The following is a 56,008-nucleotide window of genomic DNA, read 5'->3' on the forward strand; positions in this document are numbered from 1 at the left end:
GTAACGGTGGAGACGAGTCCCGTGACAGGCGCGAGCGGGCTGCTGCCCGAACCGCCGGTCGCGCCGCCGAGTGCGCCCGTGAGCGAGCCGAGTGGCGTCGAGCCGAGACCCGACAGCAGGCCGCCGAGCGGATTCGTCGAGCCGGAACCCGATGACGTGCCGTTCTGTACGGTCGCCGTCGAGCCGCCGACGAGGCTCGTGATCAGGCCGGGGATCGGTGCCGCGCCATTCGGGCCGTTCGGGTTGACGAGGCCACCCGCGTTGGTCACGGTGTTGCCGACCGCAGTCACGAGCTGACCGACGTCGCCGACGAGCGGCTGGCTCGACGTGCCGCTGACCTGCTTGCCGGCCGAGCTGATTGCGCCGCCGACCTGGCCGAGCAGGCCCGAGACGGGTTGGCCGAGGCCGGTCGTCGTGCCGACCTGTTGCGTAACCTGGCCGGCGGTGATCACGAGCGGCGTGATCGCTGAACTGAGCGGCTGCGTGACTTGCTGCACGGCGCCCGACGACAGCGTCGAGCCGATCGTCGTGCCGGCGGCCGTCAAGCCATTGGCCACCGTGTCGAGCACGGTGCCGACCGGGGTCGTGACAGGCGCGAGCGGCGCGAGCGGGCCCGTGCCGAGCGCCTTGACCGTCGAACTCAGGCCGGACACCGTATTGCTCGTTGCGCCGACCACGTTGCCGAGGCCCGCGACGGTCGTGCCGACCGGATCCTTAGTCGTACCGATCTGTCCCAGTCCGTTGCTCACGGCGTCGGCGGCTGCGCCGACGATCGTGTCGGTGCTGGAGAGCGTGCTGCCGATGCCCTTCGTCACGCCGTCGCCGAGGCCCGGCACGCTGATGTTGCCGACCGTGCTGCCGAGGTCGCTGGCCGTCTGGCCAACCGTGCTGACGACACCCTTGGTGCCGGTGGACGTGCCGCTGGTGCCGCTCGTGTTCGGCGTACCGCTCGTGCTGCTGGGGTTGTTGCTGCTGCTGGTCGGCGGCGAACTAACGCCGCCGCCGCCGCAGGCGGCCAGCAGGCAGGCCGCGGCGAAGGCCGTGAGGGGCGCGCGCCATTGGCGCAGGGCGGCTGTCGTAAGAGAACGTTGCTGGGACATGATTGACTCCTCGCTGTCTTGTCGATTGATGGATCTTGATTTACTTGCCGTGTGTGCCGCCGAGCAGGCCGCCGATCAGCGACGTGACAGGCGCGAGCGGATTCGACGACGAGCCCGAGTTCGTGACGGCGCCCGTACCGCCGGTCAGTGCCGGCGCGCCGACCGTGCTGGTCACCGTGGACACGACGTTCGTCACCGGGGCGAGCGGGCTGCTGCCGCCTGCGCCGCCCGTCGCGCTGCCGAGTGCGCCCGTCACCGCGCCGAGGAGGCCAGTGACCGGCGCGAGCGGGCCGCCGCTCGTGCCGCCCGCTGCGCCGCCGAGCGCACCCGTGACCGTCGAGACGAGGCCAGTGACCGGCGCGAGCGGGCTGCTGCCGCCTGCTGCGCCACCGAGTGCGCCGGTAACCGTCGAGACGAGGCCGGTGACCGGGGCGAGCGGGCCACCGCTGCCGCCTGCTGCGCCACCGAGTGCACCCGTCACCGTGGAGACGAGGCCCGTGACCGGCGCGAGCGGGCCGCTGCCGCCGCCCGTTGCACCGCCGAGTGCGCCCGTGACCGTCGAGACGAGGCCGGTGAGCGGTGCGAGCGGGTTGGTCACGCCGCCGGTGCCGCCCGTGAGCAGGCCGCCGACGGCCTTCACGGTGTTGCCCGTTGACGAGACCGTGTTGCCCAGGCCGGTCGTGACGGGGTTGCCGCCCGTCGATGCGAGCAGGGCGCCAGCCTGGTTCAGGCCATTGCCGACCGTGCCGAGCAGCGTGTTGACGGGGGCGCCGAGGCCGGTCGCCGTGCCGATCGTCTGGGTCGTCTGGCCGACCATCGTCGTGATCGGCGTGATGGCCGAGCTGACCGTTTGCGTGACTTGCTGGATCGGGCCGGTCGACAGTGCGTTGGTGAGGGTGGTGCCGCCGTTCGAGACGGCGCCGCCGAGCGTCGACACGAGGCCGCCGACGGCGCCCGTGACCGGTGCGAGCGGTGACAGCGGGCCGCTGCCGAGGCTCGTGACCAGATTGCCGGTCTGCGTGACTGCGCCGCCGAGCTGGTTGACCACGCCGCCCGTGCTGGCGAGCGTCGTGCCGAGCGGATCCTTCGTCGCGCCGAGCTGGCCGAGACCGTTGCCGAGGCCGTTGCCGAGTGCGGTCACCGCACCGCCGACGCTTTGCACGATGCCGCCTGCGGCTTGCGTGGTGGCCGGGTTGACGCCCGGCAGCGACTGGCTGCCGATCACGGAGCCGAGACCCGAGACGGTTCCGCCGACACCCGTGACGATGTTGCTGCTGCTTGCGAGGACAGTTCCCACTGCGTTCGACGACACACCCGAGGTGCCCGAGGTACCGCTCGTGCCCGACGTACCACTGGTGCCGGAGGTACCGCTCGTGCCCGAGGTTCCGCTGGTGCCGGACGTACCGCTCGTGCCCGAGCTTCCGCTGGTGCCGGAGGTGCCGCTCGAGCCCGAGGTACCGCTCGAGCCGGACGTACCGCCGCCCGAAGTCGAGATCGAATCGCCGCCGCCCGAGCTCGAGCCGCCGCCGAGACCTTGGCTGATGGAACCGGAGCCGCCGCACGCGGAGAGGGAAAGCATGGCTGCAACGGTGGCCGCGATCAGAGTCGTCCGGAACACGCCATGAGGGATAACCTTAATGTCCATTTTGTCCTCGCATTAAAAATGTGTTGTGAACTGCGTTGTGTTGAGTGGTGCGGGGACTACTCTGCAACTGTCGTGCCATTTCGATGCCCGACGGTTCGACAACAGGTTTTAAACGGGGCAATTCCTTGTTGGAAAAGGGAGTTATGGAAATTGAAAGATTGTTGAATCTGTTTAAGGACAGATGAATGAGAACGGTTTCGAGCGTTTCGTAACGTAACGTCACAACATTGGCGTTACGCGTGCGGCGTAACGTGGGGGCCGCGCAGGCATGGTGGACGAGGCAATTGTTTTACTGGTGGAATAGGTGTGCACATCTAACCTATCGTAAATCCTATGTGTAAGTCGTACCGAAACGCCGTACAAATACGTCGTGCTCCTGGTCATTTTTTTTCCGCCCGGGTCGTTAAAGAGGTTGGAAGTTAAATGGGATCGGATATAGAATCCGGAGCAGATGTAAGGAAATGTACGGTTCGGTACACAACGTTCGAGGAGGATCGCTATCGCGAATGTTAACTTGCATCAAATGATGAGCTATGCCCCTCGGGGCAATCTATAAAGAAAGTGCACCCGGTTGTCGTTACAGCAGATGTGGCGAACAGCGCGGGGCAACGGCCAGATATGCGGGGACGTATACGTATAAAAGGCCAAAGAACGTAAATACAGGCACGAGGAATAAAATGAAAGCAATGCTGATTCGCTTCCTTCGGGAAGAAGACGGGGTTACCGCGATCGAGTATGGTCTGATTGCGGGTCTGATTGCTGTCGCAATCGTTGCCGGGGTGACGAACATCGGCAGCAGTCTCGGCAACATGTTCACCAATCTTGGCACTTGCGTGTCATCTCCTTCGGCTACCAACTGTTCTGCCAACGCGATCCGGGCAACCCCGCCGGGCTAAGCTGACACTTCTGTTTCGGAAGTCGTCTTGGCGCAGTAGCGGGCGGATTGCCTCTGTAATCCGCTCGCCCTCGTATTTGCTGCGGATCGTGGCGCGATGGGACATCTTATTTTTAGCGGAGTATTTCTGACCTGGGCAGGTTTTGTCGTGGTCAGCGATATTCGTTTCCGCCGTATTTCGAACGCGCTTGTTCTGGTCGGACTGGTCAGCGGGTTCGGCGGCGCATGCGTGGCCGCGAATCCATTTGGCATTTCCATGCTTCAGTCCGTGGCCGGCATGCTGGTCGGCTTGATTGGGCTTATGCCGTTCTTCCTTTTGCGCGTGATGGGCGCAGCCGATGTAAAGATTTTTGCCGTGCTCGGCATCTGGTGCGGTGCGCATGCGCTGCTTTGGCTGTGGGTGGCCGCCAGTCTGGCTGCGGGCCTGCACGCGCTCGTGCTGATGGTGCTGTCGCACACCTCGCTCGGGGGCTTGTGGCGACCGCGCGAGCCTGCGCTGAGACTCGGGAGATATCGGGCAACGCCCTATGCCGCATGCCTCGCGGTGCCGGCTGCTGTATGGCTGATCTACCTTGCCGTAATGGGGGGCGTGCGATGAAACGACAGAACGCGTGGCGAGGACGTCGGCGGCAACGCGGAGCGACAGCGGTCGAGTTTGCGATCGTGTTCCCGCTGTTCTTCGTGATTTTCTACGCGATTCTGAGTTTCGGGATGATTTTTCTCATTCAGCAGAGCTTGACGATGGCGGCAAGCGAGGGCGCGCGCGCTGGATTGAGCTACGCACCTGATCTCACGACACGCGTCGCGAACGCAAAGACGACTACCCAGAACGTCCTCGGCTGGCTGAACAGTAGTCCACCCAACGTCGTGGCGCAGCAGTGCAACTACAACGGAACGCCGACGCCGTTGCTGTACTGTCTGACGGTCACGGTGAGCTATACGCCGGACAACTGGATGACGATCATGCCGTTCCTGGGGACATTCATGACGGCACCATTGACGGGCTCGGCGGTGGTGCAAATCCCGCAGACCATGCTGTGAGCACGTCATCCACGAATCACGCAGCAAGAAGCTAACTGGATTTTTATTCCTGCATCCATTCGACAACATGGCCAACAACGTAACGAAGATCATTGCGGGGCTGCTGATTGCGATCGCAGTTCTGCTTGGAATCTATGCATGGGTGCTTGGGCGCAGCGCTTCACGTCCCGCGCCGGTCCAGCAAGCGGCGACGGCAACAGCCGTACCCGTCGTGATTGCGACGCGCACCTTGCCGGGCGGTCAGCCGATCCCGGCCGACGCACTGAAGGTCCAGTCGACTGCGCTGGTACCGGTGGGCGCGTTCAGTGATCCCGTTCCGCTTGTCGGCCGCGTGCCGGTTCGGGAGATCCCTGCCTCGGCGCCGGTCGTTGCGGATGCGCTGGTATCGGGGCTTGCCGAGGACGTACAGCCCGGCGAGCGCGCGGTTGCAGTTCGCGTCGACGAATCGAATGCAGTCGGCAACCGGCTGCGGCCCGGCAACTATGTCGACGTGTTCCTGAATCTGAAACGTGAAGGAAGCGGCACGATGCTTGACGGCGAGGTCTCGCAGTCGCAGGCGCGTCTTCTGTTGTCGAAGGTCCGTGTGCTGTCGTTCGGTGATGCGACACCGGATCGCGACAGCGGGAACAACAACGGCGGCAATGGCCAACCGGCCGGCGTCCGCATCGCGGTGCTCGCGGTGCCGACTGCGCAGGTCGATGCGCTGACGCTCGGCGAAGCGAGCGGCCGGCTGACGTTCGCCTTGCGCAACCCGCGTGACGACGAGCTTGCGATGCAGACGGTTGCGGTACGTACGGACAACAAACTGTCGCCGTCGGCACTGGCTGCGGCGGGCGTTTCGTTGCAACAACTGTCCGGTACACCGAGAGCGCCGGTGGCCAATGTGAACGTGCCGCCGTTACCGCCGCGTTTGCTGCCGGTGGTGCGGCCAAGTGGGGGAGGCGGCAACATCGAAGTGATCCGTGGCGGCCGGTCGGAAACGGTTGCCTATTGAAAGACATCGACGGCGATCGATATCAGCGACGACAAATAAAGGGCCGCGCGACGGTCTACCAAACGATGAAAAAAACACTGATTGCATTCGCGATTGCCATCTTCACCGTGACTTTCGCATCGTTCGCGATTGCGAGCGGCACGATCGAGCTTGCGGTCGGCGCGCAAAGACAGATTTCGGCGAGCCGCACGCTGCAGCGTGTTGCGGTCGGCGATCCTGCGATAGCCGACGTGCTGATCATGAAGGGGGGTCGCTCGGGATCGGTCCTGCTTACCGCGAAGGCGCCCGGCGCGACGAACGTCATGCTGTGGGAGCGTGGTCACGATGAGCCGACGGTCTGGAACGTCGAGGTCGTTGACGCGGCCGCGCAAGCGGTGCTCGACGGCTCTACGCCGCGCGTGAATGCATACGGCGGGACGGCGGTATTGCAGGGCTCGTCGGCGTCGCTCGAGGCGCATGCACGTGCGGCCGCGGTCGGCAAGAACATGAGCGGGAAGGGGGCCGTGATCGACCGCTCGACGGTTCCCGGCAAGAGCGTCGTGCAGGTCGACGTGCGGGTCGTCGAATTCAGCCGTTCGGTGCTCAAGCAGGTCGGATTCAATTTCTTCAAGCAAAGCAACGGCTTTTCGTTCGGATCGTTTTCGCCGGGGGGCGTGCAGTCTTATAGCGGAGGGTCCGGCCCAGGTACCGCGGGTTACGTTCCGACGCTCGGATCGCCGGTCGCGTCGGCGTTCAACTTGGTTGTGAACGCTGCCGGGCGCGGCATTTTTGCTGACCTGTCATTGCTCGAGGCAAACAATCTCGCTCGCGTGCTGGCGGAACCGACGCTGGTCGCGCTGTCCGGGCAGAGCGCGAGCTTTCTCGCGGGCGGCGAGATTCCGGTGCCGTCACCGCAAGGGCTCGGCTCGACGGCGATCCAGTGGAAGCAATATGGTGTCGGGCTCTCGCTGATGCCGACGGTCCTGAGCCCGAGCCGGATCGCGTTGAAGGTCGCCCCCGAGTCGAGCCAGCTCGACTTCGTGAACAGCGTGACGATCAGCGGCGTAGCGGTGCCCGGCATCACGACGCGCCGCGCGGACACGACCGTCGAGCTTGGCGATGGCGAAAGCTTCGTGATCGGCGGCCTGATCGATCGCCAGACGATGTCGAACGTGAGCAAGGTGCCGTTGCTGGGCGATTTGCCGATTATCGGTACGTTCTTCAAGAATCTGAACTATCAGCAGAACGACAAGGAACTGCTGATCATCGTGACACCTCACCTTGTCGCGCCGATCGCCAAGGGGGCCGTGCTGCCCGCGACGCCCGGCGAGCTGTCCGAGCAGCACGATGGACCGGTCTGGAAATCGTATCTGGGCGGAGCTGCGTCGCCGGACGCCGCTCCGGGGTTTTCGAAATGAGTGGGATGTCTCGCGGATTGCGACGCGTCGCCACGCTTTGTGTAGTCGGGGGTGTTCGACATGAACGCGCGAATCCAGTCATTGTGTGAACCCGCCGTGACCGACTATTTCGTTTGTGCGTCACCGCACGAGGCGCATGTCCGCTGGCTGGCCGATACGCTCGTATCGGCCGGTACGGTCGAGACTGCGTCGCTCGAGCCGGGCATGCTTGCTCAGCGCATCACGGGGCTCAATCCGGCGCTCGTGTTCATCGATTTTTCTGACGGCAGCGCGGCTGCGAGCGTGGCCGCCGCAGCGGTACGTGCATCGCATCCGGGGCTGCCGATCATCGCACTCGGCTCGCTCGCACAGCCGGAGAGCACGCTCGCCGCATTGCGCGCCGGCGTGCGCGATTTCATCGACGTGTCGGCCGCGGCGGAAGAGGCGTTGCGCACGACGCGCGGGCTGCTGGCAAACGTCGGCGAGCCGGCAAGCCGTCACGGCAAGCTCGTCGCGTTGCTGGGCGCGCGCGCCGGAATGGGCGTGAGTACGCTCGCGGCGAATCTCGCCGTGTGGCTGCAGAAGCGCGCGGTAAGCCCGGGGGCAACCGGCGAGCCGAATGGCGGCACGCCGGCCGGTCGCCAGACCGCGCTCGTCGACCTGGGGCTGCCGGCAGGCGATGGTGCGCTGTTCCTGAATACCCGCTGCGAATTCCATTTCATCGATGCGGTTCACAACCTGCGCCGCATCGACCGAACCTTCGTGAATACCGCACTGACCCGGCATGAGAGCGGTGTTGCATTGACGACGCTGCCGGCCGATCTCGGCGGGCTGCGCGATGTCTCGTATGCGTCGTGCGCCGGCGTGCTGAACCGGTTTCGCGCGTTTTTCGATCAGCAGATCGTCGATCTCGGTGGTTTTTCGAACCGCGAGTTCGTTGCCCAGATTACGATGTCGGCCGATGAAGCGTGGCTCGTCTGCGACCAGGGCGTCGCGTCGATCGTGTCCGCGGCCGATCTGCTCACCGGGCTGCGCGACGCGGGTGTCGACACCGATCGTGTACGGCTCGTCGTCAACCAGTACGATCCCGCACTCGACCTGACGCCTGCACAGATCGCCGAGCGTCTCGGTCTTGCGCTGGGGGGTACGTTGCCGTCGCGCCGCGTTGCGATCGGCCATGCGGCAAACCAGGGCCGGCTCATCGTCGACATGACGGAGCGCGACCCGTACGTGCGCGCGCTCGAGTCGCTCGCCGCGCGGCTGCCAGGCGTGTCGGTCAGACCGGCCGCCACGCGACCGGCATCCGGCCTGTCTGCGCTGAAGCGCTTCATTCAACCCTCGTCCAAGCGGTCGTAAGCGATGGCACACGACATTCAATTCGCCGACGGCGCAGCGCCGTTCTCCCAGACGCAGCAATTTCACGACATCAAGAATGCCGCGCACGAGCACTTGCTGACGCGTATCGAAGAACTGGGCGCCGAGTTCGGCCGTTGGTCCCGACAGGCGATCAACCAGTTCGTCGATCTCGAGATCGACAGCTTCGTGCGCCTGCGCCGCATCCCGCTCAACGAGATCGAGGTGCGTGCGATCGCCGAGGCCCTGACGAAGGAGCTTGCGGGCTTCGGGCCGATCGAGGACCTGCTGGCGGACCCGGCGGTCGAAGACATCCTGATCAACGGCTACAACGACGTGTACGTGTCGCGTCACGGGATCCTCGCGAAGCTGCCGGTGCGCTTTACCGACAACGCGCACCTGCTGCGGATCGTGCGCCGGATCCTCGCGCCGATCGGCCGCCGTCTCGACGAGTCGAACCCGATGGTTGACGCGCGGCTGCCCGACGGTGGCCGCGTGAACGTCGTGATCGAGCCGCTGTCGATCGATGGCCCGGTCGTGTCGATCCGGAAATTCCGCAAGGATCCGCTGAAGCCGTCCGATCTGCTCGGCAACGGGACGTTCAATGAAGAGATCAACACGCTGCTCCAGGCGGCGGTCGAGGCGCGCTGCAACATTCTCGTGTCGGGCGGTACGAGTTCCGGCAAGACGTCGCTGCTCAACGCGCTCGCGTTCCACATTCCGGAGATCGAGCGCGTCGTGACGATCGAGGATACGGCGGAGCTGTCGCTGAACCACCCGCACGTCGTGCGTCTCGAGAGCCGTCCGGGCGGTTTTGACGGCACCGGCGTCGTGTCGATTCGCGACCTGCTGCGCAACACGCTGCGGATGCGTCCGGACCGGATCATCGTCGGTGAAGTGCGCGGTGGCGAAGTGCTGGAAATGCTGCAGGCGATGAACACGGGCCACGACGGCTCGATGGGCACCGTGCATGCGAGTTCGCCGCGAGAGTGCCTGTACCGTCTCGAGATGCTTGCGGGTTTCGCGGGCTTTCAGGGCACCGAGTCGAGCCTGCGCCGGCAGATCGCGAATGCGATCGACTTCATCGTGCAGATCGGTCGCCTGTCGAACGGGCGACGGCGGATCCTGTCGATCACGGAAGTCACCGGCCTGTCCGACAACATCATCGCGACGCAGGAGCTTTACCGTTACGAAGCACGCGTGACGCCGGAGGGTGAGGAAGTCGACCACTGGGAGACACTGGGCATTCATCCGCATTCGCCGAAGCTCGCGCGCTTCCGCCAGACGCTGACGAGCGGCGGGTTCGGCGACGGCGGGTTTGGCGGCGGGTTCGGTGGCGGCGGGTTCGGCCGCGGCGGCGGGGGCTTCAATGTATAGCGCGATGGTGTGGGCGCTGGCCTTCGCGATGCTGTGCGTCGCGGCTGCGATGATGCTGTGGCGTCACGCGGAAACCCGGCGCGTGCGAACCGACGCCAAGCGCTTCATCGACAGCCGGCTCGAACCCGGCGCACGTGCCGGTGTCGCCGCGCAGGCAGCACGGCCGCCGGCAGCAGGTGTCGCGCGCGCGGTGCCGACGCAGCTAGGCGCAGCACGGAATGCATCGTCCGACGCATTCTGGGCCCATTGGTATGCGACGGCATCCGAATATCTGTCGAACCTCGCGAGTCGTGCAGGGATAGACGACGCGCGCGGCAAGGCCTTCATCGCGCTTGCAGCGCTTGTCATGGCTGCATTCGTCGCGGGAAGTCACGGCGGCATGCTCGCGTGTTTCGCGGCGCTCATTTGCGGAAGCGCGATACTCGGCGTCTGGCTCGCGTCACGGATTCAGCGGCGGCGGTTGAAGATTGTCCGGCAGATCCCGTCGTTCCTCGACGGGATCGTGCGTCTCGTCACGCTGGGCAACAGCGTGCCGGCTGCCTTTCAGGCTGCACTCCTGACGACTGAAGAGCCGCTGCGCGGCTGCCTGGATGTCGTGTCGCGGATGCTGCGCGGCGGCATCGAGATCGATCGCGCGATGATGCACATCGCGAAGATCTACCGGACGGAAGAGTTTGAACTCGTCGGCTCGGTGCTGCGCCTATCGGTCAAATACGGCGGTCGCGCGGACGTGATGCTCGAGCGGATGTCGGTGTTCATGCGCGATCTCGAGCAGGCCGAGCGCGAATTGACCGCGATGTCGTCGGAGACGCGGCTGTCGGCATTCGTCCTCGTCATGCTGCCGATCGCGATCGGCAGCTTTGTCGTGATGACAAACCCGAGGTATCTGTACGGGATGTGGGGCGATCCGAGCGGTCGGTCGCTGCTCACGATCGCATTCCTGGCGCAAGTGGCCGGCAGCATATGGCTGTACCGAATGGCTCGGCTCAGGTGAGGCTATGACAGCAACTCAAATCGGAGCGATTGCGCTGGCAGTGGGCGCACTTGGGCTGCTGCTGCTGGGCATGATCGCCGTGCTGCGTGCGCATGCAGCGGGGCGTGCCGAACGTGCGCTGGTCGATGCGCTGGATCGGCGCATGGCTGCACTCGAGGCAGCGAAAGCACGGACCGCGCCGAACGGCGATGCGCCCGCGAAACCCGATGTGCGCGGCGGGCAACGCGTCCAGCGTTTGCTGGACCGGTTGTCGGCGGCGGGCATGCGCTGGCTGGATACGGGATTCGGCAAATATGCTGTCGCGGAAGAGGATCGCCGCCTGCTCGAGCAAGCCGGATATGTCGACGCACGCACACGCGGGTTGTTTCTGAGCGCGCGGGTCGCGTGCGGGATTGCACTGCCGCTGCTGTTCGTGATCTTCGCGAGCGGGCGCATGAAAGGCAGTATCTGGATGGTCGGCATGTTCGTTGCCTTCGGGCTCGGCTTCATGCTGCCGAAACTCTATGTGCAGCGCCGTGCGGCGTCGCGGCGGCAGAGCGTCGTCGACGAACTGCCGCTGCTCGTCGACATGTTGCGCTTGCTGCAAGGTGTCGGGCTGTCGCTCGATCAGAGCCTGCAGGTCGTGACGAACGATTTTCGCGGGATGCTACCGGTGCTGTCGTCGGAGGTGGGAATCGCGCAGCGTCAGTTTGCTGCGGGACGTACGCGCGAGCAGTCGCTGCAACGGCTGTCCGGCGGATTCGACAACGAGGATTTGCGCGCGATCGTGCGATTGATGATTCAGGTCGACAAGCATGGCGGTGCGGTGCAGGAGCCGCTCAAGCAGTTCGGCGATCGTTTGCGCGAGACACGACGCGCGATGCTGCGCGAACGTATCGGCAGATTGACCGTGAAGATGACGGGCGTCATGGTGCTGACGCTGTTGCCAGCATTGCTGATCGTGACGGCCGGGCCGGGCATGCTGGCGGTGATGCGCGCATTGGCGTCGCAGCATTGAAGGACGGAAGGATAGACCATGAAGCGAATCGGCGAAACAGTGACGCGGGCAGGCATGTTGGCGGCGGTGCTGCTGCTCGGCGCATGCGCCACCAAGGAAAGCGGGTATGGCGTCGGTGCGCAGACCGAGCGTGCGGCGCTGATGCAGGCAGCAGATCAGAAGCAGTCCGTACCGGATACGCCGGGGATGTACCTGGGCCTGATTCAGCGCATGCAAACGCAAGGGCTCTATTACGCTTCGCTCGCGCACATCGACGCGTACGACAAGACATACGGCGTCATGCCGGAATCGGTCCTGCTGCGCGCGGATGCGCTGCGGATGACCGATCAGCCGGCCGCGAGCGCGGCCGCGTATAACCAGTTGCTGAGGACGCCGCTCGCTGCGCGCGGCTATCGCGGGCTGGGGTTGCTCGCGGGCGCCGCGGGGGATTTCGACCATGCGGTGCAGGCATTGACGCAGGCGTCGGAGCTTGCGCCGACGGATCCGTCGCTGCTTTCCGACCTTGCTTACGCGAAGTTGCGCTGCGGCGACGTCGTCGGTTCACGGGTGCCGCTGATGAAGGCGGCCGAACTCGATCAGCGCAATCCGAAGATCGTCAGCAACCTCGCGCTGTACCTGTTTGCGGCAGGACGTGCACAGGACGCGCAACGGTTGATGAACCAGCAGCATCTGTCGGCCGATATTCGCAAGGACATCAACAGCGATGCCGCGAAGATCGCCGCTGCCGTGCGCGCCCAGCAGCGTGCAGTCGCGACACCGCCGGTGGTATCGCGACGCGGCGCGGCAACACCGATCACGCCGATGGCGAACAACGTCGGCTACGACCAGACAGTGCCGCTGTTGCAACGGTTTGCACAATGAACGGATATCCGGGGAGCAACATGAAAGAGAACAAACATCATCGAAGTGTACGCATCGGCTGGATCGCGACGCTGGGTGCGATCGCCTGCATCGTCACGAGCTCCGGCGCGGCATATGGTCAACAGCCCGTGGCACCGGGCGCGTCAGACGTTGGCCGTGCGGCCAAGGACTGGCTCGCGATGCAGCGTGACAATCGCGCGGCGGCGCCGGCGCAACCGGTGTTCGGCGATGTCGCCTCGCTTGCCTACCAGCGCTATCTTGATTCGTTCAAGAACAAGATCCCGGATTCGATCAGTTCGCAACTCGGTGCAACGGGTGGCATGTCGGGCGGCGGGCAGGGCGCGCAATAAGAGATGACCATGCGCGCAGATCAATCGCACGCGGCGCGGCGGTATGGCGCTGGCGGCCCGCGGAGAAGTCGCCAGCGGGGGAGCGTCGCGGTCATGGCGACGATCTGGGCGCTGGTTGCGATTATCGTGCTGGGTGCGATCGACGTCGGCCATTTCTATGCTGAAAGACGTCGAATGCAAGCGGCGGCCGATTTGGCCGCGCTGTCAGCGGTGTCGCAAATTACTGCCGACTCGACTTGTCAGGCAGCAAAGACCGCTGCCGGTCAAATCGCCGACCCTTCGAAGAATCCGTTGCCGACGGGTTCGAGCGTCTCCGTGTCTTGCGGCATCTGGACCGCGCCTCAGGGCAGCGGCAGCGCGCAGTTCACCTGGATATCGGGAGACCCGATCAGCGGTGGCCAATGCGCCGGTCTGTCGGCCGGAACAGTCAATGGCCAATCGACCAATGCCGTTTGTGTCACGGTGGCCGAGCCGGTTGACGGGATATTTCGCGGTGGCGTCACGATCGGTGGATCCGCCATCGCCAAGAGCGTGCCGACTGATACCTTTACGCTGACCACGTCGCTGGCGACATTGAATGGCGGGTTGGCCAATCAGTTGCTCAAGGTGTTGACGGGGTCTCCGAATGCGCTGAGCCTGCAGGTCCTCGACTACCAGGGGCTGGCACAAGTCAACCTGAAACTGGCCGGCATTCTCGCCAATCTGCCGGTCGGCACGACCACGGGCGTATTGAATGGCACCGTGACGCTCGGGCAACTGGCCAACGCCGCAGTGCAGGCGGCGACACAGCAGAATCTGGTCGGGGCGAACCTGAACGTCCTGAACGCGATTGTCGCTGCGCTCTGTTCCGGCAGCGTCTGCGGCGGTCCGCAGATCGCGCTCGGCCAGCTGGTTTCTGCTGCTACCGCCACGGGAACCTCCGCCGTCAACGCCAGCGTCAATGCACTCGGATTGCTGTCGACCGCATTGCAGATCGCGAACGGCACGAGTTCGGTCAGCATTCCCAGCGTCACGGTTCAGACGCCCACCTTGCTCGCGCCGCTGCTGAACGTGAACGTGTCGGGTTCGGTCAAGCTCGGGGCGAATCCGCCGTCCACCGCGAGCGGTCCGCCGGGGCCGTCGAACTGCGGGACGTCCAATTGCACGACCAATACGTCGACCGCGCAGGGGAACATCTTCCTCAATACGTCGATATCGCTGCTGTCGACCTGTCCGACCGGCGGGCTGGTCTATCCGGGGGGCACGTGCCCGTCGGGTAGTCCCACGCCGCTTGCGGCGGTGCAACTGCCGATCACCGCCTATGTGGCACCGGCAACGGCGGGCCTGGCGACGGTCACCTGTACGGCGGACGGCACGAAAAGGGCGACGGTGAACGTGCAGACCGGAGTGGTTGCCGTGTATCTCGGCGGCTCGGCGAATACGCCGATCAACCTCAATGCATCGAGCGGATATACACAGAACGGTAGCGCAACACCGATTACGCTGGCGTCCGTCAACCTGCAGAGCCTGCTTAACCTGTTGAACCTGGGTGGTCTGATTTCCGGATTGTCGACGTTGGTCAAGACCTTGACGTTAGGGCTCCTCGACCTGAGCCAGATCTCGGTCAACATCAACCTGACGCCCGGACAGTTGACCATTCCCGTTGCCAATCAAAGTGCGACACCGTTGACGTTTACCTATCCTGGCCCGGGTTCATCCGCGTCTCCGACTCCTGCATCGCCATACATGTTGAGCACCGGCACGGATCAGCTTCTGTCACCCGCGGTTCAAAGCGCACTTAACAGCGGCCTGTCGATCCAGTTGACCGCCAACAGCGGTTTGCTCGCATTGCTGGGCGGTGTTGTCACACCGGTGCTGAACGTCGTTCTCGGGCCCATTTTGTCGGCACTGGGAACTACACTCGTCCCGTTGCTGCTGCAGCCGATTGATTCGCTCCTGACCTCGGTCACGGGCCTGCTCGGCCTCAGCCTCGGGAATGCCTATGTCACGAACACACCGGACTCGATCAAATGCGGCAATCCCATGCTGGTTCAATAAATGCCTGAATGTTCTGTCATCAAAGCAGGTGGCGTCGCTGCCGTCTGCAATCGCTCACTGAACTGCAATGCCGTGCAACTCGTCAATTACTGAAGCCGCACCCGAATCATGAGAACCACGCCCGCAATCGAAGAGCTCGACCTGTACGTATGGGAAGGCAAGGCGGACATTGTCGACCGCGTCGCCCGGTGCATGGCGAGCTTCGACGTCGAAGTGATCCGCGCCGACAACGCGGAGGTCTCGCCCGAGCGCGCCGCGTTGCGGCCCTCGCTGGCGATCATCAGCGTCACGATGATCGAAACCGGCGCTGCGTTCCTGCGCGACTGGCAGGCCAACATCGGCATGCCGGTCGTCTGGGTCGGCGCGGCGCGCGATCACGACGCGTCGCAGTATCCGCCCGAGTATTCGCATATCCTGCCGCTCGACTTCACGTGTGCCGAACTGCGCGGCATGATCGGCAAGCTCGTCACGCAGCTGCGTGCACATACGGCTGAAACGTCGCAACCGTCCGAACTCGTCGCGCACTCGGAATCGATGCAGGCGCTGCTGCACGAAGTCGATACGTTCGCCGACTGCGACACCAACGTGCTGCTGCATGGCGAAACCGGCGTCGGCAAGGAGCGCATCGCGCAACTGCTGCACGACAAGCACTCGCGCTACCGGCACGGCGAATTCGTGCCGGTGAACTGCGGCGCGATTCCGGACGGCCTGTTCGAATCGCTGTTCTTCGGTCATGCGAAAGGATCGTTCACGGGCGCGGTTGTTGCGCATAAAGGCTATTTCGAGCAGGCGGGCGGCGGCACGCTGTTCCTCGACGAAGTCGGCGATCTGCCGTTGTACCAGCAGGTCAAGCTGCTGCGCGTGCTCGAGGACGGCGCGGTGCTGCGCGTCGGTGCGACGACGCCGATCAAGGTCGATTTCCGCCTGGTCGCGGCGAGCAACAAGAAGCTGCCGCAGCTCGTGAAGGATGGCCTGTTCCGCGCCGATCTCTACTACCGGCTCGCGGTAATCGAGCTGAGCATTCCGTCGCTGGAAGAACGCGGCGCGGTCGACAAGATCGCGCTGTTCAAGTCGTTCGTCGCCCAGGTCGTCGGAGAGGAGCGGCTCGCCGAGTTGTCCGACCTGCCGTACTGGCTGACGGATTCCGTCGCGGACAGCTATTTCCCCGGCAACGTGCGCGAACTGCGCAACCTCGCCGAGCGTGTTGGCGTAACGGTGCGGCAGACGGGCGGGTGGGATGCGGCGCGGTTGCAGCGGCTGATCGCGCACGCGCGCAGTTCGGCCCAGCCGGTGCCGGTGGAGAGCGCGGCCGAGGTCTTCGTCGATCGCAGCAAGTGGGACATGAACGAGCGCAACCGCGTCATTGCGGCGCTCGACGCAAACGGCTGGCGGCGTCAGGATACGGCGCAGCAACTCGGCATCAGCCGCAAGGTATTGTGGGAAAAAATGCGCAAATATCAGATCTTCGACGAGGAGCCCGAGACCCGCGAAAGTGAGTAATTAATGAGATAAAATCGCGCTGAATTACAACGACTCGGGCGGGAATAGAACTTCATGAGCCATATGACGGGGTTGGGAAAGGCGTGCGTGTTGCTCGCCGTGGTGGGAGGCATGCAGGGCGCTTATGCGCAGAGCCTGGCGGACAGCGGTTCGCCGGCAGTACAGCAGGCGTCGGCGCCGGTGGCCGCGATTCCGGTGATCGATTCGCAGGCACAGACGCCGCTGCAGCCGCAGGCGGGCGAGTCGACGGGGCCGAGCACGGTCGACGATTTGCAGCGCCAGATCCAGGCGCGCACGCTGACGGAAATGCGCACGAGCTACAACGGCAGCTACGGCGCGAGCCTGCTGTTCAACGTAAAGGATGGCGCGTACTTCGTCGCGCTGTTCCAGCAGAAGGCGTTCTGGCGCGTGATCAAGACTTACGACGAAACGCGCGCGGAAGCGATCTATCGCGATTTCTCGCGCCAGGCGGAGCGGCTGTCCGTGAACGAATTGCGGGCAGCGAAGCTGGAGTCGCAGAAGGCGCAAATGGACAAGCAGATCGAAGTCACGCAGGATCGCGCGCGGCGCCTGCAGGCCGATATCTCGATCGCACGCCAGCAGCAGGCGGCAGTCGCGGATCGCCAGAAGAGCGTACGCAACGAGACGGCCGCATTGCAGGCGCAGCAGGCCGAGCTTCAGTCGCAACTGCGTGCGTTGCAACAGCAGGTGCGTTCGTTGCAGCGCGAGGCCGATGCAGGCCTGCCGACGACGGCGCGCTGAACCCGGCAGCGGTGCGGCGACATGCCGCGCCGGCCGCACAAGTAAAAAGGGCAAGCCGGTTGGCTTGCCCTTTTGCTTTACTGGCCGTCCGGCACGATTCGCCGGCGGCGCGTCACGATCACCGGCCCGTTGCCGCCGCGCGAATCCGACGGCGATGCGCTGCCGGATGCGTCGCCGGCATCGCGCGGCGCACCGTAGCTTTCGCGCGGTTCACGGGGTTCGCGCGGGGCGCCGTAGCCTTCGCGCGGCTCACGCGAGCCGTAACCCTCGCGCGGTTCGCGGGAACCGTAGCCGCCGTCGCCGCGCGATTCGCGCGGGCCGCCGTGCGAGCCGTACGGGCTGTGACCGCCGCCTTCACGGCCGCCGGGGCGCCCGCCGGTGCGCGGCCCGCGGGGGCCGCTGCCGCCCGGGCGCGAGCCGCCGGTGTCGAGCTGGATCGTGGAAATCGCGCGCTTGTAGATGCCTTGCAGACCCACGGGGGTGCGCAGCATCACCAGGTACTGGTCGAACGACTCGATACACCCCGTCAGACGAATGCCGTTGACGAGATAGATTTCAACGCGCTTACGTTCCTTGCGCGCCGAATTGATGAAGTCGTTTTGCGGATGGGATTCTGCGGGATTGGCCATTGAGGTGCGGCAGGAGCCTGCGTCAGAGAATATGTTGTGCGTATGTGGCGTGTTCGTCCACAAGGTATTTGGCGGGATTCTACCCTGTTCGATCGGGGAGCGCGAAGTCGTGATTGTGTCGAACCGTAACCCACTATAGACGTTCCAGCGCATTTTCGCGATTCGGCCGAACGGCTAATGCCATTTCGTTACGCCGCGTTACGACTCTCGCAGGGCCGTATCACCTTGGTTTGCGCGCGGCGCTTACATTGGTTGCGCGAGCCGGGCGGGCCGGTATATCAGGGATTCGGAGCATGAACAAGAGGCGATGGGCAGGGTGGATCGGGGGCGTGGCGTTGCTGGCTTCCGGCAGTGCGATGGCGGGGCATGTCGACCTGTCGGTGGGCATCGGCGTACCGGTCGCGCCGGTCTATGTCGAACCGGCGCCGGTCTATGTGGCGCCGCAGCCGGCCGTGGTCGCCTATCCGGGCTACGGATACGGCTACTACGGCGATGACGACGATGATCGCTATCGCAAGTGGCGCAAGCACTATTACAAGCGTTGGCACCGGCACCATGGCGACGACGATGACGATTGAGCCCGCCGGCGCGCATCAGAACGCGTAGTCGGGGTTTTTCGGGTCGAATGTGGCCTCGTCGAGCGTCGCCGGCGCGATTTTCTCGATGACGATCCGTTCGAAGATCTTGCCGTCGTTGTCATAGGACTCGACGGTCCGGAAATAGGGCGCGTGCAGGTCGAGCCCGAGGACTTCCTTCTTCGCATAGAACTGCGGTCGGCCGGTCGGCGTTTCGTAGGTGAGCGTGACGACGCGCACGCCGCCGATCGTCCTGGCTTCCACATCGGTCGGCCGCTGCACGCCGGCTTCCACGTATTTCTTCCCTTCGGTCAGGTACAGGTTCGTGATGAACTCGGTGCCGAGATCCTTCACCTGATGATTCGACTGCGCACGCGCGAGTGCGCCGTCGAGTGCCGTCCACAGCGGAATCTTGCCGAGCAGGCCGCCGAGGTGGCCGTACATTTCGTCCTTGCGCTGCGTCGTGTCGTAGATGGTTTCCTGTCCGGCATGCGCGCCGCCCGGCAGCCATTTTGCATAGACGCGCAGCGGTTCGCGGGTGGTCTTCACGAGCATGCGGTCGGGCGTATCGGGCCATTTTCCGCTGATGCGCTCCTGGCGCACCATCGTGAACTGGTACGACGGATAGCCGTTGGGACCGTTGCGGATATAAAGCGGTACGGCGAGCGGATCGAGTGCCTTGAAGAGCGCCGTGAGCGTTGCGTCATCGAGTTGCGCGAGCGTGCCGCGTTGCGTGGCCGTGCGCAGCCAGCGCGCCTGCTGCGCGACCGGCTCGCGTGTGACTTTCGCGAGATCCGCCGGCAGAGCGACGCTCGCTGCCGCGCTCGCGGCGTCGGCCGTTTCCTGTGCATGCAGGCCCGCCTGTACGAGCGACAACAGGCAGGCGACTGCCACGGCGGCGGCATGCCGCACGTGGCGCTTCTTTCCTTCGTTCATCGACGGCGTCTCCCGGGGCGATGGATCGTTCAGCCTTGTTTCGCGGCCTTGATTTTGGCGAGTTCCTCGTCGCGCAGCGCGCGGCGCAGGATCTTGCCGACGTTCGTCTGCGGCAGCGCGTCGCGGAACTCGACGAATTTCGGCATCTTGTAGCCGGTCAGGTTCTTGCGGCAGTGCGCGAGCACGTCGTCGGCCGTCAGCGACGGGTCGCGGCGCACGACGAACACCTTGATCCGTTCGCCCTGTACCTCGTCAGGAATGCCGATCGCCGCGGCTTCGCTGATGCCCGGGTGCATCACGAGCACTTCCTCGATTTCGTTCGGATACACGTTGAAGCCCGACACGAGGATCATGTCCTTCTTGCGGTCGATCAGGCGGATGAAGCCGCGTTCGTCCATCACGCCGATGTCGCCGGTGGCGAGCCAGCCGTCCGCGTCGATCACCTTGGCCGTCTCGTCGGGGCGCTGCCAGTAGCCGCGCATCACCTGCGGACCGTGCACGCACAGCTCGCCCGGTTCGCCGATGGGGGCCCAGGTGCCGTCCTCGCGGCGAAAGCGCACGACGGTGGACGGTGCGGGCACGCCGATCGAACCGCTGAACGCGGCCATGTCGTTCAGGTCCACGGGGTTCATCGTGACGATCGGCGAGCATTCGGTCAGGCCGTAGCCTTCGACGACCGGCCGGCCCGTCACCTGCTGGAAGCGGTCCGCAACCGCACGCTGCATCGCCATCCCGCCCGCCATCGCGAGCTTCAGCTTCGAGAAATCGCGCTTGCGGAATTCCTCGTTGTCGAGGAACGCGTTGTACAGCGTGTTGATGCCGGTGATCCCGGTGAACGTCTCGTTGCGGATGATCTTCATCACCATCTTCATGTCGCGCGGGTTCGCGATCAGGATGTTGCGCCCGCCGAGCCCCATGAAGATGAAGGCGTTCACCGTCAGCGAATAGATGTGATACAGCGGCAGCGGCGTGAGCACGGTTTCGACGTCGCCCGACACCTGGTCGGCGATCCAGGCCTTCGCCTGCAGCAGGTTCGCGATCAGGTTGCCGTGCGTGAGCATCGCGCCTTTCGCGACGCCGGTCGTGCCGCCCGTGTATTGCAGGAATGCGAGATCGTCGCGCGAGATCTGCACGGGCTGCGGCTTGCCGCGCGCACCGAGCGCGAGTGCGGAGCGCAACCGGATGGCCTGCGGCAAATGGTAGGCAGGCACGAGCTTCTTCACGTGCTTCAGCACGAAATTGATCAGGTGTCCTTTCGCATTGAAGCCGTCGGCGAGCAGGTCGCCGAGCGCAGTGACGACGATGTTCTTCACCTGCGTTTCCGGCAGTGCGTCCTGCAGCGTGCGCGCGAAATTCTCGAACACGACGATCGTCTGCGCGCCACTGTCCTTCAACTGGTGCGCGAGTTCGCGCACGGTGTAAAGCGGATTGACGTTGACGACGATCGCGCCAGCCTTCAGCGTGCCGAACAGCGCGACCGGATACTGGAATGTGTTCGGCAGCATGATCGCGACGCGGTCGCCGGGCTTGACGCCGAGGCTTTGCAGATACGACGCGAATGCGTCGACTTTCTGCGCGAGCGTGCGGTAAGTCATCGATGCGCCTGCGCTCACATAGGCGACGCGCTCGGCGAAGCGGCTCGTGCATTCGTCGAAGAACTGCACGAGCGATGCGTATTGCGTGACGTCGATGTCGTGCGGGACGCCGGGCGGGTATGACGCGTACCAGATGCCGTCGGTGTTCGGCGGAACCTGGGCCGCTGCGGGTGCTGCGGAAGATGACATGACATGTCTCCGGTCTTTGCTCTCGGCGAGGGCAGGCGCTTCAGCGCCGGCCCTCGCCCCGTGCCGCACGGTCGATCGACGCGGGCGCCTCGACGCCTCGCATGACCGCGCGTTTCAATCAAATCGTGAACAGGACGCCGCGCGTGGCCCCGCGCGCTCAGTTCGTGGAATGCAGCGTCGCCGTATCGGCGGTGGCCGCACCCGACTGCGGCAGCCCGAACGCTTCGCTCGCCCCTGCGTCGTCGAGCACGGCCGCGAAGATCGACAGTTGCGCGCTGTCGGGCATCGGCGCTTTCAGCGCGGCGACGATCAGCGACGACAGTCGCGCGATCATCTGCACGTCGTTCATCGTGCGGCCTTGCGAGAACTCGTCGATCAGGCTTTCCGTTTCGGCGCCCGCGAGCGCGCCGGACAGCGCGCCGATCGCGAAGTGCAGGCGCCAGCCGAGCTCGGTGCGCGGCAGGTGCGGCAATGCACGCTGGAACGCGTCGAAGAAGCGGCCCGCGACGCTCGCATAGTGCGCGGTCAGGAAGTTGCGCACGAACGGCGACGGATCGGTGTACGCACGGCCGATCAGTCGCAGGAACCCGGGCCCGCCGCGTTCGGGATTGCGCGATGCCTTCAGCGCGGGAATGAACATCGCGCCGAGCACGTGCTCGCAGGTGATGTGCATGCCGAGTTGCGCATCGAAGCGGTCGAGGATGCCGAGGCGCTCCTGGTTGAGCTGGTCGAGCCGGCGCGACAGCATCGCGTGGATCAGCGCTTCCTTGCTGCCGAAGTGGTAGTTGACCGCGGCGAGATTGACCGCTGCGCGCGAGGTGATCTGGCGCATCGACATCGCCTCGAAGCCATGCTCGATGAACAGGTCCTCGGCGGCATCGAGGATGCGCGCCTTCGTCCCGCCGGTCTGCCGAGTGCCGGATGACCGCGCCCCGGACGGCCGTCCCGCGGATGGCCGCCCCTCCTGACTTACTGCCATGTCCCGCCTCCCATGCCGGTCGCCCGGCCGCGAACTGGTGATTTGTTTGTCTGATTCAAACAGTCGTTTTTATTAAGATAAAAAAACGCGGACGGAGCGGGCAAGCGGGGAATCTGGACAAATTCCTCTAGTTCGATGTGCGAATGCGGAAAGAATCGCGCGTGCCCTCGACAGGGCGCGGCACGCGCGATGGTGCGATGCGGCAATGCGCGGGTTCAGCCGACCGTGCTACGCGTATTGACCGATTGCGTCATGTCGATGCCGCGCCGCTCGCGGCTGAACAGGATCAGCACGGCGATCACGACGGCGACGATGCCGGCCACGAGCGCGAGTGCGAAACTGTAATTGTTGTCGTGCGAAACGGCGAGCGAGGCCTGCATCGTCGCATTGCCCGACGCGAGCAGGTTGCCGAGCTGGTAGACCACGCCGGGGAAGGTCGCGCGGATCTCGTCGGGCGAGATCTCGTTCAGGTGAACCGGGATCACGCCCCACGCACCCTGCACCGAGATCTGCATCAGGAACGCACCCGCGGCGAGCGCTACCGGGCCGCTCGAGAACGCCCACAGCGGCAGCACGGGCAGGGCGATCAACGCTGCGATGAAGATGGCGCGACGCCGGCCGATCCGCTCGGAGATCGCGCCGAACGACAGGCCGCCGACGATGGCCCCGATGTTCAGCACGATCGTGATCCATGACACGGTATGCGGATCGAAGTGATGTTGTTCGCGCAGGAACGTCGGATAGAGATCCTGCGTGCCGTGCGAGAAGAAGTTGAACGCGGTCATCAGCACGATCGCGTAGATCGTGAGCTTCCAGTTCTGCTGCAGCGTGGTTCCAAGGCTCGGGCGCGGGCGCTTCTCCATCTGTTTCCATGCCGGCGATTCGGGCACGTGTGCGCGCACGTACAGCACGAGCAGCGCGGGCAGCACACCGACCATGAACATCCCGCGCCAGCCGATGTACTGGTAGAACAGGCCGAACACGACGGATGCAAGCAGGTAGCCGCTCGGATAGCCGGCCTGCAGCAGCCCCGACACGAAGCCGCGCGCATGGGTCGGCACGGTTTCCATCGTCAGCGCGGAGCCGACACCCCATTCGCCGCCCATCGCGACGCCGAACAACGCGCGCAGCACGAGCAGCGCGGTCAGGCTCGGCGCGAAACCCGACGCGAGTTCGAGCAGCGAGTAGCACGCGATGTTGACCATCAGCGTCGGGCGGCGGCCGAAGCGATCGGCGAGCCGGCCGAAGATCAGCGCGCCGAGCGGGCGCATCGCGAGCGTCAGTGTGAGCGCGAACGCGACGGCAGGGATCGTCGACCCGAATTCGGCGGCGATGTCCTTCAGCACGAAGACCATCAGGAAGAAATCGAACGCGTCGAGTGTCCAGCCCAGGTAGGCGGCGATCGTGACGTTGCGTTGTTCGCGGGTCCAGCTCATGTCCGAGGTCTCCTCGTTGGCTTGCGCGCTCACGATGTGCGTGCGGATGCCGGCCCGGCTTGCGCGCGGTGCGGGGGCATTGATCGAGTGTAGGCCGCGGCGCCGAGCGGTGTGGGGCGCGATAACGTCGAATCGGGAATAATCCCTATGAAATGAACTGTTTCGGAAATGGAAACGCCGTCGTGCGAAACCGGCGACCGGCATCTGTATCATTCCGGAAGGCTGTTTGTATCTGTTTTGTAATGCATCCGGTGCGCATCGCCACCGAATCAGGAGTCCCGATGACCGAACGTTCCGCCGCCACGCTGCCCGTAATCGAAACTGCCCGGCTGTGGCTGCGTCCGCGCGTGCTGGCCGATCTCGATGCGTGCGTCGCGATGGATAGCGATCCCGAGGTCACGCGGCACATCGCGGGCCCGTGGCACGATCCCGTCGAGCATCGGCGTTTCGTCACGCACCGGATCACCCGCGACTATCCGCCGGGCCTCGGCTACTGGTCGATCTTCGAGAAGGCCGCGCCCGATGCGTTCATCGGCTGGATCCTGCTGATTCCCGACTATGCGGACGGCGCACGGGACGTCGAGATCGGCTGGCGGCTGGTGCGTGCGACATGGGGGCGCGGCATTGCGAGCGAGGCCGCGGCAGCCGTCGTGCATCACGCCTTCGACACCGTGCGCCTGCCGCGCGTGATCGCCGATATTGCGGAGGCCAACAGCGGCTCGCTGAATGTCGCGCGCAAGCTCGGGATGCGTCGCGTGAGCATCGTGCACGATGGCATTCCTTACATTCGACATCGTCTCGAGCGCAACGATCTGCGCGAGTAGCGCGGCGCTGTGCGTGCGCAGGCCGTTGAGTGGTTGTCAGAGATCGTCAACCGGATGCGTATCGAGATCATGACGTATTAACGGCTCGCGCGTTCAGGAGTATCGTTGCCGGAATTTCGCAACATGGGGTACGACCATGGCACTCGGCAACGATGTTCATCTGATTCCCGTCAAGCTGGAAGAACTGCGTCCCACGCAGATGACAGTCGGCTATCGTGAAGTCAAGGCGAAGCGCAAGCACTGGAAGACGCTCAGCAAGCGCGCGCGCAAGGCCGCGATCGAGTCGCACTGGTTCCCGGCCGTGCTCGGCCCGAACGGGCTGCACTACATCACCGATCACCACCATCTCGGCCTCGCGCTGATCGAGGAAGGGGAGGCGCGCGTGAACGCGATGCTGCTGAAGGATCTGTCGTGGCTCGACGACACGATCTTCTGGCGGATGATGGAACACAACCAGTGGGTGCATCCGTTCGGCGCGGACGGCACGCGCCGCGACTACGCGAACCTGCCGAAGGTGCTGACGGGGCTCGTGGACGATCCGTATCGCAGCCTCGCCGGCGAGCTGCGCACGGCGGGCGGCTATGCGAAGGACGCGACGCCGTTCAGCGAGTTCCTGTGGGCCGACTACCTGCGCCAGCACGTGTCGCTCGACCAGATCCGCAAGAACTTCGCGAAGGCGCTCGACGTCGCACTGCATCGCGCGCACGAGCAGGATGCACGCTATCTGCCCGGCTGGTCGGGCGTCATCGCCGTCAAGCCCTGACTCCCACATGACGACCGCCCCGATCCGCCCCGATGCCGGCCCGCAGCATGCCGACCATTTTTCCGTGCGCGACGCGGCCTCGCCGCCGCCCACGCGGCGCATCGGCCTCGATGCGCTGGCCGGCCTGTCGATCGCGGGCCTGCTGATACCCGAGGCGGTCGCGTACGCGGGGTTGGCCAACCTGCCGCCGCAGGCCGGTCTCATTGCATTGCTCTCGGGGCTCGTCGTCTATGCGCTCACCGGCAGCAGCCGCTTCGCGATCGTGTCGTCGACGTCGTCGTCGGCCGCCGTGCTCGCGGCGACCGTGCTCGCGGAATCGGGGATGGCACTCGCCGCTCAGCTCGCGCTCGCGGCGGCGCTCGTCGCGATGACGGGCGTGCTGTTCATCCTGGCGGGCGCCGCGCGGCTCGGCGGCATGTCGGACTTCGTCGCGCGGCCGGTGCTGCGCGGCTTCACGTTCGGCCTCGCACTGACGATCGTCATCAAGCAGTTGCCGAAGATTCTCGCGATTTCCGTGCAGCACAGCGATGCGCCGCATGTCGCGCTCGACCTGATCACCGGCGCGCCGCATGCGAATCTCGCAAGCGTCGTGCTCGGTGCGACCGCACTGGCGTTGTTGTTCGCGCTCGGGCGGAGCACGCGCGTGCCCGCGACGCTCGTCGTGATCGTGCTGTCGATCGCGGCGGGCTATGCAATCGACTGGCAGCGATACCGCATCGCGATCGTCGGCCATATCGATTTCAGGCATATCGAGTTCGGCCTGCCGACCCTCGACCGCAATGCGTGGATGCAGACCATCGAGCTTGCGTTCGCGCTGATGCTGATCCTGTACGCGGAATCGTACGGATCGATCCGCAACTTCGCGCTGAAGCATGGCGACAGCGTGTCGCCGAATCGCGACCTCGTCGCGCTCGGCTGCGCGAATCTCGTGTCGGGCCTGCTGCACGGGATGCCGGTCGGTGCCGGCTATTCGGCGACCTCGGCGAACGAAGCGGCCGGCGCGCAATCGCGCTTTGCCGGTCTGTGGGCAGCGGGTGTGGTCGCGCTGATCGTCTGGCTGCTGCTGCCGCAGCTCGCGCGCACGCCCGAGCCCGTGCTCGCGGCGATCGTGATCTTCGCGGTCAGCCACTCGCTGCATCCGTCCGTATTCCGGCCGTACTGGGCCTGGCATCGCGACCGGCTCGTCGTGATTGCCGCGCTGCTCGCGGTGCTCGTGCTCGGTGTGCTGCACGGGCTGCTGGCGGCCATCGGCGTGAGCCTGCTGCTGACGCTGCGCAAGCTGTCCGAGCCGAACGTCAGCGTGCTCGGCAGGCTGCGTGACAGTCACGATTTCGTCGACGTGGCGAGCCATGCCGAAGCGAGGCCGGTGCCGGGCGTGCTGATCGTGCGTCCGGAGGCGCAGCTGTTCTTCGCGAATGCGGACCGGATGCTGAACCGTGTGCGTGCGCTGATGAAGGCCGCGCCGGACACGCATACCGTGATGCTGAGCCTCGAGGAAACGCCGGATGTCGACAGCACGACGATCGAATCGTTGCGCACGTTCGTCGCCGAATGCACGGCGCGCGGGTTGCGGCTCGCGATCGTGCGGCTCAAGGTGCACGCGCTGCATGCGTTGCGCCGCGCAGCCGACGATACGCTGCACGACGACGCGATGTCCGAACTGAGTGTCGACGAGAGCCTGCAACTGCTGCAGGCCGGGATGCCGCCGGACGGCAGCGGTGGAACGCGCGTCGTGTGACGGGGCGGCGCGCCGGTGCGTGCTATTGCGAAACCACGGCGTCGGCGGAGCGATCGATCATGTCGGTCACTTCGGCCGCCGTCGGCGCATAGGCGCCTGCATGCGCACAGGCGACCGCCGCGCACGCGGCTGCGTAGCGCAGATGCTCGGCGGCTGATGCATCGGGGCGCGTGAGCTGGCTCGCGAGCCAGCCGCCGACGCTCGCATCGCCGCAGCCGACGGTGTCGGCAACTTCGGTCGGAAACGCGGGCTGGAACAGCACGGTATCGCGATGCAGGAGCTGCATGCCGGATGCGCCGCGCGTGACGAGCATCGTCGCGTCGGGTGCCCACGTGCGCAGTTGCGCGAGCGCGGCGGCTTCATCGAGTTCGGGAAACAGGCCGCGCAGATCCTCGTCGGACACCTTGATCCAGTCGGCGAGCCCGGCCAGCCGGCGCAGCGTGTCGCGATACGACGGCGCGGCCATCGGTGCACGAAAGTTCGGGTCGAACGAGATCCGCTTGCCGGCCGCCCGCGCGGCCTGCGCCACTTCGATCAGGCGGGCCGCCAGCGGCTCGCGTACGACGCCGAGCGAACCCACATGCACGATCTCGGCCGCGTCGAGTGAGCCGGCGGGCAGGTCCGCTGGATCGAACGCGAGATCGGCACTGTTCTCGCCGATGAAAAAATAGTGGGGCGGCTGCTTCGACACGACCATCGCGAGCAGCGGCGCACGATCGACCTGCCGGATGAAGCGCATGTCGAGCCCCGCGTCGGCGCTCTTGTGCATGAGCTCGTCGCCGAAGGTGTCGCGGCTGACCGTGCCGGCGAAGGCAGTCGGCACGCCGAGTCGCGCACCGACGCGCGCGACGTTCCAGCATGAGCCGCCGGCGACGCTGTGCCAGTGCTGCGCGTCGTCGCGGATGAAATCGGTCAATGCTTCGCCGAATACGATCAGGCGGGGAAACGTCGTCGTCATGTCGAAACCTTGCGCCGCGGCGTTGCGCGCGGCCATGCAGCAGTTGATCTGAAAAAGCGGGCAGTGCGGCCCGTCGCACGCTGCGACGTGGCCCGGCACTGCCCGGTTGTGCGGGCGGATGGGCGGCGCGATCAGCGCGGCGTGCTCCAGCCCTTGTAGGTCTTCACGCTGTCGCGCGTGATGAGCGTCGGTTCGATCAGGATCATCGGGTTGGCCGGCTTCTGGCCGTTCATGATGCCGTAGCCGACGTTGACGGCCTGCTGCGCCATCGCCCAAGGGTCCTGGCTCGACGACGCCTGCACGAGCGTATTCGACTTGAGCGCGACCTCGATATCGGGCGCGCCGTCCACCGACGTGATCACGATGCCCGGACGGTTCAGCTGCTTCGCGGCGAGATCGCTGCCGATCGCCTGCGGGTCGTTGATCGTGAATACCGCATCGAGCTTCGGAAAGCGCGTCAGGTAGCCCTGCATCGCGTTCATCCCGCCTTCGCGCGAGCCCTTGCCGTCCTGGTCGCTCGACAGCAGCTTGATGCCCGCGTTTTTCGCGAGCACGGTCTTGCAGCCGTTGACGCGATCGATCACGGCCGACACCTGCGGGCCGTTCTCGATGATCACGTTGCCCTTGCCGTTGAGCTTCTTCGCGATGTAGTCGCATGCCAGCTCGCCGGCCTTCACGTTGTTGGTCTGCACGGTCGCGTTCGCGCCGGCGGCCGCGACGTCGACCGCGACGACCGTGATGCCGGCCGCCTGCGCCTTCTTCACCGCAGGCTCGATCGCCTTCGGATCGGTCGCGTTGAGCAGGATCATGTCGACGTGCGCGGAGATGAAGTTGTCGATCTGCGTGAACTGCTTGTTCAGGTCGTAGTCGGCCGACACGGCCGTGACCTTCGCATTCGGGTTGATCTGCTTGGCGCGCGCCTCGGCGCCCTTGACGATCGTGACGAAGTACGGGTTGCCGAGCGACCCGACCGTGACGCCGATCGATTTGAGCGGCTTGTCGGCCGCGTGCGCGGCGGACGCACCGAAGGCGAGTGCGCAGGCGACGGCGGTCAGGGCGGCTTTGTGCTTGAACATGTCGTTGTGTCTCCGTGAAGTGGGTTGGTGTGCGGGCGCAGGGATCGGCCTGCGCTGCAAGGTCGAATGGACGGGAAGGGGCTCAGGTACGCGCCGAATCGCGCTGGCGGTAGCGGTCGAGCGCGACAGCGCCGATGATCACGAGCCCCTTGATGATGTACTGCCAGATGTCGGACACGCCGAGCAGTACGAGGCCGTTCGTCAGCACCGCGATGATCAGGGCACCGATCAGCGTGCCGACGATCGAGCCGACGCCGCCGACGAAGCTCGTGCCGCCGAGGATCACCGCGGCGATCGCGTCGAGTTCGTACGACTGGCCGAGCTGCAGCCCGTTGGCCGCATAGAGCCGCGCGGCCGACATCACCGCGCCGAGGCCGGCGAGCAGGCCCGACGCCGCGTAGACGAACAGCTGGATCGCCCGCACGTTGATACCCGACAGGCGGGCCGCTTCCGGATTGCCGCCGACCGAATAGATGCGCATCCCGAGTACGGTGCGGCGCAAGATGAACCACGAGATCGCGATTACCGCGCACGCGATCACGACGAGCCACGGCACGCCGAGGATCGTGCCGTTGCCGATGAATGCGAACGGCAACTGCGGATTGAACACGGTCGTGTCGTTGCCGATCAGGCGCGCAACGCCGCGCACGGCTGTCATCGCGCCGAGCGTGACGATGAACGGCGGCAGGCGCAGGAAGGAGATCAGGCCGCCGTTGATCGCGCCGAACACGAGGCCGACGAGGAGCGCGAACGGCACGCCGAGCCAGCCCCAGCCCGGGATGGTCGACGCGAGCAGCGCCGCGACGGCCGCGGCGGCGAGCACCGAGCCGACCGACAGGTCGATGCCGCCCGTCAGGATCACGAAGGTCATGCCGGCGGCGAGCACGATGTTGATCGACGCCTGCTGCGTGACGATCGACAGGTTCTGCAGCGTGAAGAAGCCGTCGGTCAGGAAGCCGAAGCCGATGCACAGGACCAGCAATACCGGCAGCATGCCGGCGGTGCGCATCAGCGACTGCATGCGCGCGCGATGATCGGCGCCACGCGTCAGGGGCGTACGGTTGGCCACCGGATGGGCCGTCGCGGAAGCGAGGTTCCGCTGCTTGGTCGGGTTGATCATTTCGGTACCTTGAGTGAAGAGAGAAATGAAGGGCCGTGGTCAGTGCGCGTCAGCGAGTTCGGCCTGCGAGCCGGTTGCGAGCGCGATGATCGCTTCCTGTGTGATGGGCGTGTGCGTGTGGCCGCCGAGTTCGCCGGCGATCTCGCCTTCGCGCATCACGAGCACGCGGTCGGCGACACCGATGATTTCCGGCAGCTCGCTCGAGATCACGATCACGCCGACGCCGGCCCGGGCGAGTTCGTTGATGATCCGGTAGATCTCGGATTTCGCGCCGATGTCGACGCCGCGTGTCGGCTCGTCGAGGATCAGCACGCGCGGCTTCGTCTCGAGCAGGCGCGACAGCAGCACTTTCTGCTGGTTGCCGCCCGACAGCGCGCCGACGTTCACGTTCGCGTTCGGCACGCGGATCGACAGCGATGCGATCGCGTCGCGTGCGCGGTCGGCGCCGCGCGCGAGGTCGAGCGCACCGAGCCGGGCATCGCGGTTGCATACGGAGATGTTGATGTTGTCGCGTACGCTCATGTCGAGGAACAGGCCCTGGCGCTTGCGGTCTTCCGTCAGGTAGACGAGGCCGGCGTCGATCGCGTCGCGCGGCGAATGCGCGCCGAACGCGCGATCGCCCAGCTTCACGTCGCCGCGCGTGCGCGGCTCCGCGCCGAATATGAGTCGTGCGAGCTCGGTGCGGCCCGCGCCGACGAGCCCGGCGATACCGAGCACCTCGCCGGCATGCAGGTCGAGGCTGCAGCCGCGCACACGATTGCCGTCGCCGATGTCGCGCACCGACAGCAGCAGGTGGCCGGGGTCGTACGGCGCATGTTCCTTCTTGTAGAAGCCGGAGATGTCGCGGCCCACCATCATCGCGACGAGCCGCTCGGCCGACAGCGATTCACGCTCGAGCGTGCCGACGTACGACCCGTCGCGCAGCACCGACACGCGGTCGGACAGTTCGTAGATTTCCGCCATCCGGTGACTGATGTAGATGATCGCGAGACCTTCCTCGCGCAGCTGGCGGATCAGGCCGAACAGATGCTCGGTCTCGCGCGACGACAGCGGCGTCGTCGGTTCGTCCATCACGAGGATGCGCGCACGGGTGTGGACGGCGCGTGCAATCTCGACGAGCTGCTGTTCGGCGATCGACAGGGTGCCGACGAGCGTGTCCGGACCGAACGGCGCACCGAGGCGTGCGAGCACGTCCTCGCAGCCGCGCGCCATCGCCGCGCGGTCGATCGTGCCCCAGCGCCGGTTGCCGCGCCGCAGTTCGCGGCCGATGTAGATGTTTTCCGCGACGGTCAGGTTCGGCGACAGGCACAGCTCCTGGTAGATCACGGCGACGCCCGCATCGCGCGCGGCGAGCGGGCCGTCGATGTCGATGCGCTTGCCGTCGATCAGGATCTCGCCGCCGGCGTCGGCGCGGTATGCGCCCGACAGGATCTTCATCAGCGTCGATTTGCCCGCACCGTTTTCGCCCATCAGCGAATGGATCTCGCCGGGATAGACGGTCAGGCTGACGTTGTCGAGCGCGCGCACGGCGGGGAATGTCTTGCTGATTCCGCGCATCTCGAGCAGCGGACGGGGCGACTCAGAACGCGACATGGTGGACCTCCTGCGAGTCGGTGCGGGCGCCCTTGAGGATGCCGGCCCGCGGGGAGAAGTTGAAGAACATCGGCAGCGTGGCGGCGCCGATCGCGCCGGCGTCGGCGCCGAACGTGCCGCGCACGAGCGTCGGCGTGCCGCGTGCTTCGGGTGCAGTGGCCACGAGCGCCGCGCGCAGGCGCGTCGTGACCGCGTCGAGCAGGCCCGCGTCGGTATCGGCGTCGAGCACGACCACCGGCGCATCGACCACGCACAGCACCGCGCGCAACGCCGGCGCGAGCGCGTCGACGCAATCGTCGATCCATTCGTCGACGGCGGGCAGGCCGCGGGCGATGCACGCTTCGAGATCGGCCCGGTTGTCCACCGTCTCGCCGTGATGGCGGAGATGGCGCACGAGTGCATGCAGCGACGCGCGCGCGAGCAGGATGTCCCACGGGCCGCGTGGCGGCGGCGCGGAAGCCAGCCGGCTCGGCAGCACGGGAATCACGGCGATGTCGCCCGCATTGCCGGTCACGCCGCGCAGGCAGTCGCCGTCGATCGCGATGCCGCCGCCGATCGCCGGCCCGATGAACAGGTAGACGAAGTCGTCGCACTGCCGGCCGTATCCGTAGAACAGCTCGGCGATCGCGGCCGCGTTGCCGTCGTTTTCGCCGAATACCGGAAGCGACAGCGTGCGACCGAGGTCGCTTGCGAAATCGACGTCTTCCCACGCGCGGAACGTGTCGGGTGCGAGGCCGAGCTCGCGCATCCACGCGCCGAGGTTGTAGGGCTGCGCGACGCCGATGCCGGTCAGGCGGGCGCGTTCGTGGTCGGGGAGCAGGGCCTGCATCGCGTCGATGTCGTGACGGACGATCTCGAGCACGTCGGCGGGCGGCGGCAGCAGCATGTCATGCGAGCGGCGGCCGAGCACGTCGCCCGCGAAGTTGACGAGCGCCGTTTCGATGCGCATGCGGTCGAGATGGACGCCGATGCCGAATGCGCCGCGTGGATCGAGGCGGATCAGCGAGGCCGGCTGGCCGCGCTGGCCTTCGGTGCGGCCAGCGAATTCGATCAGCTTCGCGTCGGCGAGCGACGTGATGATGCTGCCGACCGCCGTTCCCGTCATGTTCGCAAGGCGGGCGAGGTCGGCCTTCGACGCGCTGCCTGCGCGGCGCAGCGTCTTCAGCAGCAGGCGCTCGTTGTAACGGCGCACGTTGGCCGAATTGCTTCCCTGGCCGAAGTGCGGGCTTCGCATGGTGTCTCCTTCCATGTTGCGTCGTCGGTTGGCGCATTAAATAAATCACGTTGATTTATTTAACCGCGTGAGCGCTCGCATGTCAGCCTAGGGAAATCCCGATTTTGGGGCAGAGGCGGTGGATGGCGGTGCAGGGCGGCGGGAATCGGGGGGATCGCGGAGGACCTGGAAGGTCAGGCACGAGGTCGCGCGGATGGTGTACGAACCCGGGGCAATGGGTTGTCGCCGGATTCGCAGCATGCCGCCACGGCTCATCGGCGCCGGTTACGCGCACCGAACCGATTGAATTGCTTGCGGAGGATGGAGGGAGTGTTTCCGGAGCCGGAAATGAAAAAAGGCCGGCTAGAAGCCGACCTTTTTAAAAACAGATGGTGCCCAGGAGAGGACTCGAACCTCCACGATGTTGCCACCGCTAGGACCTGAACCTAGTGCGTCTACCAATTCCGCCACCTGGGCACGTTTTGCAGTAGCTGCTTGCTGCAAAGAAGCGAAATTATAGCTCGTCTCGAGCGACTGTCAACAGAATTTGAGGTCGCGAACGAAAATAATTTGACGGACTTGTTCGGAGCATGGGGCGGAGTACGCAAACATCACGACGGCCGACGCGCATCGTCGAACTTGTGATTCCGATTGCGCGTGGGTGCATCAATTTCGGATGCCGGAAATGAAAAAAGGCCGGCTAGAAGCCGACCTTTTTAGAAAACAGATGGTGCCCAGGAGAGGACTCGAACCTCCACGATGTTGCCACCGCTAGGACCTGAACCTAGTGCGTCTACCAATTCCGCCACCTGGGCACGTTTCGCTTACTGCAGTGCGAAGACCGCTATTCTAGCGTGTTGGCAGAGTCTGTCAACACAATTTCATTCAAGGCGATAAAAATAGTGCCCCTCGCGCGACGGATTCTCACGCGCCGACCGAATCCGCGCGCTTCGCGGCGAAATTCCAGCGCTGCGCCTGGCGCGTATCGACGCGGGCCGGCAGCAGCCCGGCTGCGAGGAACGTGTCGGCGATCTTCTGCTGTTCGCCGAAGTTTTGCGCGACCACCGCGCGGACGAGATAGCTGCGCCGCGCGTTCGCGCGCGCGATCGTCGCTGCGTCGAGCCCCCAGATTGGCGCGAGTGTATTCGCGGCTTCCTGCGGGTGGTCGCGCAGCCACGTGCCGGCCTGCGACAGCTGGTCGAACAGGATCTGGACGACGTCGGGCCGCGCGGCGGCGAAACTGCTCGATGCGAGGTAGTAGCGCTGATACGACGCGAGTCCGTTGCCGTCGGCCAGAATCCGCACGTCGGGATTCCGGTCGACCGACGCGACATAGGGATCCCACGTGATCCACGCGTCCACGCTGCCGCGCTCGAACGCCGCACGGCCGTCCGCAGGCGTCAGGTAGTGGATCGCTGCATCGGCAGGCCCGAGCTTCGCGCGTGCGAGCGCGGCAAGCAGCAGGTAATGGCTGCCGGCTGCTTTCGTGACCGCAATGCGCTTGCCCTTGAGATCGGCGAGCGTGCGCAGCGCGCTGTCCTGCTTGACGACGATCGCTTGCGCCTTCGGCGAAGGCGCTTCCTGTGCGACGTATACGAAACGCGCATGCGCGGCTTGCGCGAAGACCGGGACCGTATCGGCCACGTCGGCGCTGAAATCGACCGCGCCGACGTTGAGCGCTTCGGTCAGTGGCAATCCGCTCGCGAATTCATGCCACGACACGCGCAGCCCAAGCGGCGCCAGTGCCTGCTCGATTGCGCCGCGCGTCTTGAGCAGCGTGATGAGCGTCGACGACTTCTGGTAGCCGATGCGCAGCACATCCTGCGCGTTCTCGGCGTGCGTTCGAACGCCGGCGGCAGTGAGGCCTGCGGCCAGCATCGCGCGTGCGAACGCGCGGCGGTTCATCGACGTCATGGGTTGTACTCCTCGTGTCTGGTTCGTTGCATCGAAGCGAGCCGGCTAACGTACCAACAGGGCGGGCGGACGATAACCGATAAATTCTGCTATCGATCCGGCTGGCGGGCATAAGAGGAGGCGAGGGCGTCCGATCGATGTCTCCCGCTTGCATTGGATTGCATAGGGAGGACAAGGGGCTCGTCGAGCGTTCGCGCAACATGAGTGCAGCATGAGCGATCGACGGGTGGTGAGCCTCGGCTGACCGACGCGGGGCAGGCGGCTGCCGCGCAGATCCCGGAGATCGCGCCGAAGGTGCTCGACGCCCGCTTGCGGAACTCTTCGAAGGCCGAGTTTGACGAACTGTTCCGGCTGCTGCGCAAGTTCATCGGCGAGTGAGCCGAGCGCCGTTTCTTGGCGCCGGAAATGAAAAAAGGCCGGCTAGAAGCCGACCTTTTTAAAAACAGATGGTGCCCAGGAGAGGACTCGAACCTCCACGATGTTGCCACCGCTAGGACCTGAACCTAGTGCGTCTACCAATTCCGCCACCTGGGCACGTTTTGCAGTAGCTGCCTGCTGCAAAGAAGCGAAATTATAGCGCCCCAATTATTCGTGTCAACACTTTTTTGAGACGCATCGCAAACCGGGCTCCGCCGCGCCTGCCGGCGGCATTCCCGTCTTTTGGCGACACAGGCGGGTGATAGAATGACCCGCCGCCGTCAATATAGAACTGTCGGAAGGACACCTCTATGTTGATGCCGTGCACCATCAGTCAACGCAACGAGAACAATCATCGACAAACCCTTGAGCAAATATCCGTACCCCATTCCGAGCCGTGAAGAAATTCTCGGCGTGCTGCGTACGAGCGACGCGTCGCTGGCCGCCAACGATATCGCCGAAGCACTGTCGATCAAGCGTCAGGAGCGCGAGGGGTTCTTCCGGCGTGTCGCCGCGATGGAACGCGACGGCCAGATCCGCCTCGACAAGCGCGGCCACTACCAGTTGACCCATCCGTCGAACTTCGTCGCCGGGCGCGTGCAGGGGCATCGCGACGGCTACGGGTTCGTGATCCGCGACGACGGCCAGGACGACCTGTTCCTGCCGAACGGCGAAATGCAGAAGGTGATGCACAACGATCGCGTGCTCGCGCGCATCGTCGGTTACGATCGCCGCGGCCGCCCGGAAGGGCATGTCGTCGAAGTTACCGAGCGCGCGAACAAGCGCGTGATCGGCCGCCTGCTCAACGAGAACGGCGCGCTGATCGTCGCGCCGGAAGACAAGCGCATCGGCCACGACATCCTGATCACGCAGAACGTGAAGAAGGCGAAGGTCGGGCAGGTCGTCGTCGTCGAGCTGACCGATTTCCCGAGCCGTCATTCGCAGCCGCTCGGCCGTGTCGTCGAGGTGCTCGGCGACATCGACGATCCGGGCATGGAAATCGAAATCGCGGTGCGCAAGTACGGCGTGCCGCATGAATTCAGCCCGCCGGCGCTCGACGAAGCCGCCGCGCTGCCCGACAAGGTGCGGCCGACCGACCTGCGTTTCCGCGTCGACCTGCGCGACGTGCCGCTCGTGACGATCGACGGCGAGGACGCACGCGACTTCGACGACGCCGTCTACTGCGAGCCGGTCAAGGTCGGCCGTGGCGACGGCTACCGGCTGATCGTCGCGATCGCCGACGTATCGCACTACGTACAGCCGGGCAGCGGGCTCGACGCCGACGCGCTCGAGCGCAGCACGTCGGTCTACTTCCCGCGGCGCGTGATTCCGATGCTGCCGGAGAAGCTGTCGAACGGCCTGTGCTCGCTGAATCCGCAGGTCGACCGCTGCGTGCTCGCGTGCGACATGGTGATCACCGCGCGCGGCGAGATCAAGGCGTACCAGTTCTATCCGGCCGTCATTCATTCGGCTGCGCGCCTCACGTACACCGAAGTCGCGGCCGTGCTGTCGAACACGAAGGGGCCGGAGGCCGCGCGCCGCGCGGACCTGCTGCCGCATCTGCAGGATCTGTACGGCGTCTACAAGTCACTGTTCGCCGCGCGGCAGAAGCGTGGCGCAATCGACTTCGACACGACCGAGACCTACATCGTCTGCAATTCGCAGGGCAAGATCGAGCAGATCGTGCCGCGCCAGCGTAACGATGCGCACAAGCTGATCGAGGAATGCATGCTGGCCGCGAACGTCTGCGCGGCCGATTTCCTGAAGCGCAACAAGCATCCGGGCCTGTACCGCGTGCACGCGGGGCCAACGCCGGAGAAGCTCGAGAACCTGCGCGCATTCCTGCGCGGCATGGGCCTGTCGCTCGGTGGCGGCGACAAACCGCATGCGAGCGACTACGCAGCGCTGATGGCGCAGATCCGCGACCGGCCCGATGCGCAGATGCTGCAGCCGATGCTGCTGCGCTCGATGCAGCAGGCCGTCTACAGCCCGGACAACATCGGTCACTTCGGCCTTGCCTACGAGGCGTACGCGCACTTCACGAGCCCGATCCGCCGTTATCCGGACCTGCTCACGCACCGCGCGATCTACGCGATCCTGTCGGGCAAGAAATACACGCCGAAGGCGCCGGACGGTTTCGAACTGAATACCGCGCTGTCACCGCGCGCCCGCGCGATGCAGCAGGCCGACGACGAAACGCGCGGCCGCTCGCGCCCGAACACGGCGATCTGGGAAGAGCTCGGCCTGCACTGCTCGGCGAACGAGCGCCGCGCGGACGAAGCGTCGCGCGACGTCGAAGCCTGGCTCAAGTGCTACTTCATGCGCGACAAGCTCGGCGAGGAGTACGGCGGGATGGTGAACGGCGTCACGTCGTTCGGCATCTTCGTGCAGCTCGACACGCTCTTCATCGAAGGGCTCGTGCACGTCACGGAACTCGGTTCGGATTACTTCCAGTACGACGAGATCAAGAACGAGCTGCGCGGCGAGCGGACGGGCATCCGCTATCGCCTGTCGGATCGCGTGCGCGTGCAGGTGAGCCGCGTCGATCTCGACGCGCGCAAGATCGACTTCCGCCTCGTGCGGGATACGCCGGTGAAGGCGCCGCGTCCGTCGCCCGCGCCGGCGCCCACTGGCGGCGGTGTCGACCGCAACGGCCCGCGTGTACGCGCGGTGCCGCAGGCGGAAGAACCCGCGCCGCGCCACAAGAAGGCTGCGAGCGCGCCGAGCGTCGCGGTGAAGGAAGCGCGCGCTGCGCGTGCCGCCGCGAAGAAGAAAAGCGGCACTGGCGGCGGTGCGGCGGCAAAGCCGACCGCGAAGAAGACACGCCCCCGCAAGAAGTATTGAGCGTTCGGGGCGGCGCAAGCGCCCGCCCTGCAGCATCGAGAGACGCCGCGTCACCGGTCATCGGCCGGCAACGCGGCGCTTTCCTTTTCCATGGATCGCGGCTGCGCGCGTCGCGCGGCCGCACGTTTGATCGAAGGTTGTTCCAGTCATGTCACGTCTGAAGGTTCTTTACGGTTTTCATGCGGTGACCGCACGTTTGCGGCACGATGCATCGACGGTTGCGGAGGTGCTGTACGACCAGACGCGCCGCGACCGCCGCATGCAGGACTTCCTGCACGCCGCGAAGGAAGCGGGCGTGCGGCTGATCGCGGCCGACGAAACGCGCCTGTGGGGCCTCGCCCACACCGAGCGCCACCAGGGCGTCGTCGCGCGCGTCGAGGACGTCCCGCTCGCGCAGAATCTGTCCGAGCTGCTCGACGGCATCCAGGGCCCCGCGCTGCTGCTGGTGCTCGACGGCGTCACCGATCCGCATAACCTCGGCGCATGCCTGCGTGTCGCCGATTCGGCCGGCGCGCACGCGGTGATCGCGCCGCGCGACCGTGCGGTCGGCCTGAATGCAACCGCGGCCAAGGTGGCGAGCGGCGCGGCCGATACGGTGCCGTACATCACGGTGACGAACCTCGCCCGCGCGCTGCGCGAGCTGAAGGACGCCGGCGTGTGGATCATCGGCACGTCGGACGAGGCGTCGGCAACGCTCTATGAAACGAAGCTCGACGGCCCCGTCGCGCTCGTGATGGGCGCGGAAGGCGAAGGCATGCGCCGGCTCACGCGCGACACCTGCGACGAAGTGATGAGCATTCCGATGGCCGGCAGCGTGGAAAGCCTGAACGTGTCGGTCGCAAGCGGCGTGTGCCTGTACGAAGCCGTACGCCAGCGGCGCGTGAAGGGCTGACGCAGCCCGTCCCGCGCGACCTGCGCGGGCCTCGAACGACCCGAACGACGCGTGCCGCGATCCGATGCGGCACGCGGCTCTCCGGAACTCGCGACCGATGACCCTGTTTCGTGCTGGCGCATCCTGTGCCGTGCTGTGCCTGCTGGCGGCCTGCACGTCGCCGTCGCTCGTCGAACGCGGCACCTACTACGCCGACACGAGCCTGAACGCGCGCGGGGCCGATTCGCGGATCCGCTTTCTCGTGATGCATTACACCGAAAGCGACGAGGCGAAATCGCTGCGCACGCTGACGGGCGATTCGGTCAGCGTGCATTACGTCATCCCGCCGCAGCCGCGCATCGAGCGCGGGATGCCGGTCGTCTACCAGCTCGTTCCGGAATCGGAGCGCGCATGGCACGCGGGCGTCAGCGAGTGGCAGGGTACGACCGAGCTGAACGCGGTGTCGATCGGCATCGAGAACGTGAACCGCGGCCCGCTCGATCCGCAGAACCGCACCTGGCAACCGTATCCGCCCGAACAGGTCGCGGCGCTGACCCGGCTGTCGAAGGACATCGTCGCGCGCTACGGGATTCCGCCGACGCGCGTGGTCGGGCACAGCGATATCGCGCCACAACGCAAGATCGATCCGGGGCCGCTGTTTCCGTGGCAAGCGTTGGCCCAGGCCGGCGTCGGTGCGTGGCCGGACGATGCGACCGTGGCCGCGCGGCTCGGCGGTCGTGATCCGCATGCGCCGGTCGACGTGCGCGAACTGCAGCTCAAGCTCGCGCGCTACGGCTACGACGTGGCCACCGACGGCGTGCTCGACGCACGCACGCGACGCGTGTTCGCGGCGTTCCAGATGCATTTCAGGCCGTCCGACTACGCGGGCAACCCGGACGCCGGAACCGACGCGATCGCGCAGGCGCTGCTCGACAAGTACTTCCCCGGCACGCAACCGGCGGACAACGCGCCCGCGGCGGGCGCGCCCTGAACCCGCGGCGCACCGCACGCCGAAAAACGCGGACCGTCATCCGAGTCCGGTAAACTGGCGGTTTTCCGCAATCCCGCAGCATTACCACTCCATGACTCAAGACGAACTCAAACGCCTCGTCGGCCAGGCCGCCGCTGATTACGTGATCCAGAACGTGCCGGAAGGCGCCGTGATCGGCGTCGGTACCGGCTCGACCGCCAACTGTTTCATCGACGCGCTCGCCGTCGTCAAGGCGCGCTATCGCGGCGCCGTGTCGAGCTCCATCGCCACGACCGAACGCCTGAAGTCGCATGGCATCAAGGTGTTCGACCTGAACGAGGTCGACTCGCTGCAGGTGTACGTCGACGGCGCCGACGAGATCGACGCGAGCGGCGCGATGATCAAGGGCGGCGGCGGCGCGCTGACGCGCGAGAAGATCGTCGCGTCGGTGGCCGACACGTTCGTCTGCATCGCGGACGCCAGCAAGCGCGTGCCGGTGCTCGGCGCGTTCCCGCTGCCGATCGAAGTCGTGCCGATGGCGCGCACGGCGATCGGCCGGCGCGTGACCGCGCTCGGCGGCGTGCCGGTGCTGCGTGTGACGAAGGACGGTGCGCCGACCATTACCGACAACGGTAACGAGATCATCGACGTGAAGGGGCTGCAGATCGCCGATCCGCGCGGCTTCGAAGCGCAGGTGAACGCATGGCCGGGCGTCGTGACGGTCGGCCTGTTCGCCGAGCGCGGCGCGAATCTGTGCTTGCTCGGCACGGAAAGCGGCGTCGAAACGATCGTTTATTCGGCTAATTGAAAGAAATGGCAAGCAGTCCGTAATGGCGCGCGACGTGCCGTAATGGACTGAATGTTTAAATCTTGTGGAAATCGGGCCCGGTAGGCGCAATGCGCTTCCCGGGCCTTATTTTTAGTCGTATAAATCACCCCGTCAAAAAGAGGGATAACCCTGTCAGGTGTTTACCAGATAGCGAAATATCCTCGAACTCATCAACTTATAGATCATAAGAACAGTCGTAACCAGGGCCGGCGGAACTGCGGAGCAGGTGTTCGCAAATCGACGCACGGGGAGGTGTCATGGAGCAGGGCAAAGACCGGTCACTGGTCGCCAAAGTGATGGATGGGCTTGTCTCGGGTATCGTCGAGGACAAGTACGGCGGCATCTTGCCGCCGCAGGATGTGCTGTCGAAAGAGTTCGATGTGAGTCGCACCGTGATGCGGGAAGCATTGTCGATGTTGCTTGCGCGCGACATGCTCGACGTGCGTCCGAAAGTCGGCACGCGCGTGCGGCCGATGCGTGACTGGCGCATGATCGACGAAGACGTGGTGAGTTGGCGGTTCCGGGCGAAACCCGATCCGCAGTTCATGCGCGACGTCATCGAATTCCGGATGCTGATCGAACCGCGCGCCACCGCGCAGGCGGCGGTGCGTGCAACGGCAGCCGACATCGCGGGCATCCGCGAAGCGTTCGATGCGTTCAAGGTGCTGCAGCCGGGCGATTCCGGCTACGACACGGCGGACGAGTTGCTGCACACGCGGATCGTCCAGGCGAGCGGCAACCAGTTCTTCCAGCAGATGGCGGCGATCGTGCGCGGTGCGGTGCGTCTCGTGAATCCGCGTGTCGTGCAGAAGGAAGGTGCGCACGACGTCGTGGTGAAGGCGCATGCGCGTGTGGTCGACGCGATCGAGCGTCGCGATCCGCGCGAAGCCGAAGCCGCTTCGCTCGCGCTGATCGATTTCAGCGCCGACGAGATCTCGCGCGATTTCTCCGTCGACGTACCCATGCGCGCCTGACGCTGCGCGTGTCGCTCAACCGTGTGCCGCCGTGCCGTTTATCATGACGGCCGGCCGGCAGCGTGCCGGCCACCGTCATACGACCGACACGGAAGATCAGGATGAACGACAACGACCATCGCCCGGTGCGCTTCGGCATCGTCGGCACAGGCAGCATCGCGCGCCGCTTCGCGCAAAGCCTCGCCCACGTGCCGGGCGCCACGCTCGCCGGTGCCTGGGCCCGCCGCGCCGATGCCGCGGCCGCCTTTTGCGAAGCGTGCGGCGGCACGCCTGCCGCCAGCCTCGAAGCACTCCTCGCGAGCGATATCGACGCGGTCTACATCGCGACGCTCCATGACAGTCACGCGCAGTACACGCTGGCCGCGCTTGCTGCCGGCAAGGCCGTGCTGTGCGAGAAGCCCGCGACGCTGAACGCGGCCCAGCTCGACACCGTGCTGCGTGCGGCACACGACGCCGGGCGGCTTTTCATGGAGGCGATGAAGCCGCCGTTCTTTCCGCTGTACCGTCAGTTGCGCGCGCACCTGCATGACGATCCGATCGGCGAGATCCGGCTCGTGCGGGCAGGATGCGCGTCGTCGTCGGTACCGGACGACCATTCCGTCTATCGTCTCGATCGCGCGGGCGGTGCGCTGCTCGATATCGGGATCTACGAGGCGTTTCTCGCGGTCGACTGGCTCGGCGCGGCGCTCGACGTGCAGACGCTCGGCCGCATCGGCGCAACCGGCGTCGACCTGTTCGCGAGCCTGAACAGCGTGCATGCGAACGGCGGGATCGCGCAGCTCTTTTGCGGGCTCGACGTGATGGGGCGCGGCGACGCGCTGATCGCCGCGGCCGGCGGCCACGTGACGATTCACGAAAAGTGGTGGAACCCGGCGCGTGCGACGATCCGCTATGCGGACGGGCGCACCGTCGAACTCGACGCGCCGATCGACGGCGGCGGGCTGAACTACGAGACCGCGCATTTCTGCGACCTGCTGCGCGCGGGCAAGACCGAAAGCCCGATCATGACGCACGACCATTCGCGGCAGATGATCGCGATGACCGATGCCGCGCGAGCGGCGCTCGGTGTGCGATATTCGGGCGAGTAAGCGGGAAGGCGGGAGCCGGGCACGCGGGTGCGGCCCGGCGGATGGCGTGCGCTCAGTGCCGCGACGGCAGCGACAGGCGTTTTTCGTACCAGCGCTGCACCCACTCGAGGATCTGGCACAGAATCCAGTACACGGCCGCGGCGGCGAGATAGAGCGGCAGCGGCTGGTAGGTGGCCGCGATCACTTCCTGCGCGCTGCGCAGCAGTTCGGTCACGGTGATCACGGACACGAGCGACGTGTCCTTGATCAGGCTGATCAGGCTGTTCGACAGGCTCGGCACCGCGATGCGCAGCGCCTGCGGACCGATCACGTAGCGCAGCGTCTGCCCCCACGACAGCCCGAGGCTGTACGCGGCGAGCCACTGGCCGCGCGCGATCCCGTTGATCGCGCCGCGCATGCTTTCCGACATGTAGGCCGCGACGTTCGCGGACAGCGCGATGACGCCGGCGGGGGTCGGGTCGAGCGAGATGCCGAGGCTCGGCAGCCCGTAATAGATGACGAAGATCTGCACGAGCAGCGGCGTGCCGCGCATCAGGCTCACATACGCGCGTGCCAGCCACGCGAGCGCGTTGACCCAGATGCGTTCGAAGCCGTCGAGTGCTTCGCTTTGCCGGATGCCCATCATCGCGAGCACGACGGCGCCAAGCAGGCCGAACACCATCGACAGCACGGCGAACTTGACGGTCAGTACGGCGCCCTGGGCGAGCACCGGCAGCGATTGGACGAGCAGGGACGTTGTCGACATGGAATACGAATCGAATGCGTGCGCGAAAGCGCAATCATAAACCGGACGAATAAAACAAAGGGCGGCATCGTTACGGATGCCGCCCTTTCCGGCCCGCCGTCAGGCGGGAAATGCAGGCGTGCTTACTTGATCGGCTTCGTCACGTCGATGCCGAACCACTTGTCCGAGATCTTCGTGAAGGTGCCATCGGCTTCGAGTTGCGCCATCGCGTCGTCGATCGCCTTCTGGAACTTCGGGTTGCCCTTCTTGAACGGGATGCCCGACGGGTTCGCCGAGCCGACGTTCGCGCCCGGGCGCAGCGGCAGCTGCGAATTCTTCGTCAGGTACGCGAGCATCAGGCGGTCGTTGAGCGCCGCGTCGAGACGGCCGGCCGCGAGGTCGCGCAGGTACTCGGGCGCGCCCGGGTACGTCTTCACGTCGATGCCGGGCACCGACTTCGCCATGTCCATGTAGTTCGTGCCGAGCGCGACGCCGAGCTTCTTGCCTTTCAGGTCTTCCAGCGACTTGAAGTCACGCGTGTCGTCCTTGCGCTGGATCAGCTGCGCGGACGAGTACGTGTACGCCGGCGAGAAGTCGAGCGTCTCCTTGCGCTTGTCGGTGATGCCGACCTGGTTGGCGATCACGTCGAACTTGCCGGCCTGCAGGCCGGCGATGATGCCGCTCCATTCGGTCGTCACGAATTCGGCTTTCACGCCGAGCTTCGCGGCGACGGCCTTCGCGATGTCGACGTCGAAGCCGACGAGTTCGCCTTGCGGGTTCTTCGAGTTGAACGGCGGGAACGTGCCTTCGAGGCCGACCCGCAGCGTGCCGCGTTGTTTCACCTGGTCGAGGAGGTCGGCCGCATGCGCGGTTGCGGCGGTGAACGACGTGCCGATCAGGCCGGCAACCAGCAGCTTCTTCAGCAGCGAAAATTTCATCGTGTGTGTCCTTGCCCTGTCCGGGTCAATGATTCTGATAGTGCGGTCGATGATAGCAAAAACGCTATCGACCACTAAATATAGTTTGTTTATGTCTATATTACGCGGTGCGTTCGCGGGCGATCGCCTTCACGCATTCCGACACAAGCGCCGGGCCGCGGTAGATGAAGCCGGTATAAAGCTGGACGAGCGCCGCGCCGGCCGCGAGTTTCGCGCGGGCATCCTCGCCGGAGAAAATGCCGCCGACGCCGATGATCGGCACTTCGCTGCCGACTTCGGCGTGCAGCTTGCGGATCACTTCGTTCGACGCGTCGAACACCGGGCGGCCCGACAGGCCGCCGGCTTCGTCCGCATGCGGCAGGCCCTGGACAGCTGCGCGCGACAGCGTCGTGTTGGTGGCGATGACCGCTTCGATCTTGTGGCGCAGCAGCGTGTCGCCGATTTCCTTGACCTGTTCGTCGTCGAGATCGGGTGCGATCTTCAGCGCGAGCGGCACGAGCTTGCCGTGCAGGTCGGCGAGGCGCTGCTGCTTGTCCTTCAGTGCCGCGAGCAGCGCATCGAGCTCGCCCGCGCCCTGTAGCTGGCGCAGGTTCTTCGTGTTCGGCGACGAGATGTTGATCGTCACGTAGCTCGCGAACGGGTACACGCGCTCGAGGCAGTACAGGTAATCCTCGGCGGCACGCTCGATCGGCGTATCGGCGTTCTTGCCGATGTTCAGGCCGAGGATGCCGCGATATCGGGCTGCCTGGACGTTCTTCACGAACTGGTCGACGCCGTGGTTGTTGAAGCCCATCCGGTTGATCAGTGCTTCGGCCTGCGGCAGGCGGAACATCCGCGGCCGCGGGTTGCCGGGCTGCGGGCGCGGCGTGACCGTGCCGACCTCGATGAAGCCGAAGCCGAGCGCCGCGAGGCCGTCGATGGCCGCGCCGTCCTTGTCGAGGCCGGCCGCAAGGCCCACCGGGTTGCGGAACGTGAGCCCCATCACGGTGCGCGGTGCGTCGGGCACGCGGGCCGACAGCGCGCAGGCAAGGCCCGTGCGGCCGGCCGCGCCGAGCGCGCGCAGCGTAAGGTGGTGGGCGTCTTCCGCATCCATCTTGAACAGGGATGCGCGGGCCAGCGGATAGAGGGAACTGAACACGGGAATTGGGCGGGCAGCCGGAATGAATGACAACCCGCTATTTTACCGGGAGTTGCGCGGCAGGGGCGCGCTTTGCTTCGTTACCCCCGCGACGCGCGTCAGTCCGAGCCGGAGTGCCCGCCCGGCAACGGCGCGCGGGCCAGCGCCGCGTCGACGGGCGGCAGGTCGATCCGTTCCGGATCGAGTATCTTCCAGCGGCCGTCGACCAACCCTTCGAGCGGGTGGAAGTTCGCCTTGTAGGCCATCTTCGGGCTCTCGCGGATCCAGTAGCCGAGGTACACGTAGGGCAGGCCGAGGCTCTTCGCCTGCTCGATCTGCCACAGGATGTTGTAGGTGCCGTAGCTCGTGTGCTGGTCGTCGGGCTCGAAGAACGTGTAGACGGACGACAGCCCGTCGCCGAGGATGTCGATCATGCTGACCATGCGCAGCTTGCCGGGCTCGCCGCCCGGTGCGTCGAGGTCGCGGAATTCGACGAGGCGCGAGTTGATCCGGCTCTGCAGCAGGAATTGTTCGTACTGGTCGCGGCTGTCGCGATCCATGCCGCCGCCCGCGTGGCGCGCGGACTGGTAGCGCATGTAGAGCGCGTAGTGCTCTTCGTCGTAGTGCAGCGGCGAAACCGTCGCGACGAGCGTGCGGTGCCGTTTCCACATCCGGCGCTGCGTGCGCGATGGCGCGAACGCGTCGACGGGCACACGCACCGGCACGCAGGCACGGCAGCCGTCGCAGTACGGCCGATACGTGAACACGCCCGAGCGCCGGAAGCCGGCCTTGACGAGCTCGGTGTAGATGTCGGAGTTGATCAGGTGGCTCGGCGTCGCGACTTGCGAGCGCGCGACGCGGCCGTCCAGATAGCTGCACGGATAGGGCGCCGTTGCATAGAATTGCAGCGCCGAAAGCGGTGAAAGCGGCAGCTCAGTCGGGTGAGTCATGGGCAGCTCTCGTTGCAGGGAGGGAGTGCCGCGCTAGCGCTCGATTCCGAAGGGGGCCGCCGTTTCGGCGCGGCCCGTCAGCGCGGCGAGCACGCGCTTGTCGAACTGCCACGGAATCGGCGGTTCGGCTACCGCGCTGCGCACGTGAGCGACGAAGGCCTTGCGTGCGATCTCGCGGCCGCCGAGCGACGCTAGATGCGACGTATTCTGCTGGCAGTCTATCATCTCCAGCCCCTGCTCGCGAAGGTGCGCGATGAGCGTGGCCAGCGCGATTTTCGATGCGTCGGTCGCGTCCGCATACATCGACTCGCCGAAAAACATCCGCCCGAACGACACGCCGTACAGGCCGCCGACGCGTCGCCCGTCGCGCCACGTCTCGATGCTGTGCGCGTTGCCGGAGCGGTAGAGTGACGTGTACGCGTCAATGATCTCGGCCGTGATCCACGTGCCGCGCTGTCCGCGGCGCGGCGCCTGCGCGCAGGCGCGCATCACGCCCGGGAAGTCGTAGTCGACGCGCACTTCCCATTCCGGCTCGCGCAGTACACGCTTCAGCGTCTTGCGCAGTGAGGGCGACACCTTGAATTCGGCCGGCACGAGGATCATGCGCGGGTCGGGGCTCCACCACAGCACGGGCTGGCCGTCCGAATACCACGGGAAGATGCCGCGCAGGTACGCGTCGATGAGGCGCGACGGCAGCAGGTCGGCGCTCGCGGCGAGCAGCCCGGGCGCGCCGGTCGCGGGGCCGAGCGCGCGTTCGATGGGCGGAAACGGATCGTCCGGGCCGAGCCAGGGGACCATGGGGTGGGGGCTCAGCCGTTGCGCAGCGAGCGGAAGATATCGCCGGTGTGCACGCCGTAGTCGCCCGCGGCGCGATCGGCGAAGAAGAATCGCAGGGTCTGGCTGACGGTCGGGAACGCGATCTCATCCCACGGGATGTCGGCTTCGTCGAACAGCTTCACTTCGAGGCTTTCCTCGCCGGCCTCGAACCCCGGATCGGTGAGCCGCGCGAGGTAGAACAGGTGGACCTGGTGCACGTGCGGCACGTTGAGCAGCGTGAATAGGTTCTGCACCTCGACGCGTGCGCCGGCTTCCTCGAGCGTTTCGCGCGCAGCGGCTTCAGCCGTCGTCTCGCCCATTTCCATGAAGCCCGCGGGCAGCGTCCAGAACCCGTAGCGCGGTTCGATCGCACGGCGGCACAGCAGGATCTGATCGCCCCAGACCGGGACCGTGCCGACGACGTTGCGCGGATTCTGGTAGTGGATCGTGCCGCATTGATCGCAGACGAAGCGCTCGCGGTTGTCGCCCGGAGGAATGCGCGCGATGACTTCGTGACCGCAGACGGAGCAGAATTTCATGTCGAGTGGAAGGGACGAGGTGATGCGAGTGTATCACCGGGGCGCGGCATTCTTGAACGCCTGCGCGTGCAGGCCGCGTGTCGCATGAACCGGAGGGTGCGGGCGCGCGAAGAGGGGCGGGGAGCACGGCGGAAAAACAAAAAGCCCGGCGCTGGGCCGGGCTTTTTGCATGAATCTGGACGTTGGTTGCGGGGGTAGGATTTGAACCTACGACCTTCGGGTTATGAGCCCGACGAGCTGCCAGACTGCTCCACCCCGCGTCCGTCGAAGAAATGAATTATAAGGAGTAACCCGAACGCGTGCAAGCGTTTTCTGACAATTTCTTGTCGCCGCTCGTGGGGCCGGTACGGCGGGTGCGTGCGCTAGAATCGAGCGGTTTGTTTTGTCTCTTCGGCAGCGGGGCCGTGCGCGATCACATCGGCACCGTTGCGACTCTCATTACTGTATCGACGGATTCATGGACATCGCTCACGATCTGCAATCGATCGGCGCGCAGGAACAGGCGCTCGTGTTTCCCCATTTCGACCCGGCCCGCGCGTGGGCGCTCGGCAACCGGATGCATGCACTCGCGACGTCGCGCGGCCACGCGGTCGCGATCGACATCGTCACGTTCGGCCAGCCGCTGTTCTATGCGGCGCTCGCGGGAGCCACGCCCGACAACGCCGACTGGGTGCGCCGCAAGCGCAACGTCGTCGCGCATTTCCGCCGCAGTTCGTACGCCATCGGCCTGCGCATGCAGCAGGCTGGCGCCACGCTCGCGGACAAGCACGGGCTGCCGATCGCCGAATATGCGCCGCACGGCGGCGCGTTTCCGCTGACCGTCGCCGGTGCCGGCGTGATCGGCTCGATCACTGCGTCCGGGTTGCCGCAGCGCGCCGACCACGAATTCGTCGTCGAGGCGCTGTGTGCCGAGCTCGGCCACGACTACGCCGTGCTGGCCCTCGCAAGGAACTGAGCGATGCAGCTGCCCGGTTACGCATGGCTCGCGATCGCGATCGTCGCGGAAGTGATCGGCACGTCGGCGCTGCGCGCGGCGGACGGCTTCACGCGCCTCTGGCCGTCGTTGCTCGTCGTCGCGGGCTACGGCATCGCGTTCTATTGCCTGTCGCTCACGTTGCGCACGATGCCCGTCGGCATCATCTATGCAGTCTGGTCGGGCGCCGGCATCGTGCTGATCACGCTCGTCGCAATGCTGCTCTATCGCCAGGTGCCGGACCTGCCGGCCGTGATCGGCCTCGGCCTGATCGTCGCCGGCGTCGTGGTATTGAACCTGTTTTCGAAGATGCAGGCGCACTGAGCGTGCGACTGCCATTTGCCGGATGACCTCATGACCGATTCCACTTCCGCTGCCGTTTCCGCCGAATCCGCCCAGCCAGACGTACGCGCGACTGTCGCGAACCGCATCGGCTTTCTCGAACTGAACCGGCCGAAGGCGCTGAACGCGCTGTCGGTCGGCATGATTCGGCTGATGCAGCAGGCGCTCGATGCGTGGCGCGACGATCCCGAGATCGTCGCGGTCGTCGTGCACAGCCCGCACCCGCGCGCATTCTGTGCGGGCGGCGACGTGCGCTTCTTTCACGATGCGTGGCAGCGCGGCGACCGCGATGCGGTCGACACGTTCTTCATCGAGGAATACACGCTGAACCACACGATCTTCACGTATCCGAAGCCTTACATCGCGCTGATGCACGGCGTCGTGATGGGCGGCGGCATGGGGATTTCGCAGGCGGCGCGGCATACGGGCGGCCTGCGCGTCGTGACCGACTCGACGAAGATGGCAATGCCGGAAACGCGTATCGGCCTGTTCCCCGACGTCGGGATGAGCTGGTTTCTCGCGCGCTCGCCCGGCGCGATCGGCCGCTATCTCGCCGTGACCGGCGCGACACTCGACGCGGCCGGCGCGCTGTACGCGCAGCTCGCCGACGTCTATCTGCCCGATGCCGTGCTGCCCGCACTGCTCGATACGCTGCGCAGCGCGCGCATCGGCAGCGGCGAGCAGGCCGTCGCATGCGTGTCCGAGGCGGCCGCCGCGCACAAGGTCGTGCCGACACCCGACACGTCGGCGCTGGCTGACGCGCGTGCCGGGATCGACCGGCATTTCGCGCAGCCGGACATCGGCGCGATCCTCGCGTCGCTCGACGCCGAGCAGGATTGCGCGGCCGTCGACGGGTGGGTCGAGAAGGCGACCCATGCGATGCGCGAACAGTTGTCGCCGCTGTCGATGGCCGTGTCGCTGGAAGTCGTCGAACGTGCACGCGGCGCGACGATGGCCGATTGCCTGCGGCGCGATCTCGATCTCACGCGCTCGACGTTTGCGCGCGGCGACGTGATCGAAGGCGTGCGCGCGCTGATCGTCGACAAGGACCACCAGCCGGTCTGGCGCTTCAAGTCGGCCGCCGATATCGATCGCGCGGACGTGCTCGCGATGTTCGATAGCCCGTGGACGCCGGACACGCATCCGCTGCGGAATCTGCAGGACTGACGTCGGTCGCGCTGACCGAAGCGAACTGGAAACGACAAGGCCGCCTGCACATGCAGGCGGCCTTTTTCATGGATGTCGACCGGACAGCGGCCGAAGGGTGTAGCGCTTGCGCCCCGCGTTACTCGTCGCCTGCGTCGTCCGACATGAATGCACGCATGAACACGAGTGCGCCAAAGCCCCATACCGCGTTCGCCGCGAAGCCGGCCGCGAGCACGGGCATCATGTTGCCCGACGGCCAGATGCCGCGCAGCGGATCGATCGCGAACACGCGGGCGGCCGTCAGCACGATGCCGCCGAACACCAGCGCGCCGATCCACGATGCCTCGCGTTCCGGCGAGACGCGCAGCAGCCACGCCATCGGGATCGCGCAGCACGCACTGATCAGCGCATTTGCGACAAATTCAGGAATGCCGAGCGGCGCGAACGGCTGCGTGGAGAAGCCGGTTGCGGCGATCAAGTCGGCAGTATGAAGGAGGGCGAGCGTGGCTTCGCGGAAGAACAGGGCGGCCAGGAAGCCGGACAGGAATGGCAGGATGACTTTCTGCATCGATGAGTGCACCGCAGGCGCGCACGGCCGGGGCCGTCCGCGCGGAGTTATTCGGATAGGTGCGTCATTATAGGGCCCGTCCGCCGCGATATTCGCTCCAGCGTCGTGCTAATCACGAAAGCGGAAAACCTAAGCTCAAAAAAATCGTTCCAAAGCCCTGCACCGATCCCTAGACTGATTTCCCAGAAACAGCCGTGCAATCGCGTCCTCGCCCGCTGCACGGCCTGACCGGCGAGCCATCCCGATTCGAACGCACACCATGCATGCGCCGCTCATTCGCGACGCGAGCAGGGCAGTGTTTTTTCAAATTCCGGCAAGGACAGTCAAGCAGGAGCAGCAGATGAATGTGTTCTGGTTTATCCCCACGCACGGCGACAGCCGCTATCTCGGCACGGCCGAAGGTGCGCGCGCCGCGGATTACGATTACTTCAAGCAGGTCGCGGTTGCGGCCGACACGCTCGGCTACGAGGGCGTGCTGCTGCCGACCGGCCGTTCCTGCGAGGATGCGTGGGTCGTTGCGTCGAGCCTCATCCCGGCGACGCAGCGCCTGAAATTCCTGGTTGCGATCCGCCCCGGCATCGCGTCGCCGGGGCTGTCGGCGCGGATGGCTGCGACATTCGACCGCCTGTCGGGCGGCCGACTGCTGATCAACGTCGTGACGGGCGGCGATGCCGCAGAGCTCGAAGGTGACGGCCTGTTCGCGGATCACGATACGCGCTACGCAATCACCGACGACTTCCTGAACATCTGGCGCGGGCTGCTGTCCGCGTCGCACGACAACGGCGGGTTCGACTACATCGGCAAGCACCTGCAGTCGAAGGGCGGCAAGGCGCTGTATCCGCCCGTGCAGCGTCCGCATCCGCCGCTGTGGTTCGGCGGCTCGTCGCCGGCCGCGCATGAGATCGCGGCCGATCACATCGACACCTACCTGACCTGGGGCGAGCCGCCCGAGGCCGTCGCGAAGAAGATCGCCGATATTCGTGCCCGCGCGGAGGCCCGCGGCCGCAAGATCAAATTCGGCATTCGTCTGCACGTGATCGTGCGCGAGACCGAGGACGAAGCATGGCGTGACGCCGAGCGCCTGATTAGCCGCCTCGACGACGAAACCATCGCACGTGCGCAGAAGGCCTTCGCGAACATGGATTCGGAAGGCCAGCGCCGGATGGCCGCGCTGCACGGCGGCAAGCGCGGCGGCCGCGAGGCGCTCGAGGTGTATCCGAACCTGTGGGCCGGCGTCGGCCTCGTGCGCGGCGGCGCAGGCACCGCGCTCGTCGGCAATCCGGAGCAGGTCGCGGAGCGTATGCGCGAATACGCGGATCTCGGCATCGAGACTTTCATCCTGTCCGGCTATCCGCACCTGGAAGAGTCGTACCGTTTCGCGGAACTCGTGTTCCCGCTGATCAAGGGCAACGGCGCGGCGAAGGCAACGGGCCCGCTCTCCGGCCCGTTCGGCGAGATCGTCGGCAACAGCTATCTGCCGAAAGCGGCCCAGAGCTGAGTGACAGGAGGCCTGCGATGACAACGAAAACGTCGACGACGGGGGCGGTTTTGGCCGCCCGCGCATGGCGCGGCGTCGCACCGTGGCTCGTGCCGCTCGCGCTGCTGGCGGCATGGGAAGTCGGCGCGCGCATCGGCTGGCTGTCGACCCGCGTGCTGCCCGAGCCCGTGGCGGTCGTGCGAGCGGCCTGGTCGCTCGTGACGTCGGGTGAAATGTGGGCGAACGTGAAGGTCAGCACATGGCGCGCGCTGTTCGGGTTCGCGATCGGCGGCGGCGTCGGCCTCGCGCTGGGGCTCGCGACCGGCTTGTCGAAGGCGGCCGAGGTCGCGCTCGATTCGACGATCCAGATGATCCGCAACATCCCGGCGCTCGCGATGATTCCGCTCGTGATCCTGTGGTTCGGCATCGACGAGAAGGCGAAGCTGTTCCTCGTTGCGCTCGGGGTGTTCTTTCCGGTTTACATCAACACGTACCACGGGATCCGCTCGGTCGACGCGAACCTGATCGAGATGGCGAAGAGCTACGGCGTGCGCGGCTTCGCGCTGTACCGCGACGTGATCCTGCCCGGTGCGTTGCCGTCGATTCTCGTCGGCGTGCGCTTCGCGCTCGGGCTGATGTGGGTGATGCTGATCGTCGCGGAAACGATCTCCGCGCAGTCGGGCATCGGCTACATGACGATGAACGCACGTGAATTCCTGCAAACCGACGTGGTGGTGGTCGGCATCCTGCTGTACGCGGTGCTCGGCAAGCTGGCCGACGTGCTGGCGAAATGGCTCGAGCGCGTGACGCTGCGCTGGCACCCCGCTTATCAATCAGGAGCAAAGGCATGAATGCGACGACTTCGGCGGCCGCCTACGGCCCGCTCGCCGGCGCAGACCTCGAGGCCGAACTGGCGCAGGCACGCGTCGCGGACAGCGACGCACGGGATGCGGCGGTTCTCGAACGTGACGGCAGCGCATCCGTCGTTCCGCTCGCGCGGCGGCGGGCAGGGAGCCCGGCACCCGACGATGCGGTGACGCTGTCGGGCGTCAGCAAGCGCTTCGGCGCACGCACGGTGCTCGACAACGTCGAGCTCGGCATCGCGCGCGGCAGTTTCGTCGCGATCGTCGGCCGCAGCGGCTGCGGGAAATCGACGCTGCTGCGTCTCGTCGCAGGACTCGAGCAGCCGAGCAGCGGTGCGCTCGAGACGCGCGCCGAGGGCCGCGGCGTGCTCGATACGCGAATCATGTACCAGGATGCGCGGCTGCTGCCGTGGAAGACCGTGCTGCAGAACGTGATGCTGGGCCTCGGGCGCGGCGCGCGCGACCAGGCACGCGCGGTACTCGATGAAGTCGGCCTGCTGGAGCGTGCGAATGACTGGCCCGCGCAACTGTCGGGCGGCCAGCGGCAGCGCGTCGCATTGGCCCGCGCGCTCGTGCACCGGCCGCAACTGCTGTTGCTCGACGAGCCGCTCGGCGCGCTGGACGCGCTGACCCGCATCGAGATGCATGCGCTGATCGAGCGCTTGTGGCGCGAACATCGGTTCACGGCGCTGCTCGTCACGCACGACGTGCAGGAGGCCGTCGCGCTCGGCGACCGCATCCTGCTCATCGAGCAGGGGCGTGTGGCGCTGGATCAGCCGGTGCCGCTCGACCGGCCGCGCGCCCGCGCATCGGCCGCATTTGCGGCGCTGGAGGATCGCGTGCTGAAACGCGTGCTCGCCGGCGGGTCCGGCGCGGCCGGCCAGGACGCGACGCACGAGGCAGACAACGTTCGACCGGTCGGGCAGATCCGCTGGGCCGTTTAAATCCGGGCGGCAACGGCCGCCCGTTCTGAGATCTTTTTCTTCGGAGCGATCAACCTGATGAGCATCACTGCAATCAACGTACGTAACCAGTTCAAGGGCAAGGTCAAGGAGATCATTCGCGGCTCCGTGGTCTCCGAGGTCGACGTCGAGACGCCGTTCGGCATCGTCACGTCCGTGATCACGACCCGTTCGGTCGACGAACTCGAACTGAAGGTCGGCGCGGAAGTCGTCGCGCTCGTGAAATCGACCGAAGTATCGATCGCGCGCCTCTGAGCCCGCGCGTCCTGCGCCGGTGCGGCGCCGCGGGCAACCTGCCCGTTGGCGCCGCCCGGCATTGGCGCAGCGCGTTTGCCTTGGTATTCGACGTCCGGACGAAGTGCTAGGATGGAGCGACACCGATGCCGGAGGCCAACGCATGACCCCCATCCTTTCTCCCGAAGCCATCGAGGCGCTGAAGTGGATCGACCAGTTCGGTGAAAGCCGGCCGGTTCCCGCCGCGTTCGACGACGTCGTCTACGCGTTGCTGAACGAGGGGCTGATCTACCAGGCGGCGGGCGACCGGGTCGACCTGACGGCCGATGGCAAATCCTTTTTATCCGACGAATACGATTGAGCACACGGCACCGGCCGCCCCGGATGGCCGGTGCTGCGTCGCCACGGAGCGTGCGATGGAACCGAGAGGCAGCGACCTCGGCGATTTCAGCGAGCCGTACCGCGGCTTCGAGATCGAGGTGAAGACCGAGCAGGTCTGGGACGGCGAGCATGCGCACTACCGCGTGCTGCAGGGCGATGCCGTGCGGATCGACTGGCGGCTCGTCAAGGTCGACGGGATCCTGTTGACCGAACGGCGCGTGATCGAGCGCGTGCTCGACGAGGCGCGGCGGGCGGTCGATGCGGAGCTGGGCGAGGGGTAGCCTGCGTGCCGGGCAGGTACGGCCCGTCTTGCGGTAAAATGCCGGGTTGTTTCCGCGCCGCCTGGCCTGTTGCCCGAAATCCATGTCCGTACCGTCTTCGCTTCCTCCCCGCCGCGTATCCGTCGCGCCCATGCTCGACTGGACCGACCGCCATTGCCGGTCGTTCCACCGTACGCTGACGCGCGATACGTGGCTGTATACGGAGATGATCACGACGGGCGCGCTGTTGTTCGGCGATGCCCAGCGGCATCTCGCGTTCACGCCGAATGAATCGCCGGTCGCGCTGCAACTGGGCGGCAGCGAGCGCGACGATCTCGCGCGCGCCGCGAAACTCGGCGAGCAGTGGGGTTACGACGAAATCAACCTGAATTGCGGATGCCCGTCCGAGCGCGTGCAGCGCGGCGCGTTCGGCGCGTGCCTGATGAACGAGCCGCAACTCGTCGCCGACTGCGTGAAGGCGATGAGCGATGCGGTGTCGGTGCCGGTCACGGTCAAGCACCGGATCGGTGTCGACGCGGTAGACGACTACGCGTTCGTGCGCGACTTCGTTGGCACGGTGGCCGAGGCTGGCTGCAAAACGTTCGTCGTGCATGCGCGCAATGCGATCCTGAAGGGGTTGTCGCCGAAGGAGAATCGCGAGATTCCGCCGCTCAAGTACGACTATGCGTATCAATTGAAGCGCGATTTTCCGTCGCTCGAGATCGTCATCAACGGCGGCATCACGACGCTCGACGAGGTTGCGCAGCATCTCGAGCATGTCGACGGCGTGATGCTCGGCCGCGAGGCGTATCACAATCCGTACGTGCTCGCGGAGGTCGATGCGCGCTTCTACGGGGTGACTGCAGCGGTGCCGACGCGCGAAGAGGCCGAGGCGAAGCTGATCG

Annotated in this window: 54 protein-coding genes, 4 tRNA genes and 1 pseudogene (2 of these 59 only partly in view); 35 read left to right on the top strand and 24 right to left on the bottom strand. The window is 65.8% G+C overall.

What is annotated here, in order from left to right:
• Together B7G54_RS09620 and B7G54_RS09625 are read right to left on the bottom strand one after the other, a co-directional pair.
• Positions 1-1,100 carry the 5' portion of a collagen-like triple helix repeat-containing protein gene (locus tag B7G54_RS09620; RefSeq protein ID WP_085038898.1) on the bottom strand. The gene continues 322 nt to the left of window position 1, outside the view, so only the first 1,100 of its 1,422 coding nucleotides appear in the window; it begins with the start codon at positions 1,098-1,100; its stop codon lies beyond the left edge, outside the window.
• Positions 1,101-1,140: 40 nt separating this feature from the next.
• Positions 1,141-2,745: a collagen-like triple helix repeat-containing protein gene (locus B7G54_RS09625; RefSeq protein ID WP_085038899.1), complete on the bottom strand. Its 1,605-nt coding sequence runs from the start codon at positions 2,743-2,745 to the stop codon at positions 1,141-1,143.
• Positions 2,746-3,422: 677 nt separating this feature from the next.
• Between B7G54_RS09625 and B7G54_RS09635 the strand changes: the two genes are divergently transcribed.
• From B7G54_RS09635 to B7G54_RS09700, 14 genes are all read left to right on the top strand, one after another.
• Entirely contained in the window at positions 3,423-3,641 is a 219-nt protein-coding gene (locus tag B7G54_RS09635; protein WP_085038901.1) for a Flp family type IVb pilin, read from the top strand.
• A gap of 96 nt (positions 3,642-3,737) precedes the next feature.
• Positions 3,738-4,238 (top strand): A24 family peptidase, encoded by a 501-nt coding sequence (locus tag B7G54_RS09640; RefSeq protein ID WP_085038902.1) that lies wholly within the window; start codon positions 3,738-3,740, stop codon positions 4,236-4,238.
• Positions 4,235-4,681, top strand: a complete 447-nt coding sequence (locus tag B7G54_RS09645) for a TadE/TadG family type IV pilus assembly protein (protein WP_085038903.1) — start codon at positions 4,235-4,237, stop codon at positions 4,679-4,681. The genes B7G54_RS09640 and B7G54_RS09645 overlap by 4 nt, the downstream gene beginning before the upstream one ends.
• Before the next feature lie 67 nt (positions 4,682-4,748).
• Positions 4,749-5,675: a Flp pilus assembly protein CpaB gene (gene cpaB / locus B7G54_RS09650; protein ID WP_085038904.1), complete on the top strand. Its 927-nt coding sequence runs from the start codon at positions 4,749-4,751 to the stop codon at positions 5,673-5,675.
• A gap of 65 nt (positions 5,676-5,740) precedes the next feature.
• On the top strand, positions 5,741-7,072 hold the full coding sequence (locus tag B7G54_RS09655; protein WP_085038905.1) for a type II and III secretion system protein family protein: 1,332 nt from the start codon (positions 5,741-5,743) through the stop codon (positions 7,070-7,072).
• A gap of 60 nt (positions 7,073-7,132) precedes the next feature.
• Positions 7,133-8,407 carry a fimbrial protein gene (locus B7G54_RS09660; protein WP_085039185.1) on the top strand — a complete coding sequence of 425 codons (1,275 nt, stop codon included), beginning with the start codon at positions 7,133-7,135 and terminating at the stop codon, positions 8,405-8,407.
• Positions 8,408-8,410: 3 nt separating this feature from the next.
• Positions 8,411-9,781 (top strand): TadA family conjugal transfer-associated ATPase, encoded by a 1,371-nt coding sequence (locus B7G54_RS09665; protein WP_085038906.1) that lies wholly within the window; start codon positions 8,411-8,413, stop codon positions 9,779-9,781.
• Positions 9,774-10,775: a type II secretion system F family protein gene (locus B7G54_RS09670; RefSeq protein ID WP_085038907.1), complete on the top strand. Its 1,002-nt coding sequence runs from the start codon at positions 9,774-9,776 to the stop codon at positions 10,773-10,775. The genes B7G54_RS09665 and B7G54_RS09670 overlap by 8 nt, the downstream gene beginning before the upstream one ends.
• Before the next feature lie 4 nt (positions 10,776-10,779).
• Positions 10,780-11,772, top strand: a complete 993-nt coding sequence (locus B7G54_RS09675) for a type II secretion system F family protein (RefSeq protein WP_085038908.1) — start codon at positions 10,780-10,782, stop codon at positions 11,770-11,772.
• Between the two features lie 18 nt (positions 11,773-11,790).
• On the top strand, positions 11,791-12,633 hold the full coding sequence (locus B7G54_RS09680) for a tetratricopeptide repeat protein (protein ID WP_085038909.1): 843 nt from the start codon (positions 11,791-11,793) through the stop codon (positions 12,631-12,633).
• Entirely contained in the window at positions 12,630-12,983 is a 354-nt protein-coding gene (locus B7G54_RS09685) for a DUF3613 domain-containing protein (protein WP_085038910.1), read from the top strand. The genes B7G54_RS09680 and B7G54_RS09685 overlap by 4 nt, the downstream gene beginning before the upstream one ends.
• A gap of 9 nt (positions 12,984-12,992) precedes the next feature.
• Complete coding sequence (locus tag B7G54_RS09690; protein WP_279628062.1) at positions 12,993-15,020, top strand: pilus assembly protein TadG-related protein; 2,028 nt, start codon at positions 12,993-12,995, stop codon at positions 15,018-15,020.
• Positions 15,021-15,128: 108 nt separating this feature from the next.
• Positions 15,129-16,520, top strand: coding sequence for a sigma 54-interacting transcriptional regulator (locus B7G54_RS09695; protein ID WP_085038912.1), 1,392 nt, complete (start codon positions 15,129-15,131; stop codon positions 16,518-16,520).
• Between the two features lie 54 nt (positions 16,521-16,574).
• On the top strand, positions 16,575-17,282 hold the full coding sequence (locus tag B7G54_RS09700; RefSeq protein WP_085038913.1) for a DUF2968 domain-containing protein: 708 nt from the start codon (positions 16,575-16,577) through the stop codon (positions 17,280-17,282).
• Positions 17,283-17,359: 77 nt separating this feature from the next.
• Here the strand turns inward: B7G54_RS09700 and hfq are convergent, their stop codons facing one another.
• On the bottom strand, positions 17,360-17,911 hold the full coding sequence (gene hfq, locus B7G54_RS09705; RefSeq protein ID WP_085038914.1) for an RNA chaperone Hfq: 552 nt from the start codon (positions 17,909-17,911) through the stop codon (positions 17,360-17,362).
• A 293-nt stretch (positions 17,912-18,204) separates the two neighbouring features.
• Here hfq and B7G54_RS09710 point away from each other — a divergent pair, with 293 nt between their 5' ends.
• Complete coding sequence (locus B7G54_RS09710; protein WP_085038915.1) at positions 18,205-18,489, top strand: PXPV repeat protein; 285 nt, start codon at positions 18,205-18,207, stop codon at positions 18,487-18,489.
• A 15-nt stretch (positions 18,490-18,504) separates the two neighbouring features.
• On the opposite strand, the gene B7G54_RS09715 is transcribed toward B7G54_RS09710, so the two are convergent.
• The 4 genes from B7G54_RS09715 to B7G54_RS09730 form a co-directional block, all read right to left on the bottom strand.
• Positions 18,505-19,422 carry a DUF1571 domain-containing protein gene (locus B7G54_RS09715; RefSeq protein WP_085038916.1) on the bottom strand — a complete coding sequence of 306 codons (918 nt, stop codon included), beginning with the start codon at positions 19,420-19,422 and terminating at the stop codon, positions 18,505-18,507.
• A 29-nt stretch (positions 19,423-19,451) separates the two neighbouring features.
• Positions 19,452-21,206 carry an AMP-binding protein gene (locus tag B7G54_RS09720; protein WP_085038917.1) on the bottom strand — a complete coding sequence of 585 codons (1,755 nt, stop codon included), beginning with the start codon at positions 21,204-21,206 and terminating at the stop codon, positions 19,452-19,454.
• A 157-nt stretch (positions 21,207-21,363) separates the two neighbouring features.
• Positions 21,364-22,185, bottom strand: a complete 822-nt coding sequence (locus B7G54_RS09725; protein WP_085038918.1) for a TetR/AcrR family transcriptional regulator — start codon at positions 22,183-22,185, stop codon at positions 21,364-21,366.
• Positions 22,186-22,400: 215 nt separating this feature from the next.
• Entirely contained in the window at positions 22,401-23,621 is a 1,221-nt protein-coding gene (locus B7G54_RS09730; RefSeq protein WP_085038919.1) for an MFS transporter, read from the bottom strand.
• Between the two features lie 281 nt (positions 23,622-23,902).
• Between B7G54_RS09730 and B7G54_RS09735 the strand changes: the two genes are divergently transcribed.
• From B7G54_RS09735 to B7G54_RS09745, 3 genes are all read left to right on the top strand, one after another.
• Positions 23,903-24,445: a GNAT family N-acetyltransferase gene (locus B7G54_RS09735; RefSeq protein ID WP_085039186.1), complete on the top strand. Its 543-nt coding sequence runs from the start codon at positions 23,903-23,905 to the stop codon at positions 24,443-24,445.
• Between the two features lie 136 nt (positions 24,446-24,581).
• The gene (locus B7G54_RS09740) at positions 24,582-25,208 is read left to right on the top strand and encodes a ParB-like protein (RefSeq protein WP_085038920.1); all 627 of its coding nucleotides are present in this window, start codon (positions 24,582-24,584) and stop codon (positions 25,206-25,208) included.
• A 7-nt stretch (positions 25,209-25,215) separates the two neighbouring features.
• Positions 25,216-26,946 (top strand): SulP family inorganic anion transporter, encoded by a 1,731-nt coding sequence (locus B7G54_RS09745; RefSeq protein WP_085038921.1) that lies wholly within the window; start codon positions 25,216-25,218, stop codon positions 26,944-26,946.
• Between the two features lie 22 nt (positions 26,947-26,968).
• Here B7G54_RS09745 and B7G54_RS09750 read toward each other — a convergent pair whose 3' ends face one another.
• The 8 genes from B7G54_RS09750 to B7G54_RS09785 form a co-directional block, all read right to left on the bottom strand.
• A complete protein-coding gene (locus tag B7G54_RS09750; protein ID WP_085039187.1) occupies positions 26,969-27,904 on the bottom strand; it encodes a carbohydrate kinase family protein in 936 nt (311 codons plus the stop codon).
• Between the two features lie 131 nt (positions 27,905-28,035).
• The gene (locus tag B7G54_RS09755) at positions 28,036-28,980 is read right to left on the bottom strand and encodes an ABC transporter substrate-binding protein (RefSeq protein WP_085038922.1); all 945 of its coding nucleotides are present in this window, start codon (positions 28,978-28,980) and stop codon (positions 28,036-28,038) included.
• Positions 28,981-29,062: 82 nt separating this feature from the next.
• Positions 29,063-30,100: an ABC transporter permease subunit gene (locus B7G54_RS09760; RefSeq protein WP_085038923.1), complete on the bottom strand. Its 1,038-nt coding sequence runs from the start codon at positions 30,098-30,100 to the stop codon at positions 29,063-29,065.
• A gap of 39 nt (positions 30,101-30,139) precedes the next feature.
• Positions 30,140-31,693, bottom strand: coding sequence for a sugar ABC transporter ATP-binding protein (locus tag B7G54_RS09765; protein WP_085038924.1), 1,554 nt, complete (start codon positions 31,691-31,693; stop codon positions 30,140-30,142).
• Positions 31,680-32,927, bottom strand: coding sequence for an ROK family protein (locus B7G54_RS09770; RefSeq protein ID WP_085039188.1), 1,248 nt, complete (start codon positions 32,925-32,927; stop codon positions 31,680-31,682). The genes B7G54_RS09765 and B7G54_RS09770 overlap by 14 nt, the downstream gene beginning before the upstream one ends.
• A 369-nt stretch (positions 32,928-33,296) precedes the next feature.
• Positions 33,297-33,383, bottom strand: a tRNA-Leu gene (locus B7G54_RS09775).
• A gap of 251 nt (positions 33,384-33,634) precedes the next feature.
• Positions 33,635-33,721, bottom strand: a tRNA-Leu gene (locus B7G54_RS09780).
• Between the two features lie 109 nt (positions 33,722-33,830).
• Entirely contained in the window at positions 33,831-34,820 is a 990-nt protein-coding gene (locus B7G54_RS09785) for an aliphatic sulfonate ABC transporter substrate-binding protein (protein WP_085038925.1), read from the bottom strand.
• Between the two features lie 208 nt (positions 34,821-35,028).
• Between B7G54_RS09785 and B7G54_RS09790 the strand changes: the two are divergent.
• Positions 35,029-35,198 (top strand): annotated as a pseudogene (locus tag B7G54_RS09790) (MarR family transcriptional regulator); the annotation flags it as partial.
• 69 nt (positions 35,199-35,267) lie between these two features.
• Here the strand turns inward: B7G54_RS09790 and B7G54_RS09795 are convergent.
• Positions 35,268-35,354, bottom strand: a tRNA-Leu gene (locus B7G54_RS09795).
• A gap of 249 nt (positions 35,355-35,603) precedes the next feature.
• Here B7G54_RS09795 and rnr point away from each other — a divergent pair.
• The 6 genes from rnr to B7G54_RS09825 all read left to right on the top strand — a co-directional run bounded on the left by rnr (position 35,604) and on the right by B7G54_RS09825 (position 42,813).
• Positions 35,604-38,081: a ribonuclease R gene (gene rnr, locus B7G54_RS09800; RefSeq protein ID WP_085038926.1), complete on the top strand. Its 2,478-nt coding sequence runs from the start codon at positions 35,604-35,606 to the stop codon at positions 38,079-38,081.
• A gap of 148 nt (positions 38,082-38,229) precedes the next feature.
• A complete protein-coding gene (gene rlmB / locus B7G54_RS09805) occupies positions 38,230-38,973 on the top strand; it encodes a 23S rRNA (guanosine(2251)-2'-O)-methyltransferase RlmB (protein WP_085038927.1) in 744 nt (247 codons plus the stop codon).
• Between the two features lie 97 nt (positions 38,974-39,070).
• On the top strand, positions 39,071-39,943 hold the full coding sequence (locus tag B7G54_RS09810) for an N-acetylmuramoyl-L-alanine amidase (RefSeq protein WP_085038928.1): 873 nt from the start codon (positions 39,071-39,073) through the stop codon (positions 39,941-39,943).
• A gap of 91 nt (positions 39,944-40,034) precedes the next feature.
• Positions 40,035-40,730, top strand: a complete 696-nt coding sequence (gene rpiA / locus B7G54_RS09815) for a ribose-5-phosphate isomerase RpiA (protein ID WP_085038929.1) — start codon at positions 40,035-40,037, stop codon at positions 40,728-40,730.
• A 278-nt stretch (positions 40,731-41,008) separates the two neighbouring features.
• A complete protein-coding gene (locus tag B7G54_RS09820) occupies positions 41,009-41,725 on the top strand; it encodes a FadR/GntR family transcriptional regulator (protein WP_027787640.1) in 717 nt (238 codons plus the stop codon).
• 101 nt (positions 41,726-41,826) lie between these two features.
• Positions 41,827-42,813, top strand: coding sequence for a Gfo/Idh/MocA family protein (locus B7G54_RS09825; RefSeq protein ID WP_085038930.1), 987 nt, complete (start codon positions 41,827-41,829; stop codon positions 42,811-42,813).
• Positions 42,814-42,865: 52 nt separating this feature from the next.
• On the opposite strand, the gene B7G54_RS09830 is transcribed toward B7G54_RS09825, so the two are convergent.
• From B7G54_RS09830 to B7G54_RS09860, 7 genes are all read right to left on the bottom strand, one after another.
• Positions 42,866-43,558: an amino acid ABC transporter permease gene (locus B7G54_RS09830; protein WP_006484207.1), complete on the bottom strand. Its 693-nt coding sequence runs from the start codon at positions 43,556-43,558 to the stop codon at positions 42,866-42,868.
• Positions 43,559-43,680: 122 nt separating this feature from the next.
• Positions 43,681-44,475 carry a cystine ABC transporter substrate-binding protein gene (locus B7G54_RS09835; protein ID WP_085038931.1) on the bottom strand — a complete coding sequence of 265 codons (795 nt, stop codon included), beginning with the start codon at positions 44,473-44,475 and terminating at the stop codon, positions 43,681-43,683.
• A 100-nt stretch (positions 44,476-44,575) separates the two neighbouring features.
• Positions 44,576-45,613, bottom strand: a complete 1,038-nt coding sequence (locus B7G54_RS09840; protein WP_085038932.1) for a quinone-dependent dihydroorotate dehydrogenase — start codon at positions 45,611-45,613, stop codon at positions 44,576-44,578.
• 98 nt (positions 45,614-45,711) lie between these two features.
• Positions 45,712-46,542 carry an arginyltransferase gene (locus B7G54_RS09845; protein WP_085038933.1) on the bottom strand — a complete coding sequence of 277 codons (831 nt, stop codon included), beginning with the start codon at positions 46,540-46,542 and terminating at the stop codon, positions 45,712-45,714.
• Positions 46,543-46,575: 33 nt separating this feature from the next.
• A complete protein-coding gene (gene aat / locus B7G54_RS09850; RefSeq protein ID WP_085038934.1) occupies positions 46,576-47,340 on the bottom strand; it encodes a leucyl/phenylalanyl-tRNA--protein transferase in 765 nt (254 codons plus the stop codon).
• An 11-nt stretch (positions 47,341-47,351) separates the two neighbouring features.
• On the bottom strand, positions 47,352-47,897 hold the full coding sequence (locus B7G54_RS09855) for an NUDIX hydrolase (RefSeq protein ID WP_085038935.1): 546 nt from the start codon (positions 47,895-47,897) through the stop codon (positions 47,352-47,354).
• Positions 47,898-48,080: 183 nt separating this feature from the next.
• Positions 48,081-48,157, bottom strand: a tRNA-Met gene (locus tag B7G54_RS09860).
• 197 nt (positions 48,158-48,354) lie between these two features.
• On the opposite strand from B7G54_RS09860, the gene B7G54_RS09865 reads away from it, so the two are divergent.
• From B7G54_RS09865 to B7G54_RS09875, 3 genes are read left to right on the top strand one after another with little or no spacing between them, the layout of a single operon-like run.
• Entirely contained in the window at positions 48,355-48,852 is a 498-nt protein-coding gene (locus B7G54_RS09865) for a heme-degrading domain-containing protein (protein WP_085038936.1), read from the top strand.
• A 9-nt stretch (positions 48,853-48,861) separates the two neighbouring features.
• Positions 48,862-49,194 (top strand): DMT family transporter, encoded by a 333-nt coding sequence (locus tag B7G54_RS09870; protein ID WP_374101787.1) that lies wholly within the window; start codon positions 48,862-48,864, stop codon positions 49,192-49,194.
• A 30-nt stretch (positions 49,195-49,224) separates the two neighbouring features.
• Positions 49,225-50,379 (top strand): enoyl-CoA hydratase/isomerase family protein, encoded by a 1,155-nt coding sequence (locus B7G54_RS09875; protein WP_085038937.1) that lies wholly within the window; start codon positions 49,225-49,227, stop codon positions 50,377-50,379.
• A 118-nt stretch (positions 50,380-50,497) separates the two neighbouring features.
• Here the strand turns inward: B7G54_RS09875 and B7G54_RS09880 are convergent, their stop codons facing one another.
• Positions 50,498-50,926 carry a hypothetical protein gene (locus B7G54_RS09880; protein WP_006484223.1) on the bottom strand — a complete coding sequence of 143 codons (429 nt, stop codon included), beginning with the start codon at positions 50,924-50,926 and terminating at the stop codon, positions 50,498-50,500.
• 340 nt (positions 50,927-51,266) lie between these two features.
• On the opposite strand from B7G54_RS09880, the gene ssuD reads away from it, so the two are divergent.
• The 7 genes from ssuD to dusA form a co-directional block, all read left to right on the top strand.
• The gene (ssuD, locus tag B7G54_RS09885; RefSeq protein ID WP_085038938.1) at positions 51,267-52,424 is read left to right on the top strand and encodes an FMNH2-dependent alkanesulfonate monooxygenase; all 1,158 of its coding nucleotides are present in this window, start codon (positions 51,267-51,269) and stop codon (positions 52,422-52,424) included.
• Positions 52,425-52,441: 17 nt separating this feature from the next.
• Positions 52,442-53,254, top strand: coding sequence for an aliphatic sulfonate ABC transporter permease SsuC (gene ssuC / locus B7G54_RS09890; RefSeq protein WP_085038939.1), 813 nt, complete (start codon positions 52,442-52,444; stop codon positions 53,252-53,254).
• Positions 53,251-54,210 carry an ATP-binding cassette domain-containing protein gene (locus B7G54_RS09895; protein WP_085038940.1) on the top strand — a complete coding sequence of 320 codons (960 nt, stop codon included), beginning with the start codon at positions 53,251-53,253 and terminating at the stop codon, positions 54,208-54,210. The genes ssuC and B7G54_RS09895 overlap by 4 nt, the downstream gene beginning before the upstream one ends.
• Positions 54,211-54,267: 57 nt before the next feature.
• The gene (locus B7G54_RS09900; RefSeq protein WP_006476104.1) at positions 54,268-54,483 is read left to right on the top strand and encodes a TOBE domain-containing protein; all 216 of its coding nucleotides are present in this window, start codon (positions 54,268-54,270) and stop codon (positions 54,481-54,483) included.
• 142 nt (positions 54,484-54,625) lie between these two features.
• Positions 54,626-54,823 (top strand): hypothetical protein, encoded by a 198-nt coding sequence (locus tag B7G54_RS09905; RefSeq protein WP_085039189.1) that lies wholly within the window; start codon positions 54,626-54,628, stop codon positions 54,821-54,823.
• 55 nt (positions 54,824-54,878) lie between these two features.
• Positions 54,879-55,124, top strand: coding sequence for a hypothetical protein (locus tag B7G54_RS09910; protein ID WP_011351864.1), 246 nt, complete (start codon positions 54,879-54,881; stop codon positions 55,122-55,124).
• Between the two features lie 130 nt (positions 55,125-55,254).
• A protein-coding gene (dusA, locus tag B7G54_RS09915; RefSeq protein WP_244289325.1) for a tRNA dihydrouridine(20/20a) synthase DusA crosses the window boundary here: on the top strand, positions 55,255-56,008 show its 5' portion. Its footprint extends 233 nt past the window's final position; only the first 754 of its 987 coding nucleotides appear in the window; the start codon lies at positions 55,255-55,257; its stop codon lies beyond the right edge, outside the window.

The organism is Burkholderia puraquae, from assembly GCF_002099195.1.
Lineage (GTDB): Bacteria > Pseudomonadota > Gammaproteobacteria > Burkholderiales > Burkholderiaceae > Burkholderia > Burkholderia puraquae.

Coding starts and splice junctions, on each gene's coding strand:
- B7G54_RS09625 (WP_085038899.1), bottom strand. CDS start 2,745: ATGGACATTAAGGTTATCCCTCATGGCGTGTTCCGGACGACTCTGATC.
- B7G54_RS09635 (WP_085038901.1), top strand. CDS start 3,423: ATGAAAGCAATGCTGATTCGCTTCCTTCGGGAAGAAGACGGGGTTACC.
- B7G54_RS09640 (WP_085038902.1), top strand. CDS start 3,738: ATGGGACATCTTATTTTTAGCGGAGTATTTCTGACCTGGGCAGGTTTT.
- B7G54_RS09645 (WP_085038903.1), top strand. CDS start 4,235: ATGAAACGACAGAACGCGTGGCGAGGACGTCGGCGGCAACGCGGAGCG.
- cpaB (WP_085038904.1), top strand. CDS start 4,749: ATGGCCAACAACGTAACGAAGATCATTGCGGGGCTGCTGATTGCGATC.
- B7G54_RS09655 (WP_085038905.1), top strand. CDS start 5,741: ATGAAAAAAACACTGATTGCATTCGCGATTGCCATCTTCACCGTGACT.
- B7G54_RS09660 (WP_085039185.1), top strand. CDS start 7,133: ATGAACGCGCGAATCCAGTCATTGTGTGAACCCGCCGTGACCGACTAT.
- B7G54_RS09665 (WP_085038906.1), top strand. CDS start 8,411: ATGGCACACGACATTCAATTCGCCGACGGCGCAGCGCCGTTCTCCCAG.
- B7G54_RS09670 (WP_085038907.1), top strand. CDS start 9,774: ATGTATAGCGCGATGGTGTGGGCGCTGGCCTTCGCGATGCTGTGCGTC.
- B7G54_RS09675 (WP_085038908.1), top strand. CDS start 10,780: ATGACAGCAACTCAAATCGGAGCGATTGCGCTGGCAGTGGGCGCACTT.
- B7G54_RS09680 (WP_085038909.1), top strand. CDS start 11,791: ATGAAGCGAATCGGCGAAACAGTGACGCGGGCAGGCATGTTGGCGGCG.
- B7G54_RS09685 (WP_085038910.1), top strand. CDS start 12,630: ATGAACGGATATCCGGGGAGCAACATGAAAGAGAACAAACATCATCGA.
- B7G54_RS09690 (WP_279628062.1), top strand. CDS start 12,993: ATGCGCGCAGATCAATCGCACGCGGCGCGGCGGTATGGCGCTGGCGGC.
- B7G54_RS09695 (WP_085038912.1), top strand. CDS start 15,129: ATGAGAACCACGCCCGCAATCGAAGAGCTCGACCTGTACGTATGGGAA.
- B7G54_RS09700 (WP_085038913.1), top strand. CDS start 16,575: ATGAGCCATATGACGGGGTTGGGAAAGGCGTGCGTGTTGCTCGCCGTG.
- hfq (WP_085038914.1), bottom strand. CDS start 17,911: ATGGCCAATCCCGCAGAATCCCATCCGCAAAACGACTTCATCAATTCG.
- B7G54_RS09710 (WP_085038915.1), top strand. CDS start 18,205: ATGAACAAGAGGCGATGGGCAGGGTGGATCGGGGGCGTGGCGTTGCTG.
- B7G54_RS09715 (WP_085038916.1), bottom strand. CDS start 19,422: ATGAACGAAGGAAAGAAGCGCCACGTGCGGCATGCCGCCGCCGTGGCA.
- B7G54_RS09720 (WP_085038917.1), bottom strand. CDS start 21,206: ATGTCATCTTCCGCAGCACCCGCAGCGGCCCAGGTTCCGCCGAACACC.
- B7G54_RS09725 (WP_085038918.1), bottom strand. CDS start 22,185: ATGGCAGTAAGTCAGGAGGGGCGGCCATCCGCGGGACGGCCGTCCGGG.
- B7G54_RS09730 (WP_085038919.1), bottom strand. CDS start 23,621: ATGAGCTGGACCCGCGAACAACGCAACGTCACGATCGCCGCCTACCTG.
- B7G54_RS09735 (WP_085039186.1), top strand. CDS start 23,903: ATGACCGAACGTTCCGCCGCCACGCTGCCCGTAATCGAAACTGCCCGG.
- B7G54_RS09740 (WP_085038920.1), top strand. CDS start 24,582: ATGGCACTCGGCAACGATGTTCATCTGATTCCCGTCAAGCTGGAAGAA.
- B7G54_RS09745 (WP_085038921.1), top strand. CDS start 25,216: ATGACGACCGCCCCGATCCGCCCCGATGCCGGCCCGCAGCATGCCGAC.
- B7G54_RS09750 (WP_085039187.1), bottom strand. CDS start 27,904: ATGACGACGACGTTTCCCCGCCTGATCGTATTCGGCGAAGCATTGACC.
- B7G54_RS09755 (WP_085038922.1), bottom strand. CDS start 28,980: ATGTTCAAGCACAAAGCCGCCCTGACCGCCGTCGCCTGCGCACTCGCC.
- B7G54_RS09760 (WP_085038923.1), bottom strand. CDS start 30,100: ATGATCAACCCGACCAAGCAGCGGAACCTCGCTTCCGCGACGGCCCAT.
- B7G54_RS09765 (WP_085038924.1), bottom strand. CDS start 31,693: ATGTCGCGTTCTGAGTCGCCCCGTCCGCTGCTCGAGATGCGCGGAATC.
- B7G54_RS09770 (WP_085039188.1), bottom strand. CDS start 32,927: ATGCGAAGCCCGCACTTCGGCCAGGGAAGCAATTCGGCCAACGTGCGC.
- B7G54_RS09785 (WP_085038925.1), bottom strand. CDS start 34,820: ATGACGTCGATGAACCGCCGCGCGTTCGCACGCGCGATGCTGGCCGCA.
- rlmB (WP_085038927.1), top strand. CDS start 38,230: ATGTCACGTCTGAAGGTTCTTTACGGTTTTCATGCGGTGACCGCACGT.
- B7G54_RS09810 (WP_085038928.1), top strand. CDS start 39,071: ATGACCCTGTTTCGTGCTGGCGCATCCTGTGCCGTGCTGTGCCTGCTG.
- rpiA (WP_085038929.1), top strand. CDS start 40,035: ATGACTCAAGACGAACTCAAACGCCTCGTCGGCCAGGCCGCCGCTGAT.
- B7G54_RS09820 (WP_027787640.1), top strand. CDS start 41,009: ATGGAGCAGGGCAAAGACCGGTCACTGGTCGCCAAAGTGATGGATGGG.
- B7G54_RS09825 (WP_085038930.1), top strand. CDS start 41,827: ATGAACGACAACGACCATCGCCCGGTGCGCTTCGGCATCGTCGGCACA.
- B7G54_RS09830 (WP_006484207.1), bottom strand. CDS start 43,558: ATGTCGACAACGTCCCTGCTCGTCCAATCGCTGCCGGTGCTCGCCCAG.
- B7G54_RS09835 (WP_085038931.1), bottom strand. CDS start 44,475: ATGAAATTTTCGCTGCTGAAGAAGCTGCTGGTTGCCGGCCTGATCGGC.
- B7G54_RS09845 (WP_085038933.1), bottom strand. CDS start 46,542: ATGACTCACCCGACTGAGCTGCCGCTTTCACCGCTTTCGGCGCTGCAA.
- aat (WP_085038934.1), bottom strand. CDS start 47,340: ATGGTCCCCTGGCTCGGCCCGGACGATCCGTTTCCGCCCATCGAACGC.
- B7G54_RS09855 (WP_085038935.1), bottom strand. CDS start 47,897: ATGAAATTCTGCTCCGTCTGCGGTCACGAAGTCATCGCGCGCATTCCT.
- B7G54_RS09865 (WP_085038936.1), top strand. CDS start 48,355: ATGGACATCGCTCACGATCTGCAATCGATCGGCGCGCAGGAACAGGCG.
- B7G54_RS09875 (WP_085038937.1), top strand. CDS start 49,225: ATGACCGATTCCACTTCCGCTGCCGTTTCCGCCGAATCCGCCCAGCCA.
- B7G54_RS09880 (WP_006484223.1), bottom strand. CDS start 50,926: ATGCAGAAAGTCATCCTGCCATTCCTGTCCGGCTTCCTGGCCGCCCTG.
- ssuD (WP_085038938.1), top strand. CDS start 51,267: ATGAATGTGTTCTGGTTTATCCCCACGCACGGCGACAGCCGCTATCTC.
- ssuC (WP_085038939.1), top strand. CDS start 52,442: ATGACAACGAAAACGTCGACGACGGGGGCGGTTTTGGCCGCCCGCGCA.
- B7G54_RS09895 (WP_085038940.1), top strand. CDS start 53,251: ATGAATGCGACGACTTCGGCGGCCGCCTACGGCCCGCTCGCCGGCGCA.
- B7G54_RS09900 (WP_006476104.1), top strand. CDS start 54,268: ATGAGCATCACTGCAATCAACGTACGTAACCAGTTCAAGGGCAAGGTC.
- B7G54_RS09905 (WP_085039189.1), top strand. CDS start 54,626: ATGACCCCCATCCTTTCTCCCGAAGCCATCGAGGCGCTGAAGTGGATC.
- B7G54_RS09910 (WP_011351864.1), top strand. CDS start 54,879: ATGGAACCGAGAGGCAGCGACCTCGGCGATTTCAGCGAGCCGTACCGC.